Origin of the sequence: Flexivirga sp., assembly GCF_051955415.1 — a bacterium.
GTDB lineage: Bacteria > Actinomycetota > Actinomycetes > Actinomycetales > Dermatophilaceae > Flexivirga.
On sequence record NZ_JBQCGS010000002.1, the window covers coordinates 1 to 42,234 of the forward strand.

The following is a 42,234-nucleotide window of genomic DNA, read 5'->3' on the forward strand; positions in this document are numbered from 1 at the left end:
CCTGAGGACCGACCCCACCCGGCGTGCGGCCGCCCGATTTATGCCGAGCGCACACACACCGTACTGAGAGCACCCGAAATCCGGCCCGAAAACGGGGGTTTTTGGTGTCCTCTCGATGTGTTTGGTGTCCGTTCGGTGAGGTCAGCCCGTCGCCACCACGGGGTCACCGATGCGGATCTCACCTTCGGTGTCCGGGATCAGGTGGTGACAGAACCACGTCTTGCCGTCCCACTTGCGGTGCTTGCTGAGCGTGCGGATCGGCTCCTTGCCCCGGCTGAGGTCCGCCGGATCCACGAGCGTCATCACGCACCGATCCACCGGCTTGGCGGCACGCAAGCGCACCCCGCCGATCTGCACCGCCGCCCACGCGTCCTCGGCGAAGGGGACGTCACCGTCGATGACGATGTTGGGCCGGAACCGGTCGATTGTGACCGGCTGCCCACCCGACTCCGCGATCCAGGCGTTCAACTGCCGCAGCGACGCCAATGACGCGATCGTCACCGGATAGCCGTCCTGGAACGCCGCCCGGTCGTCCGGCCGCGAGAACTCCGGATTGAGCGTGCGCTCGTCCGGATGCGCGCACCACACCACGTCCAGCCCGGCGCGACCGGTGACCTGCTCCAACCAGGCCGAGGCCGACTCCGCAGTCCCGCGGACCCGCATCGGCGGCCTGGTGAACATCGTCGCCTTCAGCTCCGGGCCTTCGGCCCGCACCGTGTATGACGACCCGGCAGCGGACAGGGTGACCGCAGGGACGCCGTCGTCGCCCTGCTCCACCGGTTGCGCCCGTATGCCGAACAGCGCCGGCAGCTCCCGGGCGCTGACCATCGATCGATCGGCGTCCACGATCATCCACTCGCGATCGCCGCGCAGCCCGGCGAGGCCGACATACGCGCTCGGAACGTGAGAGATGGCAGTGCTTTTGACCGGGTGGAGGCGCAGCGACACGACCTGCATCGCGGGCTCAGGCGGTGACGTCGCCGACGGTGGTGACCGGCGCCACCAGTCCGTCCTCGAGCTGGTAGGTGGCGCCGACGAGCGCGAGCCGCCCGGAGTCCACCGCGTCCTTGATCATCGGCGACTGCTCCAGAAGCAGGTCGATCGTCGCTCGCACGTGCGCGTCCACGACCGCCCGGTAGTCGGTCTCACCCCGGCTGCGGCACTGCAGCACGGTCGGCAGCACCTTCTCGGCGATGGCCCGCACGTGACCCGAGGGGAATTCGCCGGTCTCGGCGGCCGCCATCGCCGCGCCGACAGCACCGCACGAGCTGTGCCCGAGCACGACCAGCAGCGGCACCTGCAGCGGCTCGACCCCGAACTCCAGGGATCCCAGCACCGCGTCGTCCAGCGCCTGACCGGCGGTGCGGACCACGAAGACGTCACCGAGTCCCTTGTCGAAGAGCAGCTCGACCGGCACCCGGCTGTCGCCGCACCCGAACACCACCGCGGTCGGCTGCTGGCCGCCGGCCAGCGACTCCCGGCGGGCGGCGTCCTGCTGCGGGTATGCCGGACTGCCCGAGGCGAATCGCTGGTTGCCGTCGACCAACTGCTGCCACGCCTGCTGTGCCGTCGTGCGTTCGTTCATCGGTGATCCTTCCTGGACACGGTGGTGATTCGTGGGGTGCTCATAGGCCGGGCCGGGTGGTGATGGTGAACGCGGCCGGCTTCGCGGTGGCCGCGAAGAAGTCCTCGCCCTTGTCGTCGACCACGATGAAGGCGGGGAAGTCCTCGACCTCGATCTTCCACACCGCTTCCATGCCCAGCTCGGGGTATTCGAGCACCTCGACGTGCTTGATGCAGTCCTTGGCCAGCCGGGCGGCCGGGCCGCCGATCGAACCGAGGTAGAAGCCGCCGTGTGCCTGGCAGGCGTCGGTCACCTGCTTGCTGCGGTTGCCCTTGGCCAGCATGACCATCGATCCGCCGGCGGCCTGGAACTGCTCGACATACGAATCCATCCGGCCGGCGGTGGTCGGGCCGAACGACCCGGAGGCGTAACCGTCCGGTGTCTTGGCGGGACCGGCGTAGTAGACCGCGTGGTCCTTGAGGTACTGCGGCATCTCCTCGCCGGCGTCCAGCCGCTCCTTGATCTTGGCGTGCGCGATGTCACGCGCGACGACCAGCGGGCCGGTGAGTGAAAGGCGTGTCTTGACCGGGTGTTTCGTCAGTTCGGCGCGGATCTGGTCCATCGGCCGGTTCAGGTCGATGCGGACCACGTCCGTGGCATCCAGCTCCTCGTCGGTCGTGTCCGGCAGGAAGCGCGCCGGGTCGGTCTCCAGTTGCTCGATGAAGACACCCTCGGGCGTGATCTTGCCCAGGCACTGCCGGTCCGCGGAGCAGCTGACCGCGATCGCGACCGGCAGCGAGGCGCCGTGCCGGGGCAGGCGCACCACCCGCACGTCGTGGCAGAAGTACTTGCCGCCGAACTGCGCGCCGATGCCGAAGCCCCGCGTCAGCTCCAGCACCTGCTCCTCCAGCTCGACGTCACGGAAGCCGTGCGCGGTGGCCGCGTCTCCCGAGGTCGGGAGTTCGTCGAGATACTTGGCGCTGGCGTATTTGGCTGTCTTCAGGGCGAATTCGGCACTGGTGCCGCCGATCACGATCGCCAGGTGGTATGGCGGACAGGCCGACGTGCCGAGGGTGCGCAGCTTCTCGTCGAGGAACCGCATCATCGACTCGGGGTTCAGGATCGCTTTGGTCTCCTGATAGAGGAAGGACTTGTTGGCCGAACCGCCGCCCTTGGCCATGAACAGGAACTTGTAGGTGTTCTCGTGGCCCGCCGCGGTGTCGGCATACAGCTCGATCTGGGCCGGCAGGTTGGAGCCGGTGTTCTTCTCCTCCCACATGCTGATCGGCGCCATCTGCGAGTAACGCAGGTTGAGGCGGGTGTAGGCGTCATACACGCCGCGGGCGATCGATGCCTCGTCCGGGCCGTCACCGCCCACGAGCACCTGGGAACCCTTCTTGCCCATGACGATCGCGGTGCCGGTGTCCTGGCACATCGGCAGCACCCCGGCCGCGGCGATCCCGGCGTTCTTCAGCAGGTCCATCGCCACGAACTTGTCGTTGTTGCTGGCCTGGTCATCGTCCAGGATTGTGCGGAGGAAGGCCAGGTGCGCAGGGCGCAGGTAGTGCGCGATGTCGTGCATCGCCGTCTCGGTCAGCAGCCGCAGCGCCTCCGGGTCGACCTCGAGGAACGTGCGCCCGCCCGGTCCGTCGACGGTCCGCACTCCGGTGTCGGACAACTTGCGGTAGGTCGTCGCGTCGTCCCCGAGCGGCAGCAGGTCTTCGTAGGCGAATTCGGCCATGGCAGGTGGCAATCTCCTTGCTGGATGAGCGGTGCTTTCAGAGTAGTGGGGCTCGCCGGCGTCACCGCGCGGGAGTGGTGTCACCGCTGCGGTGCGGTGCCTCCGGCAACCGTTGCACAACGGTTTGCCATCTGACCGGGCCGTCCGCGAGACACAGGGGGTATAAGGGGTGTAGACCGTGAGAACGTGTTGGAGCTCACACCCCCTGGATGGAGCGGATGCATATGAAACGTCTCAGGCCACCTCGACGTGGCGCAGCGGGGGCGGTCGCCGTCCTCATGGCGACCGCAGGCCTGGCCGCCTGCGGAGGAAGCAGCGACAGCGGGTCCGGACCGGCTCACCTCACCTGGTACATCAACCCCGACGTCGGCAACGCCGATGCCAGCAAGGGTGGCCAGGCGACGCTCGCCAAGGAGTGCTCGGACGCCTCCAAGGGCAAATACCAGATCAAGGTCCAATTGCTGCCCAACTCGGCCAGCGACCAGCGGATCCAGTTGCTGCGGCGACTGGCCGGCGGTGACAAGACCATGGACCTGATGAGCGTCGACCCGGCATTCGTCAGCGAGTTCGCCGCGGCCGGCTATTTCGCGCCGGTGCCCAAGGACATGGTCGCCGAGTTCAAGGCCGACCGGGTGCAGTCCTCGATCGACGCCTCGACCTACAACGGCAAACTGATGTCGGTGCCGTTCTGGTCCAACACCCAACTGCTCTGGTACAAGAAGTCGGTCGCCAAGAAGGCCGGTCTCGACATGAGCAAGCCGGTGACCTGGGACCAGCTGATCCAGGCGGCGCAGCAGACCCACATGCAGATCGGGGTGCAGGCCAAGCTCTACGAGGGCTACTCGGTCTGGATCAACGCACTGGTCGCCGGAGCCGGCGGCGAGATCGTCAAGAACCCCAACGCCACCTACGAGAACATCAAGCTCGGCCTGGACTCCCAGGCGGGCCGCGACGCCGCCAAGATCATCCACGAGGTCTCCTCGACCGGCGTCGGCGGACCGGCGATGGGCAACTCCACCGAGACCGAGTCGCTGAACCTCTTCGGCAGCCCGAAGGGCGGCTTCCTGGTCAACTGGCCCTACACCTACGGCGCCTACCCGGGCAAGGACAAGGCCGATGTGGCCGCGACCCGGTATCCGCAGACGGTCCAGGGTGAGAAGTCCCGGCCGCCATACGGTGGCATCCAGTTGGCGGTGGGCAAGAACAGCCAGCACCAGAAGCTCGCCTACCAGGCGGCGGCGTGCATCACCAACCAGAAGCACCAGGCGGACTACATGGCCGCCTCGGGCAACCCGGCCAGCCGCAAGGGCGCCTACGACACCGCCGAGGTGAAGAAGGCCTTCCCCAACGGCATCGCGGCCGAGATCCGCAAGTCGCTGGACGCCGCTGCGGCCCGGCCGTTGACGCCCTACTGGGGTGACATCTCCACGGCGCTGCAGCAGAAGTTCAGCCCACCGAGTTCGGTCGACCAGAGCACCCCGGCGAAGGCGCAGGCCTTCATCCTCAAGGTCTTGAACGGGAAGGCGCTGCTGTGAACATCCCACGAAGTCCTCGGTCCTGCGTCCCGCGACACCGCGAGGGGGTCCCGTCATGAGTGCAGTCGCCGACACCACCCAGGGCGATCTCACCGTCGAAGAACAGGCCCACCTGTCCGACCGGGCCAAGGGCGAGCGCAACCTCGGCTGGCGGCTGGCCGGTCCGGCCTTCGTCATCATGCTGCTGGTCACGCTCTATCCGATCGGTTACGCGGTCTACCTGTCGCTGTTCAACTATCGGTTGACCGACCCGGCCGGCAAGAAGCTCGTCGGCATCCAGAACTACATCACCGCGTTGTCCGACCCGTTGTTCTGGCAGGCGTTCGAGTCCACGTTCTTCATCGTCGTGGTCACGGTGATCGTCGAGCTGATCCTGGGCATGGCCATCGCGATGGTCATGCACAAGGTCGTCTGGCCACGCCGCACGCTGCGCACCATCGTGCTGATCCCCTATGCGATCGTCACGGTCGTGTCCGGTTTCTCCTGGCTGTATGCCGCGCAGATCGACACCGGCTTCTTCAACCACTGGCTGCACTTCTTCACCTTCGGCGGGTTCAGCGAGACCTACAACTGGTTCGGCGGACGGTGGTCGTCACTGACGATCATCTGCCTGTCGGAGATCTGGAAGACGACGCCGTTCATGTCGCTGTTGTTGCTGGCCGGACTGGCCCAGGTCGACTCGGCACAGGAGGAGGCGGCCAAGGTCGACGGCGCCACCTGGTGGCAGCGCTTCACCAAGGTGATCCTGCCGAACATGAAGGCCGCACTGATGGTGGCGCTGCTCTTCCGCACGCTGGATGCCGTTCGCATCTATGACAATCCCTACGTCATGACCGGCGGCGCCAACAAGACCGAGACGTTGTCGATGCTGGTCGGGACCGAGACGGTCAGCCGGGTGGAGATCGGCATGGGGTCCGCGCTCGCGGTGATCCTCTTCGTGATCGTGCTGATCATCGCGTTCATCTTCGTCAAACTCTTCAAGGTCGATCTCACCACGAGTGGGAGGAGTTGAGCAGTGGAGACCAACATGAGCACCAAGGCCAAGAACGGCCTCGGCGTCGCGTCGATCGTCATCATGATCTGGACCGTCATACCACTGCTGTGGATCGTGGCGACGTCACTCAAATCCGATGCGGCGCTGGGTGATTCGCGTCAGAACGTCCTCGGCAACTTCTGGCCGAAGGACATCAGCTGGGACAACTACAAGCTGATTTTCTCCGGAGGTGCGTCCGACCTGTTCGTGCCGGCGTTGTGGCACTCGATCATCGTCTGCGTGGTGTCGACGGTCATCAGCGTCATACTCGCGACGTTCTGCGCCTACGCGATCTCGCGGCTGGACTTCCCGGGCAAGAAGCTGATCCTCACGACTGCGCTCGCGGTGTCGTTCTTCCCGGTGATCGCGATGGTCACGCCGTTGTTCAACCTGTGGCGGCAGATCGGGTTGTTCGACACGCTGCCGGGCCTGATCATCCCGTACCTCGCACTGACCCTGCCGCTGTCGATCTGGATCCTGTCGGCCTTCTTCCAGCAGATCCCATGGGAGATGGAGCAGGCGGCGCAGGTCGACGGTGCCACCAGTTGGCAGGCGTTCGTGAAGGTCGTCGCGCCGCTCGCGGCGCCGGGCGTGTTCACCACCGCGATCATCGCGTTCTTCACCGCGTGGAACGACTTCGTCTTCAGTTCCAACCTGACCGCGCAGCACGCGCAGACGGTGCCCGCGGCGTTGAGCTTCTTCACCGGCGCCAGTCAGTTCGTCCAGCCGACGGGCGCCATCTGTGCGGCCGCGGTCGTCGTCACCATTCCCGTCGTGATCCTCGTCCTGGTCTTCCAGAAGCGGATCGTTGCCGGCCTCACCTCCGGCGCAGTCAAGGGCTGAAAAGGCCTCAAGGAGAAGCAATGTCGAGCATCGAACTCAAGCACATTGTCAAGAAGTACGGCGACGGTTTCCCGGCCGTCAACGACGTCAACCTGGACATCAAGGACGGCGAGTTCGTCATCCTGGTGGGACCGTCGGGCTGCGGGAAGTCCACCCTGTTGCGGATGATCGTCGGGCTGGAGGACATCACGTCGGGGGACCTGGAGATCGACGGCAAGCGGGTCAACGACCTCGCTCCCCGGGACCGCAACCTGGCAATGGTCTTCCAGAACTACGCGCTCTACCCGCACCTGACGGTCTTCGAGAACATCGCCTTCCCGCTGCGCCTGCAGAAGGGCAAACACAGCAACGAGGAGATCGACCGGAAGGTTCGCGAGGCCTCCAGCATGCTGGAGCTGGACGAACACCTGGAACGCAAGCCGGGCAACCTGTCCGGTGGTCAGCGACAGCGGGTGGCGATGGGTCGGGCGATCGTCCGGGAGGCCGATGCGTTCCTCTTCGACGAGCCGTTGTCCAACCTGGACGCCAAGCTGCGCGGGCAGATGCGCACCGAGATCGCCCGGATGCAGCGCCGGCTCGGCATCACCACCGTCTACGTCACCCACGACCAGACCGAGGCGATGACCCTCGGCGACCGGGTCTGCGTGCTCAAACGCGGTGTGCTGCAACAGGTCGCGTCTCCGCGCGAGCTCTACGAACAGCCGGTCAACCTCTTCGTCGCCGGCTTCATCGGCTCGCCGCCGATGAACTTCCTGCCCGCCAAGGTGGAGGGCAGCACGCTGAAGTTGCCGTTCGTCGACGTGCCGGCCGAGGGTGAGCTCGCCGAGAAGATCAAGGGCAAGGACGTCGTGATCGTGGGCCTGCGTCCCGAGCACCTCAAGGACACGACGGTGGAATCGGGCCCGGAGCACTCGGTGAAGTTCAACGCCGTGGTCGATCAGACCGAGTGGCTGGGCAACGAGCAGTACGCCTACATCCCCTACGAGGCCGACGGAGAGGTCCGCAACCAGCTGGAGGAGCTGGACCGCGACCTGGACGGCGAGGGACTGCGCACCCAGATGATCGTCAACCTGGACCCGCGGTCGCGGGTGCTGGAGGGCGACGAGGCCCAGCTCGCCTTCAACCCGGCGTCCATGCACGTCTTCGACCCGCAGACAGGTGAGAACCTCACTCGTGACGAGGACAAGGCCGCCGAGATCGCGGCCGACTCCGAGAAGATGCGCAAGGCGGCGCTGGAACGCGCGCGCAAGCGCGAGTCCGAGCAGTCCGAAAAGTCGGCCTAGCCCGGCGCGCCGACCCGCCCCCTCACCGAGCGGACACACAAATACCGAGGGGACACGAAATCGGGGCGTTTCAGCCCCGATTTACGTGTCCCCTCGGTGTGTTTCGTGTCCGCTCGGTGGTCAGTGCGTCGGGGTCGGTCGCCTACGGTTGAGCCATGACTGGCTCCCGACCTGTTGTGCTCATCACCGGCGGCACCCGCGGCATCGGTCGCGCCGTGGCGGACGCCCTCGCCGCCGATCATCGTCTGCTCATCGGCGGCCGGGACGAGGCGGCCGTCGCCGCCGTGTGTGGTGCGTTGCCGGACGCCGTGCCGTTCGTCGCCGAGCTGACCGACGCGGCAGCCACGGGTGCCGCCGTCGACGCGCTCGACGACGTGCCGGCGTTGGCCGGTGTGGTGCACTCCGCCGGCGTGCTGGGCAGTGGCGCAGTCGCGGACCTCGGTCGCGACGCCTGGCGCCATACCCTCGAGGTGAACGTGGTGGCGGTCGCTGACCTCACGCGCGCGCTGCTGCCGAAGCTGCGCGCCGGCGACGGCACCGTCGTGGTCGTCAACTCCGGCTCGGGACTGCGCTCCGGCGCCCAGGGCAGCCTCTACTCGGCATCGAAGTTCGCGGTGCGTGCGTTCGCCGACGGGCTGCGACAGGAGGAGCGTGCCCACGGCGTCCGTGTCTCCACCGTCTACCCGGGCCGGGTGGCCACCGACATGCAGCGCGAACTTCGCGACTTCGAAGGCGCCGCGTATGACGAGAACGACTACCTGCGCCCCGAATCCGTCGCCGCTGCAGTGCGTTTCGTGCTGACCGCGCCGCCCGAGGCGTCTGTCGAGGACCTGTCGATCCGCCCGCGTTGAGAGGGAGAGGACTACCCGAGCTCGGCGCGGGTCGGTGGGTTCGCGCCCGCCCGGGAGACGGTGATCGCGGACGTCTCGATCGCCCGGTCCACCGCGGGACGCAGCTGCGACAGATCGGCTCGGCGCAGCCGGTCGCGGGCGTCGGCGGAGCCGAGCAGGCCCGCGTCGAGCAGCCCGGACAGCAGCCCGGACTGGAAGGAGTCGCCCGCGCCCACCGTGTCCACGACGGACACGCTCCGGCCGGCGACGGAGACGGTCTGCCCGGTCGAGGAGACGTGCAGCAGCGCGCCGTCCCCGCCGCGGGTCATAACGACCAGTGACGGCCCGAGCTGCCCCCACAGTGCCAGCACCTGAGCCGGATCGGCATCGGAGCCGTAGAGCCAGGCGATGTCCTCGTCGCTGGCCTTGACGACGTCGGAGTAGCCGATGAGCTGCTCCAAGCCTGCGCGCACCTCGTGCGCCGCACCGATCAGCGTCGGCCGGGGATTGGGGTCGAAGGACACCGTGGCGTGGTCGCGGGCGGCCAGCATGGCAGCAGCCACCTTCTCGGCACCGGGCTGCAGTGCGGCGGCGATGGAGCCGGTGTGCAGGTGGCCCACATCGCCGGGCAACGGATAGGGCAGGTCCCAGGCGAGGTCGAACTCGTATGTCGCTGAGCCGGTCTCGTCCAAGGTGGCCATCGCGGTAGGCGTGCGCTGGGCACCGAGGCTGCCCTCCACCAGCGGCACGTCGTCCGCGGCGAGATGACCGATGATGAGCTCGCCGTAGGCGTCGTCCGCCAGGTATGCCGCCAGCCGCGCCGGATGCTGCAGGCGCGCCAGGCCGATCGCGACGTTGAGCGGGCTGCCCCCGACATACTCCTGCGGTTGCCCGTCGACCGGGCGGACGATGTCGATGAGGGCCTCGCCGATGACCAGGGTGTCGACCACGAGTGCGCCCGTCAGCCGGTCAGGCCGCCGCTGAGCTGCTGCAGCTTCGCCATCGGGTGCACGGCTTCGATGGAGCGGATCGTGCCGCTCTTGGACCGCATCACCAGCGAGTGGGTGGTGCAGCCGCCGCCGCGGTAGCGGATGCCGCGCAGCAGCTCACCGTCGGTGATGCCGGTCGCGACGAAGAAACAGTTGTCGCTCTGGACCAGGTCGTCGGTGGTCAGCACGGCGTCGAGGTCGTGGCCGGCATCGATGGCCCGCTGCCGCTCCTCATCGTCCTTGGGCCACAGGCGGCCCTGCAGCACACCGCCGATGCACTTCATCGCGCAGGCGCTGATGATGCCCTCCGGGGTGCCGCCGATGCCCAGCAGCAGGTCGATGCCGGTGTCGGGGCGGGCAGCCATGATGGAGCCGGCCACGTCGCCGTCGGAGATGTACCGGATGCGCGCGCCGGTGGTCCGGATCTCCTCGGCCAGCTTCTCGTGCCGCGGGCGGTCCAGCAGCACGACCGTCACGTCGGACACCGACCCGTGCTTCGCCTTGGCGACCCGCCGGATGTTCTCGGCGACCGGCAGTCGGATGTCGACCACGTCGGCGGCCTCGGGCCCGGTGGCCAGCTTGTCCATGTAGAAGACCGCGCTCGGGTCGTACATCGAGCCCCGCTCGCTGACCGCCATCACCGACACCGCGTTGGTCATGCCCTTGGCGGTCAGGGTGGTGCCGTCGATCGGGTCGACGGCCACGTCCACGTGCGGGCCGGTGCCGTCGCCGACCTTCTCCCCGTTGAAGAGCATCGGAGCGGCGTCCTTCTCGCCCTCACCGATCACCACCACGCCGCTCATCGAGACCGACGAGATCAGGTGTCGCATGGCGGCGACCGCCGCACCGTCGGCAGCGTTCTTGTCGCCCCGGCCGACCCACCGTCCCCCGGCCATCGCGGCGGCCTCGGTGACGCGCACCAGCTCCAGCGCGAGGTTGCGGTCCGGGGTTTCCGGGGTGGTTTCCGTGGTGACGGTGTCGGACGGCATGGACTCTCCTCGGAGAACTCGGGCCGCGGGACCGCGAGACGCTCGCTCGTGCCTCACGAGTGCCTCGGCCACCGCGTAGGTGGGGTTCGGCGTCGACTCTATCGGCAGGTCCGGCCACCGGCGCGGCCCCGGTGCGGCCGGTTCACGGGCAGGTGGCCGCAGGGGCCGTCATCCCGGTTTGGGACGATGAGCGGCGTGACCGACAGCGAACCCCCCGCGAGCCCGACCGCGCAGACGCCGCCAACGGATCCGGGCGACGCCGGCCGCCCGCAGCGTCGCCGCGGCATGGGCTCGGCGCGCAGCATGATCATCTCGATGGTGCTGGTGGCGCTGGCGGTGCTGGCCTGGTGGGCGTTCGTCCCGCGAGCCGAGCAGACGACGCAGCCGACGGTGGACGTCGCCGGCATCGCGCGCGAGGTGGGCCGTGCCAAGCACTGGGACCCGGCGATCGCGCAGGGCCTGCCGAAGGGTTGGCAGCCGGTCAACGTTCGGCTGGTGTCGGTCGACAAGCAGCCCGACACCTGGCAGGCGGGGTATGACGCCCCGGGCGGCTGCTACGCGCGGGCGGTGCAGACCCAGGACGGCACCTCGGACTGGGTGGCTGCTCAGACCGACCAGAGCACCCGGACCGGCTCGGTCACTCTGGCGGGTGTCCGCTGGACCCAGCTGACCCGGGCCGACGGCGGCGAACGCAGCCTGGTCCGGAGCCGGCCGCTCGCGGGGCTGAGCACTGTGGTGACCGGCACCTGCGACTGGGGCCGGCTGCACCGGTTCGCCGAGTCGCTGCAACCGCTGAGCAAGAGCCAGTTGAGCCCCGCGCCGAGCACCCCCTGAGCGACCCCGGCATCACTCGTCGGTGTCGACTCCGTCCGGCGTCGCGCCGGATTCGTCGGTCATCGCGCCGATCGTGCGCTGCGCGCCGTCCAGCCAGCGCTCGCAATGGGCGGCCAGCGCCTCGCCGCGCTCCCACAACCGCATGGACTCCTCGAGCGTCTCGGTGCCGCCCTCCAACCGGCTGACGATCGACGCCAGCTCGTCGCGGGCCTGCTCGTAGCCGAGGTCGGCCACGTCGGCATGGGCGTCGTCGGCTGCGGCATCCTTCGGCATGACGGGCAGCCTAACGACAGCACGACCGTGACCCGGTGAGCGCCGGCGCGTCAGGTCGGCACGGCACGGGTACGGCTGGGGCACAGGAGGTGTGCACTGTGCCGAGCAGGACCGGCCGCGAGGAGCCGACGGAGCCGCTGACGACATACCGCCGGAAGCGCAAGTTCGACCGCACTCCGGAGCCCTCGGGCGGCACCACGACCGCGGCGGAGCCGACCGGCCGGCGGCACTTCGTCGTCCAGCGCCATCGGGCCCGGCGGTTGCACTACGACCTGCGCTTCGAGATCGACGGCGTGCTGGTCAGCTGGGCGGTGCCGAAGGGGCCGACCCTGGACCCCGACCTGCGCCGGATGGCCGTGCACGTCGAGGACCATCCGCTGGAGTACCAGGACTTCGAGGGCGTCATACCGGCCGGTGAGTACGGCGGCGGCGATGTCATCGTGTGGGATCGGGGCACCTGGGAGCCGCACGACACCGACGACCCGGCGCGGGCGGTCGCGGACGGTGACTTCCATGCCGATCTGTATGGCGAGAAGTTGCACGGTCGCTTCGTGCTGGTGCGCCGCGGCGGGCCGTCCGACCGGGAGCAGTGGCTGCTGTTGCACAAGCACGACGAGGACGCGGTGCGCGGATGGGACCCGGAGGACCACCCGCGCTCGGTGCTGAGCGGCCGTACCAACGACGAGGTGAAGGCGGACCCCGACCGGTTGTGGCGGTCGGACCTGCCCGCGGCCGCCGCGGCGGTGGAGTTGCACGACGACACGGTGACCGGGCCGGGGGAGGAAGCGCTCGAGGCGTTGGAGGCACTTGGCGACCACGGCAGCTGGGAGATCTTCGGCCGCTCCCTGCGGGTTACCAATCTGGACAAGGTGCTCTTCCCCGGCACCGATGACACCGACCCGGTGACCAAGCGCGAGTTTCTGCGTTACACCGCGACCATCGCGCCGACGGTGCTGCCCTACCTGGCCGGCCGCGCGCTGAACATGCACCGCTACCCGGAGGGCGCCGGACACCAGGGCTTCTGGCACAAGTCGCTGCCGGAGCATGCGCCGGACTGGTTGGCGCGCTGGGACAACCCCGCCGCGGAGACCGGTGAGGCGCACACCTACCTCGTGGTGAACGAGCCGGCGGCGCTGGTCTGGGCAGCGAATTTCGGTGCGCTGGAATGGCATCCGTGGACGTCGCGGACCGACGAGCCGGAGCAGCCCACCTATGCGCTGTTCGACCTGGACCCCGGGGAGAACACCTCGTGGCAGGAGGTCCTCGAGCTGGCCCGGCTGCACCGGACGGCGTTCGAGCACCTGAACGTCACGGCATGTCCGAAACTGACCGGACGCCGCGGGATCCACTTCTGGGTGCCGATCGCGCGGGGTCCGTCGTTCGAGCAGACCCGCGCCTGGGTGGAGCAGGTGTCGCGGACCGTCGGCGCGGTGCTGCCGGAGCTGGTCAGCTGGAAGTGGGTCAAGAACGAGCGCCGTGGCCGGGCGCGCCTGGACTACACGCAGAACGCCATCAACAAGACGCTGGTGGCGCCATACAGCCCCCGGCCGGCGCCGGGCGCCCCGGTGTCCGCGCCGATCAGCTGGGACGAGCTCGACGACCCGGACCTGCGGCCGGACCGGTTCACCATCCGCACCATCGGGCAGCGACTCGCCGAGCGCGGCGACCTCTTCCGCGGCGTCCTGTATGGCGAGCAGCGGCTGCCCCGGCTGCACTGACCCTGCGGGTGTGCCGCCCGATTCAGCTGACCGGCCGCACGGCGAAGTCGCCGGAGGCCACGGTCACCCGCAGCAGTTCGTCGGCGTCCACCGTGGCGACGTCGGTGACGAGCTGACCGTCGGTATGCCGCACCACGGCATACCCGCGCTCGAGCGTCTGCAACGGGGACAGCGCCCGCAGCTGGCCGCGCAGGTGGCCGACCTGGTCGTGCGCGCGGTCGAGCCGGTGCGTCATGCGCGCTCGTGACCGGTCGCGCAGCGCCTCGACGGTGGCCCGGCGCGTCGCGACCATCGTCTCCGGTGCGACCAGGACCGGGCGGCTGCGCAGTTGCGCCAGGTGGCGGCGTTCGGCGGCCAGCCGGTGCCGCAGCGCCCGCGCACCCGCCGCCCGGGTCTGCGCCAGTCCGCGCAATTCGTCGGCCAGATCGGGCACCACCCGCTTCGCCGCATCGGTCGGGGTGGAGGCGCGCACGTCGGCCACGAAGTCCAGCAACGGGGTGTCCTCGTCGTGCCCGATGGCGCTGACGACTGGTGTGCGAGCGGCGGAGACTGCGCGTACGAGCGCCTCGTTGCTGAACGGCAACAGGTCCTCGAAGCCGCCGCCGCCGCGGGAGATCACGATCACCTGCACGTGTGCCGCGGCGTCCAGCTCCTCGAGTGCGGCGGTGACCTCGGTGACCGTGTTCGGTCCCTGCACCGCGACCTGCCGGATCTCGAATTGTGTTGCCGGCCAACGGCGTCGGGCGTTCTCGACGACGTCCTTCTCGGCAGCGCTGGCGCGGCCGCAGATCAGGCCGACGGTGTGCGGCAGGAACGGCAGGGGCTTCTTGCGGCCGGCGTCGAAGAGTCCCTCGCTGCGCAACAACTGCTTGAGATGCTCCAGGCGCGCGAGCAACTCGCCGACACCCACCGGGCGCATCTGCCGCGCCTCCAGGTGCAGTGACCCGCGTTTGGTCCAGAAGCGCGGCTTGGCGTGCACCACCACCCGGGCGCCCTGCTGCAGGCCCGGCCCCATCGCATCGAGGGTGTTGACGTGCACGGTGACCGACAGCGACATGTCGACCTCCGGGTCGCGCAGCGTCACGTATGCCGTCGGCGCGCCCGGACGCCGGTTGAGCTGGACGATCTGCCCCTCGACCCACAGCGGCGACATCTTGTCGACGTAGTCGCTGATCTTCACCGACAGCTTGCGCACCGGCCACGGCTGCTCGGCGGTCGTGTCGGCTGCCTTCTCCGGGAGAGGGGTGCTCACCCGGTCACTGTAGGGGCTCGGTATGTCCACACACTGTCCACCTGGTCGGGGTCCCCGCGAAGTAATTCGGGGGGGGCGAAGCGGAGGAGAAACTTCGTGGGGTGACCTAGCCTGCTCCGTATGACGATCCGCATCCCCGGCCTCGCACTGACCGACCACACCCTGCAGGTGCCGCTCGACCACTCGGATCCGGACGGGCCGACGATCGAGGTCTTCGCCCGGGAAGCGGTTGCGGTGGACAAGGTCGGCGACGAGCTGCCCTGGCTGGTCTTCCTGCAGGGCGGCCCCGGCGGGGAGAGCCCGCGGCCGATGCGTGCCGACGGCTGGCTCGGGCACGTTACCAAGACCCACCGGGTGTTGCTGCTGGACCAGCGCGGCTGCGGCCGGTCGACGCCGCTGACGGCCCGCTCGACCGCCGGCCTGTCGGCGGAGCAGATCGCGGCATACCTCCGGCACTTCCGGGCCGACAGCATCGTGGCCGACGCGGAGATCTTCCGGGAGCAGGTCGCCGGCGGCAAGCCGTGGACGACGCTGGGCCAGAGCTACGGCGGATTCATCACGCTCACCTACCTGTCGCAGGCGCCCGACGGCCTCGCGGGGTGCATGGTCACCGGTGGCCTGTCCGGGATCGACGCCGGCGCGGCCGACGTCTACGCCCGCACGTTCCCGCGGATCGCCCGCAAGAACGCGGCCTATTACGAGCGTTACCCGGACGATGTCGCGGCGGTGCGGCGGATCGTCGATCACTTGGCGGCGCACGAGGTGCTCCTGCCCGACGGATCGCGGTTGACCCCGGAACGGTTCCGGCTGATCGGCAGCATCTTCGGGATGAGCTACGGGTTCGAGCACGTGCACTGGCTGCTGGACACCGCCTGGGACGGTGCGGAGATCTCGGACCGGTTCCGGCAGGCGGTGATGGCGGAGACGTCTTACCCGAACGGGCCGATCCACGCGCTGCAGGAGTACTGCTACGGCGCACCCGGCGTGCCGACCGGGTGGGCGGCGGACAAGGAGCTGGCGAGCCGGCCGGAGTTCGCGGCCGACGCCGACCCGGTGCTGTTCACCGGCGAGACGATGTTCCGGTGGATGTTCGACCAGATCCCGCTGTTGCGGCCGTTCGCGGAGGCCGCCGACATCCTCGCGGCGGTCGACGACTGGCCCGCCCTGTATGACGCACGGCGGCTGGCGGACAACACGGTGCCGGTGGCCGCCGCCGTCTACTTCGACGACATGTATGTCGACGCCGACCTCTCCCTGGACACCGCTCGCCGGGTCGGGAACGTGCGGCCGTGGGTCACCAACGAGTACGAACACGACGGTCTGCGGTCCGGGCCGGTCGTGGAGCGGCTGATGGACATGCTGGCCGGGAAGGTCTGAGCCGGGGGTCGGTCCTCCGGCCGGAACGCTGACCGCGAACCGTCCGGATTCGCCGGTCCGCGGGACCGCACCTAGCATGGAGACATGACTTCGCCCGCAACGACCGAGACGCACCAGGCCGCCGTCGATGAGCCGAAGCGCGTGCTGCTCGCGGCCCCGCGCGGCTACTGCGCCGGCGTCGACCGGGCCGTCGTGACGGTGGAGAAGGCACTCGACCTCTACGGCCCGCCGGTCTATGTGCGCAAGCAGATCGTGCACAACAAGCACGTCGTGGCGACGCTCGAGAAGCGCGGCGCGATCTTCGTCGACGAGACCGACGAGGTCCCCGAGGGTGCGACGGTGATCTTCTCCGCGCACGGCATCGCACCGGTCGTGCGGGAGCAGGCCAAGGCGCTGTCGCTGAAGACGATCGACGCGACCTGCCCGCTGGTGACCAAGGTGCACCGTGAGGCGACCCGCTTCGCCTCCGACGAGTACGACATCCTGCTGATCGGCCACGAGGGCCACGAGGAGGTCGTCGGCACCGCCGGTGAGGCGCCCGACAACATCATCCTGGTGCAGTCGCCGGAGCATGCCGACACCGTGGAGGTGCGTCACCCGGACAAGCTGGTGTGGCTGTCGCAGACCACGCTGTCGGTCGACGAGACGATGGAGACGGTGCGCCGGCTGAAGCAGCGTTTCCCCGGCCTGCAGGACACGCCGTCGGACGACATCTGTTACGCGACCCAGAACCGTCAACTCGCCGTCAAGCAGATGGCGCCGCGCACCGACCTGATGATCGTGGTCGGCAGCCGCAACTCCTCCAACTCGGTCCGGCTCGTCGAGGTCGCTCTCGAACACGGCGCGCGCGACGGACATCTGGTCGACTACGCCGACGAGATCGACGAGAGCTGGCTCGACGGCGTGACCACCGTGGGCGTCACCTCTGGGGCGTCCGTCCCCGAGGTGTTGGTGCGTGACGTGCTGGCCTACCTCGCCGAGCGCGGGTATGCCGACGTCGAGACGATCACCGCCGCCGAGGAGAGCCTGCTCTTCGCGCTGCCGACCGAGCTGCGCCGCGACCTGAAGGCACGCGGCCAGGAGGACTCCGCCCAGGTCCGGCACGACGCCGGGTCACTGCGCTGACCGGTTGATCCTCCGGGGGCGTCAGCCGGCGTCCTCGATGCGATGCGCGGGACGCGCCGGATGGGTCTCGGGGACCTCCAGGTCGAGCATCGGCCGGCCCACCTCCGCATCGAGCGCGTCGATGAGCTCGTGGGCCGTCAACGGTCGGGTGGGTGTCTCGACGGCGCGCAACTCGGCGGACGGCGCATCCTGCGCCAGCCCGAGGGCATGCATCTGCCGGGCGGTCACCAGGACCCGGGACTCCAGGGTCCCGATCATGGCGTTGTATGCCTCGACGGACCGGGTGAGCGACTGCCCCACCCGAGCGGTGTGCCGGCTCATCGTGCCGAGCCGGTCATAGAGCGCCTGCCCGAGGGCCAACAGCTCGCGGGCACCCCGGGCCAGGCTGTCCTGCTGCCAGGCGGCGGCGCTGGTGCGCAGCAACGCCAGCAGGGTGCTGGGGGAGGCCGGCACCACCTTGCGACCCATCGCGCGGTCGAGCAGGGACGGATCGTGCCGCAGCGCGGCGGCGAGCATCGCGTCGGCCGGCAGGAAGCAGACCACCAGCTGCGGGGACTGCTCGAACGCGCTCCAATAGGCCTTGGCGGCAAGCGAGTCCACGTGCCGGACGAGGGCCTTCGCGTGCTGGTCGAGCAGCCGGTCGCGCTCGTCGGGGGCGAGTCCGTCGGCCTGGGAGTCCAGGAAGGCCCGCGCCGGGGCCTTGCTGTCGATCACCAGCACCCGGTCGCCGGGAAGCCGCACCACCACGTCCGGGCGGATGCGGGCGTCATGTCTGCTGACCGCGGTGACCTGCTCCTCGAAGTCGCAGTGCGGGAGCATGCCGGCGTGTTCGAGCACCCGGCGCAGTTGCACCTCGCCCCAGGTGCCGCCGGTCGAGGTGGCGCGCAGTGCGCCGGCGAGCTGGGTGGTCTCCTGGTGCAGCGCACCGGTCACCCGCCCGACCTCGGCCAGTCGTGCGCCGAGCTCGCCGAACTGCTCCACCCGGTCACGCTCGAGTGTCGCGACCTGTTGCTCGACCCGGCCGAGCGTCGCGCTCAACGGTCCGAGGACCGCCGCCGTCTGCTGGTCGTCGGCGACCGTGGACTCCAGGTCGATCACCCGCTCGCGCAGCAGGTCGCGTTCGGTGGCCAGGGACGCCCCGCGTGCGGCATACGCCTGACGCAGCAGCAGCCAGGTGGCGGCGGCTGCGAGCGCGATCCCCAGGACGAGACCGAGGATGAATTCCGTCATACCTGCAGGAAAGCACGATGCGCCGACAACCCGTCGGCGCCGCGTCAGGACGGACGGCCGAGCAGCTGGTGTTTGCCGCGCACCAGGTGGTGCCAGGCCAGGCGTTGTACGGCGAGGGTGACCACCCCGGCGAGCACCATGCCGGCGAGGTTGACCCCGAGCTGGGTCGCGGAGCCGGCCATCTCCGCGCGGGCGCCCACCGCGAGCGCGAGCGCCAGGTTGCCGGCGGCCGGCACCGTCGTGACGGAGATGAACACACCGACCATGGCGGTCGCCTTGTCGGTCGACATCGCGAAGACCCCGACCGCCCCCGCGACCAGTGCGACGATGAACGACCAGCGGTCCGGGTGCCAGATGAACGCGGTCTGCGGGCGGCCGTGCGTGACGTCGGCACCGCTGACCAAGCCGGTGAGGCGAGCGATCAGCCCCAGGGCGGCCACGGCCGCGATCGCGACGACGAACGACGTCACCAGTAGGACGGCGCTGCGGCGCACCAGGCGTCCGCGGGCGAAGACGACGCCGGTGCACAGCGCCGCCACCGGCGCGAAGTCGGGGCTGACGACCATCGCGCCGACGACCAGGACGGAGGAGTCGGTGATGACGGCGACAGCTGCCAGGATCGTCGCCATCACCAGGAACAGGTAGTAGGAGATCGTCGAGCGACTCGCCGACTCCGCCGAGTCGAGCACTTCCTCCCAGATCACCGCGTCGTCGGCCTCGCCGGGGGATGCCTCCTCCAGCTCCTCCGCCCGGCGGAACGGCGTGCTGCTCGGCCGGCTGATCACGATGCCGCCACGGTCGCTGAGTGACAGGTCGTCCAGTGCCTCCACGAGTTCACCGGCCGACTCCCGGGCGGCGTCGCACTCGATGAGGTCACCGCGCGGGCTGCGGCACACGCCCGGCTGGACGACGAGATTGGTCACGCCCGAATGGGTCTCGAGCAGTCCCACGACGTCGTCGGACAGGTCCGTCGGCACGGTGAGCCGCAGATGCACCAGCATGCTGGCACCCTAGAGGTCGTCACCGCGCGGCACGGTCAATGACTGAGCTTCAGGCCGACGACGCAGCCGACGATGCCGAGCAGGAAGATGATTTTCAGCGGCGACACCGATTCGCTGCCGGTGGACATCGCATAGACCACGGTCAGCACCGCACCGATGCCGACCCAGACGGCATACGCGGTGCCGACGGGCAGGCTGCGCATCGCCACCGCCAGGCCGGTCATGCTGGCGGCGAGTGCGAGGACGAAGACTGCGGACGGGACGAGGCGGGAGAAGCCCTGCGACTTGTCGAGCGCGGTGGCCCACACGGCCTCCATCATCCCGGAGACGACGAGCACGAGCCATGCCATGGTGAACACCCCTTCACAAGCGGCCGTCTTGTCGCTGTCCGGGTACGGCGCCCTCGTCCGGGGACCACGTTCGCGGCGGCCCGATCCCAGGCTGGCACAGAGGTGTTCACCGGCCAAATCGTTCTGGACCTGCGGTGCGTCCGTGGTGCGCTCGCCGGTCGGTGGCGAGCGTGGCGGAGCGGGCCGCCAGGGACCACTAGACTCTTGATCCCGTGGCACTCACTATCGGAATCGTCGGGCTTCCCAACGTCGGCAAGTCGACCATGTTCAATGCACTGACCAAGAACAACGTGCTCGCCGCGAACTACCCGTTCGCCACGATCGAGCCGAATGTCGGGGTGGTGCCACTGCCGGACGAGCGCCTGGACAGGCTCGGCGAGCTCTACTCCTCCGACAAGGTGGTGCCGGCCACTGTCTCGTTCGTCGACATCGCGGGCATCGTGCGCGGCGCGTCCGAGGGGGAGGGGCTGGGCAACAAGTTCCTGGCCAACATCCGCGAGGCGGACGCGATCTGCCAGGTGATCCGGGTCTTCCACGACGACGACGTGGCGCACGTCGACGGCAAGGTGTCGCCCGAGTCGGACATGGAGACGATCAACACCGAGCTGATCCTCGCCGACCTGCAGACCCTGGAGAAGGCGCTGCCGCGCCTCGACAAGGAGGTCAAGGGCAAGAAGACGGACAAGTCGGTGCTGGATGCCGCGCGCGAGGCGCAGACCATCCTGGAAGCCGGAGACACGTTGTTCTCCAAGGGTTTCGACGTCACCCCGATCCGCGAGCTGGGGCTGCTGACCGGTAAGCCGTTCCTCTATGTCTTCAACGTCGACGAGGACCAGCTGGTCGACACCGCATTGCAGGCGTCGCTGCAGGCGCTGGTCGAGCCGGCCGAGGCGATCTTCCTCACCGCCCAGCTCGAGATGGACCTCACCGAGATGTCGGACGAGGAAGCCCTGGAGATGTTGCAGGGGTTCGGCGCGACCGAGTCGGGCCTGGCGCAGCTGGCGCACAAGGGTTTCAACACCCTCGGCCTGCAGACCTACCTCACCGCGGGCCCGAAGGAGTCGCGCGCCTGGACCATCCGACGCGGCTGGACGGCGCCGCAAGCGGCAGGCGTCATACACACGGACTTCCAGAAGGGCTTCATCAAGGCCGAAGTCATCTCGTATGACGACCTCATCGAACTCGGCTCGGTCGCCGAGGCCCGCGCGCACGGCAAGGCGCGCATGGAGGGCAAGGACTACGTGATGGCCGACGGCGACGTGGTGGAGTTCCGCTTCAACGTCTAGCGTTAGTGACGTTTCCCGTGACAGCTGGGCTCGTGATCTGGGATCGGCGGAGTCCCTCGAGGACCTTCGTGATCGCCTTCTCCCCATCCGCCGGGGGCCGCAGTCCCGACGGGAGGACGTCGTGGGCGGCGAGCCCGTCCAGTGAGATCGAAGCTCGGTCAGCGAGTTCGTGGAAACGTCCGACCATCAGCACGATCGGCTCGGTGCAGGCCGTCACGGCGACGGTGAGGTCGGGTTCGTCCACCGGCTGCCAGATCGGCTGGTCGCAGTCGGTCAGTCGGCGTGCGGGGGCCTCCGGTTCCGCTTCACCTCGGAGCGCTCTCGTTTCGCGTCCAGTCGTCGTCGCTGGGAGCCGCGGGTGCGCCGGGTCGGGCGCCGGGTCGGCGTCGGGATGACGGCGTTGCGAAGCAGTATGGCGAGCCGATCCCGCGCGGCGGTTCGATTGCGTCGCTGGGAACGGTGTTCGGCAGCGCTGATGGTGAGCACCGTGCCCGAAAGGCGGATGGCGAGCCGCTCGAGTGCGAGTTCGCGCTGCGGCTCGGTCAGCGCCGTCGTCGTTCCGATGTCGAGACTGAGCTGCACCCGAGAATCCGCAGTGTTGACGCCCTGACCGCCCGGTCCCGACGCGTGCGAGAACTGCTCGACGAGCTCACCGGCCGGCACCGTCATTCCCTCAGGCGCGCCCGGTCCCGGCGGTATGCGCAGGTCGTCCACACCGGCCAGTCTGCCTCGATCATCCCGCGTCGGGCGATCCTTCGCCCGCCCGCGAGTCAGTGGTCCGGGGCAGCTGCGGGTAGTCCGCTATGGGGTAGACGCCGAGCGCGAAGCCGTGGACGACGTCGCCGCGGCGGGGGAGTGCGTCGAACTCCTCCACCAGCGCCCTCATCCGGTGCCAGAACTCCTGCTTCTGCGTCTCGCTGATCCGGGCGTGGCGGATGAAGCCCCACAGCTGTCCTTCGCGGTATGCCGGTCCCGATTCGGCCGCAGCCACCTCGAAGTCGTTGAAGTCGACTGCGCTGCCGCGGCTTTCGGTGCGTTGACCATCGAGCGCCACGTAGAACATCCGTGCCGTCCGGCCGTAGAACGCCTCGTCGATGGCGCGCACCTTGCGGGTGCGCACGATCTGCACCAATCCGGCCTCGGTGAGCACCTTGACGTGGTGGGCGACGGTGCTCTTCGGTCGATCCACTGCCGTGCTGAGCTCGGTGATGCTCGCGGCTCGCTCGTGCAGCAGTCCGAGGATGGTGTTGCGCAGCGGGTTGCCGAGCGCGCGCACCTGTTGCGGCGTCGTCAGCGCGAGCTGGTCCGCGAGGTCGTAGTTCGGCATCTTGCCTTCCATGGCAGAACATACTAGCGTTCTCGAACGTTCGAAGTGTATGGATCATTCAGTGGAGAAGGCACCATGTCCGAGATTCTCTTGTTCCACCACGCCCAGGGGCTGACCGCCGGAGTGCGTGCTTTCGCCGATGAACTGGCCGCTGCCGGTCACACGGTGCACGTGCCCGACCTGTTCGAGGGCCGGACCTTCGGCGACGTGGAGTCCGGTGTCGCGCACGCGCGGGAGATCGGCTTCGACAACGTGCTGGCGCGTGGCGTCGCCGCGGCGGAGGCATTGCCCGAAAGCCTTGTCTACGCGGGGTTCTCGATGGGGGTGATGTCCGCTCAGAAGTTGGCGCAGACCCGCCCCGGTGCCGTCGGTGCGTTGTTCTTCGACTCGTGCCTGCCCGTCTCGGAGTTCGGTGCATGGCCCGACGGGCTGCCGGTGCAGATCCACGGTGGCACCGATGACGACTGGTTCGCCGAGGACCTGGAGTTCGCCCAGCAACTGGCCGATTCGGTGCCGACCGCCGAGCTGTTCCTCTACTCCGGCACGAAACACCTGTTCGCCGACTCGTCGCTGGCGGCGTATGACGCGACTGCGGCCGGTCTGCTGCGCGAACGGACCCTGTCCTTCCTCGCCGGACTCTGACGCGTCGGGCGCCATACGCGGGGATCACGTTGCTGCACCGAGGATTTCAGGATGTTGCGGTTGGCGTCCTCCCGTAAGTGACGGCGTCGCGAACCGCGGCGGGTGCTGCCTGCGCCAGCTGGTGGTCCGGGGCGGCGCCCAGGGCGTCGTTGACGGTCGAGAAGGCGAGCCGGAGCGCGATGAAGAGGGTGGCCTCGAAGACGGCGCGATCGCTCAGGCCGCACTCACGCAGCGCCGCCACCTGGTCCGGCGTGGTGGCGTTGGGGTCGGACACGACGGTGTGCGCCCAGTGGGCCAGCGTGCGCTGGCGCGGTGCGAGCGCCTCGGGCCGTCCGCGGATCGTCTCGGCGGCACGATGCTCGCCCACGAGCTCGGCGAGCCGGCTGCCCCACGCGAGCGAGCAATAGGAGTCCGCGCGAGCGCGAGCGGTCGCGACGACCAGCACGGCACGGTCCAGATCGTGGAGTTCCCAGGTGTCCTGGAGCTGCTGCCGGAGCGCGGTGAAGGCATCGAGCACGTCCGGACGCCACGTCCACAGCCGGGTCAGGTTGGCGACATACCCGTCGCTCTGAAGGTCTTCGTCGTATGCCGCGTCGCGCTCCGCCGACGCGGGAGGTTCTGCGATGAACATGATCCAGTGTGGTGCCGGCGCGATGACCGCCACAAGAGGAGCGGCGACGACCGCCGGTGCGTGGTTCAGGCCGGTCGGCGCGCGACCATCAGGCCGATGGAGCCGCGTTGCACCACGGCATCGTCCTGATTGGTGAGGATCAGTGCGCGATCGAGGATCCCGGCCCTGCCATTGCTGGTGGCGCGGGCGCCGGTGATGGTCAGCGTGCAGCGCAGGGTGTCGCCGGCGACGACCGGTCGTTCGAAGCGCCAGCCGTCGATGCCGAGCAGCGCGATCGAGCAGCTCTCGAAGATGCCGAGCCGGGAGACCAGTCCCATGGCCACCGACAGACCGAGCACGCCATGGGCGATCGGTGCGCCGAAGCGACCGGCCGCGGCATGCACGACGTCGGTGTGCACCGGGTTGGTGTCCCAGCTCCAGCCGGCGAACCACACGATGTCCGACTCGGTGATGGTGCGGCCCTGCGTGTGGAAGACCTGGCCGACGGCGAAGTCCTCGAAGAACCACGTGGTCGGAGCAGTGGGAGTGGTGTCGGGGGTCGTCTCGGGGGTCGTGTCAGATGTCATGGTGCGATCAACCCCGCCTGCGGTTCCACAACTGGTGCACCAATCCGCTGGGCGCGCTGACCGACTCGATGTCGAAGCGATCCTGTATGTCGGTGAGGCCGGCCCACGGGCTGGTGCCGCGTCCCAGGACGACCGGGACGATCGCGAGATGCAGGAAATCGATCAGGTCGGCCTCGAGGAACTGCCGCACTGTCGACGGGCCGCCGCCGATGCGCACGTCGCCGCCCTGCGCTGCGTCCCGGGCGCGCTGCAGGACCTCGGCCGGTGAGCCGTCGACGAAGTGGAAGGTCGTGCCGTTCGCGAACTCGAGCGATGCTCGCGGATGATGGGTCAGCACGAAAACCGGTGTCCGGAAGGGTGGTTCGTCGCCCCACCAGCCCTGCCAACCGTCCTCCGGCCACGCGCCGGTCTGCGGACCGAACTTGCGCCGGCCCATGATCTCCGCGCCAATGCCTTGCGCCCAGGTGCTGGTCAGCGCGCGGTCGACGGTGATCGGTGCGTCCGGAGCGTTGTCGATGCCGTGGATGACGCGACCGTCGAAGCGCCGGAAGAGGCTTCCGGCGTCGCCGATCGGTTGCTCCAGCGTGACGTGCTCGCCGGCGGCGTACCCGTCGAGCGAGACGAACAGGTTGTGGACTCGGGTGCGGCTCATCGTGCCTCCGGCGGCTAGGTGCCCAGCAGGTTCGTCTGAGAGCCTATGACCCTCATGGACGAAGTGTGCGACGTGAACTTCCGGACGGCCCGACCAGCCGACGTCTCCTCGGTGGTGGCCCTGGTGGAGTCGGCATACCGCGGCGACGCGAGCCGGGCGGGCTGGACGACCGAGGCGGACCTACTGCACGGGCAGCGCACCGATCCCGAGCAGGTGGTGGCCCTGCTGACGCGCCCCGACGCAGTGCTGCTCGTGGTCGACGCCGGTGATGCACTGCTGGGCTGCTGCCAGCTCGAGAACCGTGGCGACAGAGCCTATTTCGGCATGTTCGCTGTGTCCCCGGCCGCGCAGGGCGCCGGCATCGGCAAGCGCACCATCGCGTATGCCGAGGCGTATGCCGCCCGGGAATGGGCGTGCCGGCACGTGGAGATGACGGTCATCCGGCAGCGCACCGATCTGATCGCCTTCTACGAACGACGCGGTTATCGCGACACCGGGGTCCGGTCGCCGTTTCCCTACGGTGACGAGCGATTCGGCATACCGCAGCGTGACGACCTGGAGTTCACCCTGCTGGAGAAGGAGCTCGGGCGCCGGTTCTGAGGCTCAGCGCTGGCGTCCGGTCGCGCCGAAACGGACCGGGGCGTCGCCGGCGACTGCCATCGCGAGCTGCTTCTCGAAGCGCGGCAACAACGGCGGCAGGTCGTCGAGTCCGAACCACCGCACGTCGCTCGACTCGTCGTCGCCGACACGTGCCTCGCCGGAGATCCAGCGGCAGCGGAAGGCGTGGTCCAGGTATTGGCAGCGGTCGCCGTTGTCGTAGGCGATCGGTCGCAGCGCCGTCACGGCGAGCAGGCGCTCGACGGTGATCTCGACCAGTGCCTCCTCGAGTGCCTCGCGTTCCGCGGTGACGTCCGGTTCCTCGCCCGGGTCGCAGACGCCGGTGATCGGGGTCCACCGGCCGTTGTCCGAGCGTCGGACGAGCAGCACCTGTGTCCGGTGCGGCCCGTCCCGCAAGATGTATGCCGAGGCCCCCGGCATCCACAGCAGGTCGGTGCCGATCTTCTCGCGAAGACCGATGACGTACTCCGGTGTCGGCATGTCCCGAGTGTAGGTAGCCGGCCGGCGCAGCGACGGGCTCCTCGACGCCGGGTCAGCCGGCCATGAAGCAGCCGAGCACCACCAGGACCACGCTCAGCACCCCCAGCGTTGCGCGCAGTATGTCGGCCGAGCGACGGCCGCGCCGGATGGCCGGGACGGTGGCCGGGTCCTCGTCCGCCTGCAGGGCGGCCTGGCGCAGTCGAGTCATCCTGCGCGCCTGCTGGACCGCGACCGCCAGCAGGATCACCAGCAGTGCGGCGACGACCACGCTGGTGGTGAGCGCGGCGTTCCAGGGCTGGTCCCGTGCCGCCACTGCACCACTGGCCAGGGCGATCACCAGCGCCGGCGTGCCGACTCGCAGGTAGGAGCGGCCGAGCGTCCGGAAGAACGCGACCCGTTGCGCGGCGTCGAGGGTGGTCGCCGCACTGTGTGCGACGACGCCGATCGCGACGTAACCGCCGATCCAGACGCTGGTGCTGAGCACGAGGATCGTCACGAGCAGGCCCTGACCCAGGTTCGACATAGTTTTTACAATAGATGATTGTGAAAAATGGTATGCCGGCGTGGCCTCCGTCGCCGTGACCCACCGGCGACCGTTGCCGGTTCGGCACGCGGCTGGCCGCCGGATCACGCTCCCACCGGCGGCCGCCCTGTATGACGCGGGCGGTTCAGCGCTCGGACAGAACGGTCAGCTCGGGCAATCCGTCCGCCCGGGCCGCCAGATCCGCGAACCGCTCGTAATGACCCCGGGCGGTGGCGCCCTGCACCGCCAGCGATCCCGCGGCTACCGCGCAACGGAGCGCGTCCTGCAGCGAGGCACCGGCGGCGAGACCTGCGGCGAAGACCCCGCCGAAGGCGTCCCCGGCGCCGGTGGTGTCGACGACGTCGACGACCGGTGCGGTCGCGCGCAGCGCCCGGCCCGGGCTGCACAGGACCGCTCCGCGACGGCCGAGTGTGGTGACGACGGTGCGGACGCCGCGCTCGAGCAGCGTCTGTGCAGCCCCGACCACCGCCGCGTCGTCCGCGGCATCCAGTGAACGCCCCGACACCTCCGCCAGCTCGTGCTCATTGACGAGCAGCGTGTGGCAGCGAGCGAGCAGATCGTCGGGAAGTCGTTGTGCGGGAGCGGCTTTCAGCACGAAGGTGTCGGCCTGCGTGGCGGCGCGTCGCACGACGTCGAGGGGGATCTCCAACTGGCAGAGCACGATGTCATCCCACTGCACCGGCAACGGGTTGCCGGACCATCGGTGGTTGGCTCCCGGCACGACCAGGATGGTGTTGTCGCCGGACGCGACCGTGATCCAGGCGCTGCCGGTCGGCGCGCCGGTGACGCGTGCGACGGTGCAGCAGTCGACACCTGCCCGGTCCAGCTCCTGCAGGGCGGTGTCACCCTCGGCGTCCGCACCGACCACGCCGACCATGATCACGTCCGCGCCCGCATGTGCAGCAGCCGCAGCCTGATTCGCGCCCTTGCCACCCACCGAATGCGTCAACGAACCGGCGAGCAACGTCTCCCCGGGCCGTGGGAAGCGATCCACGGCGAGCGTGTGGTCGACGTTGATCGAACCCACCACGGCGACCCGTGCGGCCATGACTGCTCCACTCCTCGCGATGATCGGACGACCAGCCCAGCGTATTGATCCGACCGTCGGGCTGTGCGTTCCGCCGGCGTGTGCTGAGGTGGAGGTATGACGACAGACAGCTTCACCCTTGCCGGTCATGACATCCGCCGCATCGGTTTCGGTGCGATGCAGTTGCCCGGGCCCGGCGTCATGGGTCCGCCGCGGGACCACGACGAGGCGATCGCCGTGCTGCGACGCGCGGTCGAGCTCGGCGTCAACCACATCGACACCGCCGCGTTCTACGGTCCCGAGGTCGCCAACCGCCTCATCCGGGAGGCGCTGCACCCGTATGCCGAGGATCTGGTGCTGGTGTCGAAGGTCGGCGCGCGCCGCGACGACGAGGGTGCGTGGCTGCCGGCGCAGGCGCCCGAGCAGCTCAAGCGCGACGTTCGGGCGAACCTGGACCAGTTGGGCGTCGACAGGCTCCCGGTCGTCAACCTCCGGGTCATGCCCGAGCAGGAGATCGGGGCGGAGAACTATCACCCGCTGGAGGAGCAGCTCGCCGCGATGGGTGAGTTGGTCTCGGACGGCCTGCTGGAGGCGTTCGGGGTGAGCAACGTGTCACCGGCCGAGGCGCGCACGGCGATCGACGCCGGAGCCGTCTGCGTGCAGAACGCCTACAACCTGCTGCATCGCGACGACGAGGCCACTCTGCAACTGTGTGCGGAGCGCGGCGTGGCCTACGTGCCGTTCTTCCCGCTGGGATCGGCGTTCCCCGGCATGCCCAAGGTCACCGAGGACCCGCGGGTGAAGTCGCTCGCCGACAAGCTCGGCGCCACACCGTCCCAGATCGGGCTCGCCTGGCTGCTGCGTCGGGCCGGCGTGGTGCTGTTGATCCCCGGCACGTCGTCGGTCGCGCACCTGGAGGAGAACACCGCCGCGGGACGGATCGTGTTGTCCGACACCGAGGCCGCTGAGCTGGAGGGCCCGCTGGCCGCCGAGTGACCCAGTGGTTGCCCCGCGGTCCGATCAGCGGTCGCCGCGCGGCGGCCAGGGCACGAACACACTTGTCTTCTCGCGGTATTGCGCATACCCCGGGCGGTCGGCCATCGCCTGCTCGGCAAGCCGCACGCCGCTGCCCCAGACCAGCAGTCCGACCATCACCACGGGCGACACCACGGTCAGCGCACCGGGCCAGGTGGCCGCCGCAACGAGGAAGACGCCCACCCACACGCAGGCGTCGCCGAAGTAGTTCGGGTGCCGCGACCACGCCCACAGACCGGTGTCGAGCACCGCCGGCCGCGGATCACGCGCCTTGTACCGCTGCAGCTGACGGTCCGCGACCGCTTCGATCACCAGACCGGCTGCTGCAAGCAGGATGCCCGCTGCGGACAGCGCCCAGAGTCCGCCACCCGGGTCGGCGGAGACGGCGATCAGCTGGATCGGCAGTGACACGACCCATTGGATGACGCCCTGCAGGCCGAAGACCCGCAGCACCATCGCGGTCGTGCTGCGGCCGCGCGCCATACGTTCGTAGCGGGGGTCGTCGCCGCCGTGGCTGCGCGAACGAGCCCAGACGTGCGAGCCGAGGCGCGCGCCCCACACCGTCACCAGCGCCGCGACCGCGACCCGGCGCCCGATGCCACCGTGGCCGGTGAGCAGGCCGAGCACCGCGACCGCGGCGAAGCCGGGACCCCACACGACGTCCGCGACGGCCCACCGGCTGACCCGGACCGACCACAACGCGGCGGCAGCCTGCACGAAGGCCAGCAGCACCGCGCTGGCCAACGCCATCCAGGCGAAGTCACCCACGCGGGTCGCTCCAGGTGGCCGGCCGTTGCGCCGGCAGCGGACTCGGCCCGCGGCGGCTGCGCACCGCCACGATCTGGTCCACGCCCATCCGGCCCTCCTCGAAAGCCAGCAGGCCGCCCGCCAGATAGAGCTCCCAGACGCGGACCGTCTCGGCCGGCACCAACTGTGCGATGGCCTCGCGGTGCTGCTCGAACCGTGCCTGCCACGACCGCACCGTCCATGCGTAGTGCTCGCGCATCGCGTGCACGTCACGCACCTCCAGCCCGGCCTGCTCGAGCAGTTCGATGGTGTCGCCGACCGGACGCATCGTCATGTCCGGCGCGATGAACGCTTCGATGAACGGGCCGCCGCCGGGGTGCCGACCGCGCCGGCTCATCTGCTGGACCAGGATGCGCGCGTCGTCGGTCGCCGCGTCGTGCAGCACCCGCGCGTAATCGGGGTAGCCCTTGTCGCCGGCGTGCTCGCCCATCTCCAGCGATGCCACGGCGTCATACCGTCCGGTGACGTCGCGGTAGTCGCGCAACTCGATCGTGACCCGGCCCTGCAGCCCGCGGTCGTGGATCCGCCTGTCGATGAAGGCCTTCTGCTCCGCGGCGATCGTCACACCGGTCACGACCGCGCCGTAGTGCTCGGCCGCGTGCAGGCTCAGGGCCCCCCACCCGCAACCGACGTCCAGCAACCGCATCCCGGACCGCTGGTCGAGCCCGATCTTGCGGCACACCAGGTCCAGCTTGTCCCGTTGCGCATCCTCCAGGGTGTAGTCGGCGGTCTCCGAGCCGCCGAGATCGCCGCGGGTCACGTAGGCGCACGAGTAGGCCATCGCGTCGTCGAGCACCAGTCGGTAGAAGTCGCTGTCCACGTCGTAGTGGTGATGTATGACGTCGCTGTCGCGCCGGCGGGAATGCAACCGTCCGCGCACCCGGATCTGCGAGGCCGGCGGCGCCGGGCGCTTGCCGAGCCCGCCCGCGGCGATGACACCGCGCAGCGCAGCGGCGACACCGCGCGGACTCAGCGGCCGGCCGGCCAGGCCGCGATCGGCGCCGACCCGACGGACGTGCTGCAGCATGTCGGTGACCGGGCCGTCCAGCTCGAGGTCCCCGGCGACATACGCCTGGGCAGCCCCGAGTTCGCCCGGATGCCAGACCAATCGGCGCAGCGCGTCCGGGCCGTTGAGGCGAACCTCTGGTCCCTCGCTGCCGGCCGTGCTGCCGTCCCACGCGGTCAGCCGGATCGGCAGATCGCCGCGCAGCACCGGACGCAGCGCTTGCTGGATCGTGTCGGCGACACCCGTCGCCCGCACGTCGGTCATCGGGTCTCCTCCCGGACGAAGGTCAGCTGGTGCACATCCAGATAGCCGGCCCTGAAGCCGCCTTCCGAATACCGCAGGTAGAACTCCCACATCCGGCGGAACGTCTCGTCGAAGCCGAGTTCGGCCATTTGCCAACGGTTCTGCGCGAAGCGGGCCGCCCACTCGTCCAACGTCCGCGCGTAGGAGTCGCCCATCGCGAGGTCATCGACGATGCGCAGCCCGGCGCGGGCCGCGGCGGTCTCGATCAGCTCCAGGGAGGGGATCGCGCCACCGGGGAAGATGTACTTGTGGATCCAGGTGTAGTTGCGATGGGTCTGCAGCGCACGGTGGTGCGGCATCACGATCGCCTGCACCGCGGCACGTCCACCCGGACGCAACACCGTGCCGATCTGCTCGAAGTAGGTGTCGAGGAACTCCAGGCCGACCGCCTCGATCATCTCGACGGACACCACCGCGTCGTACCGGCCGCTGACGTCCCGGTAGTCGCGCAGCGAGACGTGTGCCCGGTCCGCCACCCCGGAGCGGTCCAACAGGTCGTTGGCCCACGTCTGTTGCTGCACCGACAGGGTGACGCTGTCGACCGTGGCGCCGCGTTCGGCCGCGCGCAGGGCCAGGCCGCCCCAGCCGGAGCCGATCTCCAGCATCCGGGTCTGCGGCCCGACGGCCGCCTCGTCGAGCAGCCGGTCCATCTTGCGTCGCTGCGCGGTGGCCAGGTCGTCGCCCGGGCCGTACAGCGCCGACGAGTAGCTCATCGTCTCGTCCAGGAAGCCGGCGAACAGGTCGTTGGACAGGTCGTAGTGGCGCTCCACGTTGCTGAGCGAATTGGCGCGCTCCGGCCGGTCGCCGGCGGGCTGCAGCGGCAGGATGACCGAACGCAGGGCGCGCAGCGGAGCGGGCACGAGGCGTTCGACGCCGCGCGCGAACTGCTCGATCAACGGCGCGAGATCGTTGCTGTCCCATTCTCCGGCCAGGTAGGACTCGCCGAAGCCGATCAACCGGTCGTGGCCGATGCGTCGCATCAGCGCGTCGGCGTCGTGGACGACCATCGTCGGCGCATCCGTGCGCCGGTCGCCGCCGAACACCGAGCCGTCCGGCATGATCACGCGGATCGCCAGTCCGGACACCGCGTGCCGGAAGATTTGCGCACCGATCCGTGCGGCGATCGCGGCGTGCGCGCCGCGGGGGATGCGTGCCACGTCCGGCCAGCGTTCCGGGTCGATCGCAGCCGCCGCGGTGTGGTCGCGCTGCGCGGGTTCGTGCGGTGATGGGGGCAGCGGTGTCCCCAGCGGGCGAGCGAATCGGTCGGTGGTCATGACAACTCCTCGTGGGATGTCGGTCGGGGTTGGATCGGCAGGCGGCGGGCCCACCGGTAGATGCCTTGGATCCGGATCCGCGCCGAGACGAGTTGGGCTGACAACGGCAGGTGCGCTGCCAGCGTGAGGTGTTCGCGCCACGTCGTCGGCCGCTTGCCGGACCAGGACGTGACGAACGGCGCCTGTCCCGGCCGGTGCAGTGTGACGTGGATGTCGAAGCCCTCGGTGCCCGGCCGGGGGAGCGACATCGTGTAGCTGCCGGACATGTCGTTGAAGGGCGAGACGTAGAGCTCCTTGCCGACGCTTGCGCGGCCGCGCTCGTCGGGTCGTATGACGTAGGCGTGCCGCTCGCCGTACGTGTTGCGCACCTCGGCGATCACGGCCACGACCGGGCCGTCCGGTGAGGTGACCCAGTAGAGGGTCAGCGGGTCGAATGCATGCCCGAGGGTTGCCGCGCCACTCAGCGCGGTGATGCCGCAGCCGCGCAGATCGAGGCCGTTGCACTGTGCGAACGCTTCGATGTTCGCGCGCCAGGAGTCGGTCGTGCCCAGGTGGTCGGCCGCCCGGAACTTCACGAAAGGCCGCTGCCACCAGGGGATCCCGAGACTCGGGTCGGTGTCGGTCAGTGGGGTGACCCAGCTGCAGGTCCGGTAGGTGAAGTCGTGCCGCAGCGGAGTTGTCCGGACGTGGCGGACCGTGGCGAGGAACGGGGTGGCGGTCACCAGCGGCCGCCCAGCGCTTCGGCCGCCCGCAGGCCGGACAGTGCACCGTCCTCGTGGAATCCCCATCCGTGATAGGCGCCGGCGAACGCCAGGCGGCGTTCGTTCAGCCGCGGCAGGCGTGCTTGGGCGGCGACGAACTGCGAGGTGTAGAGCGGGTGTTCGTAGTCCATCTCGGCCAGCACGGTGTCGGGGTCGACGTGCTCGGCGCCGCCGAGCGTGACCAGGACCCGTCGGCCGCCCGGGGTGGGCAGCCGCATCAACCGGGTGATGTCGTAGGAGACCAGCACACCATGTTGTGTGCTCGTCGGCAGCCGGTAGTTCCACGATGCCCGCGCGGCCCTCGCGGGCGGCAGGACCGACGAATCCGTGTGCAACAGCGCCGGATTGCGCGAGTAGCGCATCGCGCCCAGCACATCGGCCTGCTCGGTGGTCGGTGACTTGAGCATGCCGAGCGCGGTGCCCGGGTGGGTGGCGATCACCACGCCGGTGAAGTCGGCCTGGTCCTGGTCGGTCAGCAGCGTGGCCGCCTCCGTGCGGGGTGCGACCGCGCGCACCGGAGTGTTGCACGCCAGCTCGATGCGTGGATGGGCGAGCACGGCGTCGACATACGTGCGCGACCCGCCGGTGACCGTGCGCCAGGTGGGCGAGCCGGTGACCGTCAGCATGCCGTGGTGCTGCAGGAAGGTCAGTAGGCTGCGCGCCGGGTAGGACAGCGCGTCCTGCGGATCGCAGGACCAGACCGCGGCGATCACCGGGCGGGCGAAGTGTTCCAGGAAGTCGTCGGAGAAGCGCTGACCGGCGAGCCAGTCGCCGATGGTGATCAGTGACTGGTCGTCGGGCGAGTCCAGCAGGGCGGTGGCGGAGCGGTGGAACCGCCGCACTTCCAGCAGCATCCGCAGGAACGCGGGACGGCGCACTGTCCGGGGGTCGGCGAGGATGCCTCGCACGCCCTGACCGCCGGCGTACTGCCAGCCGGTGCGCTCGGAGAAGACCGACATGCTCATGTCGGTGCGCTGGGTGGCGATGCCGAGTTCGTCGAAGAGCCGGCAGAGCGTTGGGTAGGTGCGGTCGTTGTGCACCAGGAATCCGCTGTCCACGGCGACGCTGTGCCCGCCGTCGAGGGTGACGTCGTGGGTGTGTGCGTGACCGCCGGGCCGGTTGTCCGCCTCGAAGACGGTCACCCGCGCCGTACGAGCCAGCACGTGCGCCGCAACCAGGCCGGAGACACCGCTACCGACGACTGCGAAATGGTCCGCCACCTCATACCTTCCGACGAGGATCTCTGGGCAATGGTGGTTCGTAGCGGACCGTCCGGCCGGATGGGTCCGGTCGGGCGGTCGCGCGGTTGGTCTCCGCCGGTGAGGGCCGGTCAGGTCATCGTGACGGTGGCGATCGGTGCGGTCGTCGGGTGCCTCGAGCCGCCGCTCGGCTCGACCGTGACGGCGGCCGCCTTCGCACCGGTGATGCTGCCCTGCAGCAGCGTTGCCTTGCCCGGTTGCAGCAGACCGGCGCTCACCGGCCCGTCGGCGGTGATGATCCAGGCCTGGTAGACCTTGCCGGCGGCCGCCGCGGGCACACCGCGCAGCGTCGCGACGGCCTTGCCCTCGGCGGCCGAGGTGACCATCACCAGGGAGCCGTCGCCGGCCGGTGCCGTCGCCCGCTGTGCGTCGGAGGCGTGCTCCACCTGCTGGATCGCCGACACTGTGGTCGGCTGGTTGTCCCACGGGTGGGTTGCCACGGTGACGCCGCCGCCGATCACGACGACCGCCGCTGCCGCGGCGAGCAGGAATCGGCCGGGGTGTCGCCGGGTCCGCTCGCGTCTTGCGAGATGCGCGGCCGGAGTCTCCGGTCGCGCCCCCTCAGGGGTGTCCGGCGGGGCCTCCTGCGGCAGCCGGGAGACGTCGGCGAGCACCGCGTCACGGAGCCCGGCGGGCGGAGCGACCGGCTCGGCGAAGGACGCCAGACCGGCGGTCGCCTCGCGCCATTCGGCAACCTCGGCGCGGCATTGCGCGCAGTGTTCGAGATGCTGGTCGGCGCGCCGGCGGGACAGGTCGTCCAAAGCGTCCATCGCGTAGTCGATGGTGTCGATGTGTTCCTCGCTCATGATTCACCTCCCAAAGTTGCGCGCAGTCTGAGCAGCCCGTCGCGGATGCGCGATTTCGCTGTGCCCAGTGGTATGTCGAGCCGTTTGGCCACCTCGGCATGCGAAATGCCTTCGAAGTAGGCCAGTTCGACCGCCTCACGCTGGACTGGCGACAAGGTGCTGATCGCGGCCCGCACGGCTTCGGCGCGTAGTGTGCCGTCGACCTGTTCGGCCGTCGAGTCGTATGCCGGCTGTCCCTGTGACGTCAGGTATGCCGTGTCGCGTTGCCGCGCCGCGTCGACCGAACGCACCCGGTCCACCGCCTTGCGATGGGCGATGGTGAACAACCAGGACAACGCCGAGCCGCGGCCGGGGTCGAAGCGCGGGCTGGTCCGCCAGATCTCCAGGAACACTTCCTGGGTCACCTCTTCGCTGATCGCCCGATCGATCAGCACGCGACAGACGAGACCATGGACGCGGGCGGCTGTCGCGTCGTACAACTGCGCGAAGGCAGCCTCGTCACCCTGACCGACCTGCCGGAGCAGGTCGGCCAGGACGGGAACGTTGCGGACAGCCACGCCCCCCATTCTTACCTGCGGGTGGTCCGCGACAAGCAGCGACATGGCGTCAACTCCGCACAGCGGTGCTTACTTGCCCATCAGCACGGTGTCGATGATGTAGACCGTGGCGTTCGCGGTCTGCACGTTGCCACACACGACCTGCGCGTTGCCGTCCACGGTGAACTTCTCGCCGGACCCGGTGACCTTGATGGTCGTGCCGGCGAGCGACTTGTGGTCGCCGGCCAGCTTGTCGGGGCTGATCCGTCCCTGCACGACGTGCCCGGTCAGCAGGGTGGTCAGCTGCTTCTTGTCGGCCAGCACGGCGTCGAGCTGCGACTTGGGCAGCTTGGCGAAGGCCGAGTTGGCCGGCGCGAACACGGTCAGTGCCGGCGCGCTGTTGAGGGTGTCGACCAGTCCGGCCTTCTTGACCGCGGTCACCAGGGTGGACAACGCGGGGTTGTTCGAGGCGGCGGTGGCGACGGGGTCCTGCGCCATACCGCTGAACGAGCCCTTGCCGCTCTTGGGGACGCTCGAGCACGCGGGACCGAACGGCTTGGAGGCGTTCATCGCGCCGCCGCCCATGCTGGAGCTGCTGCCGCTGGAGGGCATCGCCGAACCGGACATGGCGGAACTCGACATCGGGCTGGCCGCCGCACTGCTGCCGCCGCCGGACCCGCCGGAGCTGGACGAGCCGCACGCGGTCAGGGACGCGGCCAGCAACGCTGTGGTCGCGAGCGAAAGGGTGAGACGGGTCTTCATGGAACTCAACTCCTGCGAGTTGTCGGATGTGGTGAGGACATTGGTGATTCGGAGCTACTGGCCGGTTGGATGGGTCGGTTCGTTCGGTTCTTTCGTTCAGCGGGGTCCGTCAATGCACGACGAAACTGCGCTCCTCGATGCCGCTGGAGCCGCTCGGGAAGACGCCGGCACGGCGCGAGGTCTGCACCTGGTGGTCGCCGTAGATGACCCGTGCCCGGGCGTTGTGGGTGCCCTTCTCGGTGGCGTGCCACGCGTAGTACCACTGTCGCCAGTAGTCGACGTTGACCTGCGGGCCCATCGTCGCGTCGTGCCACGGGCCGCCATCGATGCTCACCTGCACGCCGACCACACCGCGTCGCTGCGCCCAGGCGGTGCCGCCGATCACCACCCGGCCGGCCTGCACCGAGCCGAACGACTGGGGCACGTCGATGCGAGCGGTCGGTTTGATCTCGCCCTTGGTCGTCCAGCCACGCTCGGTCCAGTAGGCCTTCTTCGCCGCATAGGTCGTCACCGTCAGCCGGGTGACCCATTTGGTGCAGCCGAGCATGCCGTAGAGGCCCGGTGTGATCAGGCGCGCCGGGAAACCGTGGCTACGGGGGAGCGGCTCACCGTTCATCGCGACCGCGAGCAGGGCGCCACGGTCATCGGTCAGCGCGCCGAGCGGTGTGCTGATGGTGAATCCGTCGAAAGAGGTGCTGAGCACCTGCAGGTCGGGTCGGCTCGGATCCTTGACTCCCGCGGCCTGCAACAGGTCCCGGGTCAGCACCCCGCGCCACGTGGCGCCACCGGCGTAACTGCCGCCGACCTCGTTGCTCACGCAGGTGATGGTGATGTTGCGCTCCACGAGTGGCCGGCGCAGCAGTTCGGCATAGCTGATCTCGTACGGGTGCTCCACCTCGCCGTCGATCCGCAGGGACCAGCGGGAGGCGTCCAGCGAGGGCACCGCGAGTTCGGTGTCGACGCGGTAGAACTTCGAATTCGGGGTGCGCAACGGCGTCACGCCGGGCACCTTGCTCTGCACGCCCTGCGGCAGGTCGGGTGCCGGGTCGGCGGCCGCCGGGATCTGTACGTCGACGCCCGACCGTGAGTCGTTGAGCCGTTGCGCGGCACCGAAACCGACCGCCGCTGCGGCCGCGGTCACCCCGGAGCCGACGACGAAGTCGCGCCGGCTGGCCCCGGGCGGCACGCGGCGCAGAAACGGCTGCCGGTCCAGCCACAGCAGCAGCACCAGGATCGCCAGCGAGACGACCCCGGCCGTGATCGTCGGAATGAGGTCGGCAGTGCGGGCGAACGGGCGGTTCAGCACCGCCCAGCCGGCGACTGCCAGCATGGCCAGCTGTATGACGATGCCCAGCAGCACCCGGCGCCGCGCTGCCAGCCCGGACAGCACCGCCACGATCAGGACGACGACGGTGACCGACGACAACAGGACGAGCTTGTCGTGGGTGCCGAACTGGCGGATCGCCCAGTCCTTCAAGGACGTCGGCGTCCGGTCGATGACCGCCGAGCCGACCGCCAGCACCGGGGACGTGGCCGGGTCACGCAGCGCAGCGGCGAACTGGCCGATCGCGAGGCCGGCAGCGACCGACAGCAGGCCGGCGAGCGCGGCCCGGAGACGCGCGGGGAGAGCATCCTTCATGCACGTGGTTCGGCACGCCACCGGACCACGGATGGGTCGAACTGTCCCCGCGCCGGGCTCAGCGCCGCCTCAGGGCCGGCTCCGGCGGTGTCCGTGCGGCGTCACTCGAGGGTCGACCGGATGGCCGCCAGCACCTGGGCGTCGTCCGGCGTCACCTGCGGGCTGAAGCGCTGCACGACGTTGCCGTCGGCGTCGATCACGAACTTCTCGAAGTTCCACTGGATGTCACCGGACCGGCCGTCCTGATCGGCTGCCTCGGTCAGCGACCGGTAGATCGGGTGCCGGTCGGCGCCGTTGACCTCGATCTTCTCGGTCAGCGGGAACGTCACGCCGTACGTCGCGCTACAGAACTCCTGGATCTCCTCCGCGGTGCCCGGCTCCTGGCCCGCGAACTGGTTGCACGGGAATCCGATGACCGTGAATCCCTCGGACTCGTAGTCGCGCTGGAGCGACTCCAGGGCGGTGTACTGCGGCGTCAGCCCGCACTTGCTGGCCACGTTGACCAGCAGTGCCGGCCGGCCCTGGGTGATGTCGGAGAGTGTGCCGGTGGTGCCGTCGAGACGGGCGATGGTCTGCTCGAGGATCGTCGTGGGCTCAATGTATGCCGACGGTCTCGCGCCCGGTGGGCGGCGCCGCCTCGACCGCCGCCGCGGGGGTATGACGGTTCGCGCGGGTGAGTGCTCCGGCGAGAACGCCGCCGGCGACGCCCAGCAGTCCGGCGACCACCGTGGTGAGTCGGAGGCCGTCGGCCGAGGACAGCCGCACCAGGTGTTCGGTGACCGCTCGCATCCCCGCCGGGACGTGCGCGACCAGCAGGCGTGCCTGGCCACCCGCGACCGCACCGGCAGCGTCGGAAGCGTGCGGAACGGAGTGCGCGGCCAGGTCCGACTGGATGCGGGCTGCGAAAAGCGTTCCGAGCGCGGCGATCCCGACGGCGAAGCCCAGTTGGCGGGCGGTGTTCACGGCGCCGGCCGCCATACCGCCGCGTTCGTTCGGAACCACCGACATCGCGGTCGAACTCAGCGCCGGGGAAGCGAGCCCGACGCCGACGCCGCTCACCGACAGGCCCAGCACCAGCGCGGTCCAGGTGGCACCCGGGCCGTGCAGCTGCACTGCGACCAGTAGACCGCCCAAGCCGGTCAGCGTGATGCCGAGCCCGATGGCGACCCAGCTGCGCGCGCCGTGCATCCGCCGTCCCACCGTGGCGCTGGTCAGGAACGCCGTGATCGCCATCGGCAGCGTGGCCAGTCCGGCCGCCACGGGCGACATACCGCGCACCGACTGCATCCAGATCGACGCATAGGTCAGATACGCGAATGCGGCTGCAGACAGGACGAATCCGGCGATCAGGCAGCCGGCGAAGACAGGATGGCGCAGCAGACCCAGATCGAGCATCGGCTGCGTCAGCCGGATCTCCAGCGCCACGAACGCGAGCAGCATCACGGCCGAGCCGGCGAACGCGGCCAGCACGCCTCCATCGGTCCAGCCCTGTTCATTGGCGCGGATGAGTGCATACGTCAGTCCGGCCGCGAAGAGGGTGAACGTCGCGATGCCGGCCGGGTCCAGCGGGGCGCGGCGACGGGCGCCTACGGGCAGCACCAGGAAGCACAGTGCGACGGCAGTCACTGCGAAAGGCAGGTTGACGAAGAAGATCCACCGCCACGACAGGTGCTCGGTCAGCAGACCGCCGGCGATCGGACCGATGGCCGCCGCGGCGCCGGAGACGGCCCCCCAGATGCCGTATGCCGTGCCCCGGTCCTTGCCGGTGTAGCTGGTGTTCAGCAGAGCGAAGGTGGTCGCGAACATCGCTGCGCCGCCGAGTCCCTGGACACCGCGGGAGGCCACCAGCACGCTCGCGTCACTGGCGACTCCGCAGACCGCGGACGCGATGGCGAAGAGCGTCAGGCCCGCGACATACATGGTCCGGTGGCCCAGCCGGTCGGCGACCGACCCGATGCCGAGGAGGAAGGCGGCGAGTACGAGGGCATAGATGTCCACGACCCATTGCAGCGAGCTGAAGCTGGTGCCGAGGTTCACGGCCATGTCCGGCAGTGCGACGTTCACGATCGTGACATCGACGAGCAGCATCAGCGTGCCGATGCAGATCGTGGCCAGTGGTAGCCATTTGCGCATGAGATATCTGTCCTGTCAGTGATGGTGCGGTCGTGCTGTGAGATGACGTTCGCGGGGCCCGGGAATCGGCACCGACGATCGACCACGAGAGTCCACCGCTGGTGGAAGATGCGCCAGCCAGGAGGTGGTTTGCGTATATTTCCGACATGAGACCGACTGATTCGGCGGAAACCATCACGACTGATGCGTTGGACTTCAAGATCACCCATTGTCTTCAGGTTGCCCCGCGTGCTTCCTTCGCCACCATCGCGACGGTGCTGGGTGTCTCGGAACAAACCGTGGCACGGCGCTACCGCCGGCTGCGCTCCGCCGGCGCGGTCCGCGTGATCGGCTTCGTCGACTCCTCACCGTTCGGTCGGCAGAACTGGGTGCTGCGACTGTTCTGCAGGCCGGATGCCGCGGTGACGTTGGGTACGGCGCTCGCGCGGCGTGACGACGTGCAGTGGGTCGCGGTGATGGGCGGCGGCACCGAGGTCATTTGCGTCCTGCGGCCGCGGACGCTGGATGCTCAGGACCAGCTGCTGTTGCGACAACTCCCGCGGACCGTGCAGATCACCGGGATCGAGGCGGCGAGTGTGTTGCACGTCTTTCGAGGTGCGACCACGCGGGACTGGCGGATCGGAGCGGACTTCTTGAGCCCGCAAGAGGAGGCATTGTTGTCGGCGGGTTCGATCACGCGCACCGGGCGAGTGGTCGAGTTGACGGCGCAGGACGACAGTCTCCTGCGCGCTCTGATGAGCGATGGTCGCGCGAGCTACGCCGAATTGCGCACGGCAGCCGGCGGCGACTGGACCGAGGCCCGAGTTCGCCGTCGGGTCACCGAGCTGCGGGAGGCGGGTGTGCTCTCCTTCGATGTCGACATCGACGACGAGTGCTTCGGCTTCGGTCTGTCCGCACAGGTCCTGCTGATCGTCTCCCCGTCCCATCTACAGGCGGTCGGGGAGTCGTTGGGATCGCACCCGGCGGTGCGCTTCTGTGGCGCGACGAGCGGCTCGGCGAGCATCACCGTGAGCGCCAGCTTCGCCGACTCCGAGAGCCTCTATCGCTTCGTCTCCGAGGACATCGGTCGCCTCGAGGGGGTCGCCCAGGCACAGGTGTCGCCGATCGCTCGTATTCTCAAGCGTGCCGGTGCGACTGTCCAACGCTGAGCATGCCGTGTATGTCGTCGTCGCCGAACCGGACTCAGGCTGCTGCGGTGTGGTGTCCGGGCATGCGCCCGGGTGTGAGGTCCCAGTGGACGCCGTCGGGTCGGACCTCGGCCGTGTAGCCCTGCCGGTGGACGGTGTGGTGGTGGCGGCTGCACAGGAGTGCGGAGTCGGTGAGGGAGGTGTGGCCGCCGGTCCACCAGGGGGTGAGGTGGTGGATTTCGCAGAAGCCGGGTGGCCGGTCGCAGCCGGGGAAGGTGCAACCGTGGTCGCGCAGGATGACTGCGGCCCGGATGGCTTTGGTGGCCAGGCGTTCTCGCCGGCCGACATCGAGGGGGGGCGCTGGGTCCGCCGAGGACGGCGGGGATGAGGTCGGCGGCGCAGGCCAGGCGGCGGGCGGCGCCGGCGTCGAGGACGTCTCCGCTGGTGGTGGTCGCCGCGTCACTGCCGGTGGTCAGGGTTTCGAGGTTCATGGTGAGGAGGACGGTGGCTGCGGCGGTCTGGACGCCTTCACTGGTTGCGGCGCGGGCGCCGGCACCGACCAGGTCCATGAGGGCGTCGACGCGGCGTTTGCCCGGGGACCGCTCGTCCCGCACCTGCTCACCGTGGGTGGCCTCGCCGGTTTCGGCCTCCGGCGTGGGTTGTGCGGGGCGGGGTGCAGAGGTGGCCATGATCGCGTCTTTCAGGATCGTCGCGTTGGCCGGTGCCAACTCGGCCACCACCCGGGTCATGCCCGTCGGTGTGGTGCCCCAGGTCAGGGTTTCGGTGCGTTCGAGTTTCTCGTCGCCCAGGGATAGTTGGTCGGGGGCGAACCGGGCGATGATCCGGCGGGTCAGCAGGGTGAGCCCGGCGCACCCCAGTCCGGGGTCGATCTGCAGGAACCAGCCCAGAACTTCGTCGCGGTCGGCGGTAGGGATCACCGGACCCACTTTGTCGGCCTGGGTCAGCGCGGTCCGGGCGGATTCCACCGAACACGACCCTTGCCGTAACGCTTGCGTGATGACGGTGTTCTTGCGGTGCTGGCAGGC

Annotated in this window: 44 protein-coding genes and 1 riboswitch; of the genes, 14 read left to right on the forward strand and 30 right to left on the reverse strand. The window is 69.4% G+C overall.

All coding sequences use genetic code 11. The features are described from left to right. Positions 1-141 precede the first annotated feature (141 nt). From ACTHL4_RS00140 to ACTHL4_RS00150, 3 genes are read right to left on the reverse strand one after another with little or no spacing between them, the layout of a single operon-like run. Positions 142-948, reverse strand: coding sequence for an MOSC domain-containing protein (locus tag ACTHL4_RS00140; RefSeq protein ID WP_440280695.1), 807 nt, complete (start codon positions 946-948; stop codon positions 142-144). A 16-nt stretch (positions 949-964) separates the two neighbouring features. Continuing rightward, positions 965-1,585, reverse strand: coding sequence for a carbonic anhydrase (locus tag ACTHL4_RS00145; RefSeq protein ID WP_440280696.1), 621 nt, complete (start codon positions 1,583-1,585; stop codon positions 965-967). 40 nt (positions 1,586-1,625) lie between these two features. Further along, complete coding sequence (locus tag ACTHL4_RS00150) at positions 1,626-3,305, reverse strand: fumarate hydratase (RefSeq protein WP_440280697.1); 1,680 nt, start codon at positions 3,303-3,305, stop codon at positions 1,626-1,628. A 278-nt stretch (positions 3,306-3,583) separates the two neighbouring features. Here ACTHL4_RS00150 and ACTHL4_RS00155 point away from each other — a divergent pair, with 278 nt between their 5' ends. The 5 genes from ACTHL4_RS00155 to ACTHL4_RS00175 all read left to right on the forward strand — a co-directional run bounded on the left by ACTHL4_RS00155 (position 3,584) and on the right by ACTHL4_RS00175 (position 8,850). After that, a complete protein-coding gene (locus ACTHL4_RS00155) occupies positions 3,584-4,840 on the forward strand; it encodes an extracellular solute-binding protein (protein ID WP_440280698.1) in 1,257 nt (418 codons plus the stop codon). A gap of 55 nt (positions 4,841-4,895) precedes the next feature. After that, the gene (locus ACTHL4_RS00160; RefSeq protein ID WP_440280699.1) at positions 4,896-5,852 is read left to right on the forward strand and encodes a carbohydrate ABC transporter permease; all 957 of its coding nucleotides are present in this window, start codon (positions 4,896-4,898) and stop codon (positions 5,850-5,852) included. A 15-nt stretch (positions 5,853-5,867) separates the two neighbouring features. Next, on the forward strand, positions 5,868-6,716 hold the full coding sequence (locus tag ACTHL4_RS00165) for a carbohydrate ABC transporter permease (RefSeq protein WP_440280735.1): 849 nt from the start codon (positions 5,868-5,870) through the stop codon (positions 6,714-6,716). 20 nt (positions 6,717-6,736) lie between these two features. Further along, complete coding sequence (locus tag ACTHL4_RS00170) at positions 6,737-7,999, forward strand: ABC transporter ATP-binding protein (protein WP_440280700.1); 1,263 nt, start codon at positions 6,737-6,739, stop codon at positions 7,997-7,999. Positions 8,000-8,154: 155 nt separating this feature from the next. Next, a complete protein-coding gene (locus ACTHL4_RS00175; RefSeq protein WP_440280701.1) occupies positions 8,155-8,850 on the forward strand; it encodes an SDR family oxidoreductase in 696 nt (231 codons plus the stop codon). Positions 8,851-8,861: 11 nt separating this feature from the next. On the opposite strand, the gene ACTHL4_RS00180 is transcribed toward ACTHL4_RS00175, so the two are convergent. Both ACTHL4_RS00180 and glpX read right to left on the reverse strand, forming a co-directional pair. Continuing rightward, positions 8,862-9,779, reverse strand: coding sequence for a carbohydrate kinase family protein (locus ACTHL4_RS00180; protein WP_440280702.1), 918 nt, complete (start codon positions 9,777-9,779; stop codon positions 8,862-8,864). 11 nt (positions 9,780-9,790) lie between these two features. After that, a complete protein-coding gene (gene glpX, locus ACTHL4_RS00185) occupies positions 9,791-10,807 on the reverse strand; it encodes a class II fructose-bisphosphatase (RefSeq protein ID WP_440280703.1) in 1,017 nt (338 codons plus the stop codon). A gap of 195 nt (positions 10,808-11,002) precedes the next feature. Between glpX and ACTHL4_RS00190 the strand changes: the two genes are divergently transcribed. Further along, positions 11,003-11,641, forward strand: coding sequence for a DUF4245 domain-containing protein (locus tag ACTHL4_RS00190; protein WP_440280704.1), 639 nt, complete (start codon positions 11,003-11,005; stop codon positions 11,639-11,641). 12 nt (positions 11,642-11,653) lie between these two features. Here ACTHL4_RS00190 and ACTHL4_RS00195 read toward each other — a convergent pair whose 3' ends face one another. Continuing rightward, complete coding sequence (locus tag ACTHL4_RS00195) at positions 11,654-11,914, reverse strand: exodeoxyribonuclease VII small subunit (RefSeq protein ID WP_440280705.1); 261 nt, start codon at positions 11,912-11,914, stop codon at positions 11,654-11,656. A 98-nt stretch (positions 11,915-12,012) separates the two neighbouring features. Here ACTHL4_RS00195 and ligD point away from each other — a divergent pair, with 98 nt between their 5' ends. After that, on the forward strand, positions 12,013-13,632 hold the full coding sequence (ligD, locus tag ACTHL4_RS00200) for a non-homologous end-joining DNA ligase (protein WP_440280706.1): 1,620 nt from the start codon (positions 12,013-12,015) through the stop codon (positions 13,630-13,632). Positions 13,633-13,654: 22 nt separating this feature from the next. On the opposite strand, the gene xseA is transcribed toward ligD, so the two are convergent. Next, complete coding sequence (gene xseA, locus ACTHL4_RS00205) at positions 13,655-14,884, reverse strand: exodeoxyribonuclease VII large subunit (protein WP_440280707.1); 1,230 nt, start codon at positions 14,882-14,884, stop codon at positions 13,655-13,657. A gap of 120 nt (positions 14,885-15,004) precedes the next feature. Here xseA and ACTHL4_RS00210 point away from each other — a divergent pair, with 120 nt between their 5' ends. Then, positions 15,005-16,261, forward strand: coding sequence for an alpha/beta fold hydrolase (locus ACTHL4_RS00210; protein WP_440280708.1), 1,257 nt, complete (start codon positions 15,005-15,007; stop codon positions 16,259-16,261). An 84-nt stretch (positions 16,262-16,345) separates the two neighbouring features. Then, positions 16,346-17,386 carry a 4-hydroxy-3-methylbut-2-enyl diphosphate reductase gene (locus tag ACTHL4_RS00215; protein WP_440280709.1) on the forward strand — a complete coding sequence of 347 codons (1,041 nt, stop codon included), beginning with the start codon at positions 16,346-16,348 and terminating at the stop codon, positions 17,384-17,386. Between the two features lie 21 nt (positions 17,387-17,407). Here the strand turns inward: ACTHL4_RS00215 and ACTHL4_RS00220 are convergent, their stop codons facing one another. From ACTHL4_RS00220 to ACTHL4_RS00230, 3 genes are read right to left on the reverse strand one after another with little or no spacing between them, the layout of a single operon-like run. Next, positions 17,408-18,616, reverse strand: a complete 1,209-nt coding sequence (locus tag ACTHL4_RS00220; protein ID WP_440280710.1) for a DNA recombination protein RmuC — start codon at positions 18,614-18,616, stop codon at positions 17,408-17,410. 44 nt (positions 18,617-18,660) lie between these two features. Beyond that, complete coding sequence (locus tag ACTHL4_RS00225) at positions 18,661-19,617, reverse strand: DUF389 domain-containing protein (RefSeq protein WP_440280711.1); 957 nt, start codon at positions 19,615-19,617, stop codon at positions 18,661-18,663. 35 nt (positions 19,618-19,652) lie between these two features. Next, positions 19,653-19,967, reverse strand: a complete 315-nt coding sequence (locus tag ACTHL4_RS00230; RefSeq protein ID WP_440280712.1) for a DMT family transporter — start codon at positions 19,965-19,967, stop codon at positions 19,653-19,655. 16 nt (positions 19,968-19,983) lie between these two features. Beyond that, a riboswitch (guanidine-III (ykkC-III) riboswitch) is annotated at positions 19,984-20,049 on the reverse strand. A gap of 130 nt (positions 20,050-20,179) precedes the next feature. Here ACTHL4_RS00230 and ychF point away from each other — a divergent pair. Then, a complete protein-coding gene (gene ychF / locus ACTHL4_RS00235; RefSeq protein ID WP_440280713.1) occupies positions 20,180-21,253 on the forward strand; it encodes a redox-regulated ATPase YchF in 1,074 nt (357 codons plus the stop codon). A gap of 273 nt (positions 21,254-21,526) precedes the next feature. On the opposite strand, the gene arfB is transcribed toward ychF, so the two are convergent. Beyond that, on the reverse strand, positions 21,527-21,967 hold the full coding sequence (arfB, locus tag ACTHL4_RS00240) for an alternative ribosome rescue aminoacyl-tRNA hydrolase ArfB (protein WP_440280714.1): 441 nt from the start codon (positions 21,965-21,967) through the stop codon (positions 21,527-21,529). 19 nt (positions 21,968-21,986) lie between these two features. Next, positions 21,987-22,592, reverse strand: coding sequence for an ArsR/SmtB family transcription factor (locus ACTHL4_RS00245; RefSeq protein WP_440280715.1), 606 nt, complete (start codon positions 22,590-22,592; stop codon positions 21,987-21,989). A gap of 63 nt (positions 22,593-22,655) precedes the next feature. Between ACTHL4_RS00245 and ACTHL4_RS00250 the strand changes: the two genes are divergently transcribed. Then, positions 22,656-23,222, forward strand: coding sequence for a dienelactone hydrolase family protein (locus tag ACTHL4_RS00250; protein ID WP_440280716.1), 567 nt, complete (start codon positions 22,656-22,658; stop codon positions 23,220-23,222). Positions 23,223-23,268: 46 nt separating this feature from the next. On the opposite strand, the gene ACTHL4_RS00255 is transcribed toward ACTHL4_RS00250, so the two are convergent. From ACTHL4_RS00255 to ACTHL4_RS00265, 3 genes are all read right to left on the reverse strand, one after another. Further along, on the reverse strand, positions 23,269-23,853 hold the full coding sequence (locus ACTHL4_RS00255; protein WP_440280717.1) for a carboxymuconolactone decarboxylase family protein: 585 nt from the start codon (positions 23,851-23,853) through the stop codon (positions 23,269-23,271). Positions 23,854-23,918: 65 nt separating this feature from the next. Continuing rightward, entirely contained in the window at positions 23,919-24,419 is a 501-nt protein-coding gene (locus ACTHL4_RS00260) for a MaoC/PaaZ C-terminal domain-containing protein (protein WP_440280718.1), read from the reverse strand. A 7-nt stretch (positions 24,420-24,426) separates the two neighbouring features. Then, complete coding sequence (locus ACTHL4_RS00265) at positions 24,427-25,071, reverse strand: dihydrofolate reductase family protein (RefSeq protein WP_440280719.1); 645 nt, start codon at positions 25,069-25,071, stop codon at positions 24,427-24,429. A 72-nt stretch (positions 25,072-25,143) separates the two neighbouring features. On the opposite strand from ACTHL4_RS00265, the gene ACTHL4_RS00270 reads away from it, so the two are divergent. Next, positions 25,144-25,671 carry a GNAT family N-acetyltransferase gene (locus tag ACTHL4_RS00270; protein WP_440280720.1) on the forward strand — a complete coding sequence of 176 codons (528 nt, stop codon included), beginning with the start codon at positions 25,144-25,146 and terminating at the stop codon, positions 25,669-25,671. 3 nt (positions 25,672-25,674) lie between these two features. Here the strand turns inward: ACTHL4_RS00270 and ACTHL4_RS00275 are convergent, their stop codons facing one another. The 3 genes from ACTHL4_RS00275 to ACTHL4_RS00285 form a co-directional block, all read right to left on the reverse strand. Continuing rightward, entirely contained in the window at positions 25,675-26,169 is a 495-nt protein-coding gene (locus ACTHL4_RS00275; RefSeq protein WP_440280721.1) for an NUDIX hydrolase, read from the reverse strand. A gap of 52 nt (positions 26,170-26,221) precedes the next feature. After that, positions 26,222-26,692, reverse strand: a complete 471-nt coding sequence (locus tag ACTHL4_RS00280; protein ID WP_440280722.1) for a hypothetical protein — start codon at positions 26,690-26,692, stop codon at positions 26,222-26,224. A gap of 145 nt (positions 26,693-26,837) precedes the next feature. Beyond that, the gene (locus tag ACTHL4_RS00285) at positions 26,838-27,761 is read right to left on the reverse strand and encodes a ribokinase (protein WP_440280723.1); all 924 of its coding nucleotides are present in this window, start codon (positions 27,759-27,761) and stop codon (positions 26,838-26,840) included. Between the two features lie 96 nt (positions 27,762-27,857). On the opposite strand from ACTHL4_RS00285, the gene ACTHL4_RS00290 reads away from it, so the two are divergent. Beyond that, positions 27,858-28,736, forward strand: coding sequence for an oxidoreductase (locus ACTHL4_RS00290; protein ID WP_440280724.1), 879 nt, complete (start codon positions 27,858-27,860; stop codon positions 28,734-28,736). A gap of 24 nt (positions 28,737-28,760) precedes the next feature. Here the strand turns inward: ACTHL4_RS00290 and ACTHL4_RS00295 are convergent, their stop codons facing one another. The 11 genes from ACTHL4_RS00295 to ACTHL4_RS00345 all read right to left on the reverse strand — a co-directional run bounded on the left by ACTHL4_RS00295 (position 28,761) and on the right by ACTHL4_RS00345 (position 40,061). Next, on the reverse strand, positions 28,761-29,543 hold the full coding sequence (locus tag ACTHL4_RS00295) for a DUF1295 domain-containing protein (protein ID WP_440280725.1): 783 nt from the start codon (positions 29,541-29,543) through the stop codon (positions 28,761-28,763). Next, positions 29,536-30,852, reverse strand: a complete 1,317-nt coding sequence (locus ACTHL4_RS00300) for a class I SAM-dependent methyltransferase (protein ID WP_440280726.1) — start codon at positions 30,850-30,852, stop codon at positions 29,536-29,538. The genes ACTHL4_RS00295 and ACTHL4_RS00300 overlap by 8 nt, the downstream gene beginning before the upstream one ends. Further along, entirely contained in the window at positions 30,849-32,165 is a 1,317-nt protein-coding gene (locus ACTHL4_RS00305; RefSeq protein WP_440280727.1) for a class I SAM-dependent methyltransferase, read from the reverse strand. The genes ACTHL4_RS00300 and ACTHL4_RS00305 overlap by 4 nt, the downstream gene beginning before the upstream one ends. Then, the gene (locus tag ACTHL4_RS00310; RefSeq protein WP_440280728.1) at positions 32,162-32,887 is read right to left on the reverse strand and encodes a DUF1365 domain-containing protein; all 726 of its coding nucleotides are present in this window, start codon (positions 32,885-32,887) and stop codon (positions 32,162-32,164) included. The genes ACTHL4_RS00305 and ACTHL4_RS00310 overlap by 4 nt, the downstream gene beginning before the upstream one ends. Continuing rightward, entirely contained in the window at positions 32,884-34,146 is a 1,263-nt protein-coding gene (locus tag ACTHL4_RS00315) for an NAD(P)/FAD-dependent oxidoreductase (RefSeq protein WP_440280729.1), read from the reverse strand. The genes ACTHL4_RS00310 and ACTHL4_RS00315 overlap by 4 nt, the downstream gene beginning before the upstream one ends. Positions 34,147-34,256: 110 nt before the next feature. Then, entirely contained in the window at positions 34,257-34,991 is a 735-nt protein-coding gene (locus ACTHL4_RS00320; protein WP_440280730.1) for an anti-sigma factor, read from the reverse strand. Next, on the reverse strand, positions 34,988-35,557 hold the full coding sequence (sigK, locus tag ACTHL4_RS00325) for an ECF RNA polymerase sigma factor SigK (protein WP_440280736.1): 570 nt from the start codon (positions 35,555-35,557) through the stop codon (positions 34,988-34,990). The genes ACTHL4_RS00320 and sigK overlap by 4 nt, the downstream gene beginning before the upstream one ends. A 60-nt stretch (positions 35,558-35,617) precedes the next feature. Continuing rightward, on the reverse strand, positions 35,618-36,289 hold the full coding sequence (locus tag ACTHL4_RS00330; RefSeq protein WP_440280731.1) for a fasciclin domain-containing protein: 672 nt from the start codon (positions 36,287-36,289) through the stop codon (positions 35,618-35,620). 109 nt (positions 36,290-36,398) lie between these two features. Beyond that, positions 36,399-37,928, reverse strand: a complete 1,530-nt coding sequence (locus ACTHL4_RS00335; protein WP_440280732.1) for a molybdopterin-dependent oxidoreductase — start codon at positions 37,926-37,928, stop codon at positions 36,399-36,401. Between the two features lie 101 nt (positions 37,929-38,029). Beyond that, entirely contained in the window at positions 38,030-38,527 is a 498-nt protein-coding gene (locus tag ACTHL4_RS00340) for a glutathione peroxidase (RefSeq protein ID WP_440280737.1), read from the reverse strand. Further along, positions 38,523-40,061, reverse strand: coding sequence for an MFS transporter (locus ACTHL4_RS00345; protein WP_440280733.1), 1,539 nt, complete (start codon positions 40,059-40,061; stop codon positions 38,523-38,525). Before ACTHL4_RS00345 ends, ACTHL4_RS00340 begins: the two co-directional genes overlap by 5 nt. A gap of 146 nt (positions 40,062-40,207) precedes the next feature. Between ACTHL4_RS00345 and ACTHL4_RS00350 the strand changes: the two genes are divergently transcribed. Beyond that, entirely contained in the window at positions 40,208-41,209 is a 1,002-nt protein-coding gene (locus tag ACTHL4_RS00350) for an Lrp/AsnC family transcriptional regulator (RefSeq protein WP_440280734.1), read from the forward strand. Here ACTHL4_RS00350 and ACTHL4_RS00355 read toward each other — a convergent pair. After that, positions 41,101-42,207, reverse strand: coding sequence for a DUF222 domain-containing protein (locus tag ACTHL4_RS00355; protein ID WP_440280738.1), 1,107 nt, complete (start codon positions 42,205-42,207; stop codon positions 41,101-41,103). The genes ACTHL4_RS00350 and ACTHL4_RS00355 overlap by 109 nt on opposite strands. Between the last annotated feature and the right edge of the window lie 27 nt (positions 42,208-42,234).

What these genes read in the sequence shown, in the direction of transcription:
- ACTHL4_RS00290 (WP_440280724.1), top strand. Translation starts at nt 27,858, where the DNA reads ATGACGACAGACAGCTTCACCCTTGCCGGTCATGACATCCGCCGCATC.
- ACTHL4_RS00195 (WP_440280705.1), bottom strand. Translation starts at nt 11,914, where the DNA reads ATGCCGAAGGATGCCGCAGCCGACGACGCCCATGCCGACGTGGCCGAC.
- ACTHL4_RS00220 (WP_440280710.1), bottom strand. Translation starts at nt 18,616, where the DNA reads ATGACGGAATTCATCCTCGGTCTCGTCCTGGGGATCGCGCTCGCAGCC.
- ACTHL4_RS00165 (WP_440280735.1), top strand. Translation starts at nt 5,868, where the DNA reads ATGAGCACCAAGGCCAAGAACGGCCTCGGCGTCGCGTCGATCGTCATC.
- ACTHL4_RS00305 (WP_440280727.1), bottom strand. Translation starts at nt 32,165, where the DNA reads ATGACCACCGACCGATTCGCTCGCCCGCTGGGGACACCGCTGCCCCCA.
- glpX (WP_440280703.1), bottom strand. Translation starts at nt 10,807, where the DNA reads ATGCCGTCCGACACCGTCACCACGGAAACCACCCCGGAAACCCCGGAC.
- sigK (WP_440280736.1), bottom strand. Translation starts at nt 35,557, where the DNA reads ATGGGGGGCGTGGCTGTCCGCAACGTTCCCGTCCTGGCCGACCTGCTC.
- ACTHL4_RS00330 (WP_440280731.1), bottom strand. Translation starts at nt 36,289, where the DNA reads ATGAAGACCCGTCTCACCCTTTCGCTCGCGACCACAGCGTTGCTGGCC.
- ACTHL4_RS00250 (WP_440280716.1), top strand. Translation starts at nt 22,656, where the DNA reads ATGTCCGAGATTCTCTTGTTCCACCACGCCCAGGGGCTGACCGCCGGA.
- ACTHL4_RS00245 (WP_440280715.1), bottom strand. Translation starts at nt 22,592, where the DNA reads ATGGAAGGCAAGATGCCGAACTACGACCTCGCGGACCAGCTCGCGCTG.
- ACTHL4_RS00265 (WP_440280719.1), bottom strand. Translation starts at nt 25,071, where the DNA reads ATGAGCCGCACCCGAGTCCACAACCTGTTCGTCTCGCTCGACGGGTAC.
- ACTHL4_RS00335 (WP_440280732.1), bottom strand. Translation starts at nt 37,928, where the DNA reads ATGAAGGATGCTCTCCCCGCGCGTCTCCGGGCCGCGCTCGCCGGCCTG.
- ACTHL4_RS00280 (WP_440280722.1), bottom strand. Translation starts at nt 26,692, where the DNA reads ATGTCGAACCTGGGTCAGGGCCTGCTCGTGACGATCCTCGTGCTCAGC.
- ACTHL4_RS00210 (WP_440280708.1), top strand. Translation starts at nt 15,005, where the DNA reads ATGACGATCCGCATCCCCGGCCTCGCACTGACCGACCACACCCTGCAG.
- ACTHL4_RS00155 (WP_440280698.1), top strand. Translation starts at nt 3,584, where the DNA reads ATGGCGACCGCAGGCCTGGCCGCCTGCGGAGGAAGCAGCGACAGCGGG.
- ACTHL4_RS00150 (WP_440280697.1), bottom strand. Translation starts at nt 3,305, where the DNA reads ATGGCCGAATTCGCCTACGAAGACCTGCTGCCGCTCGGGGACGACGCG.
- ACTHL4_RS00255 (WP_440280717.1), bottom strand. Translation starts at nt 23,853, where the DNA reads ATGTTCATCGCAGAACCTCCCGCGTCGGCGGAGCGCGACGCGGCATAC.
- ACTHL4_RS00320 (WP_440280730.1), bottom strand. Translation starts at nt 34,991, where the DNA reads ATGAGCGAGGAACACATCGACACCATCGACTACGCGATGGACGCTTTG.
- ACTHL4_RS00160 (WP_440280699.1), top strand. Translation starts at nt 4,896, where the DNA reads ATGAGTGCAGTCGCCGACACCACCCAGGGCGATCTCACCGTCGAAGAA.
- ACTHL4_RS00300 (WP_440280726.1), bottom strand. Translation starts at nt 30,852, where the DNA reads ATGACCGACGTGCGGGCGACGGGTGTCGCCGACACGATCCAGCAAGCG.
- ACTHL4_RS00350 (WP_440280734.1), top strand. Translation starts at nt 40,208, where the DNA reads ATGAGACCGACTGATTCGGCGGAAACCATCACGACTGATGCGTTGGAC.
- ACTHL4_RS00345 (WP_440280733.1), bottom strand. Translation starts at nt 40,061, where the DNA reads ATGCGCAAATGGCTACCACTGGCCACGATCTGCATCGGCACGCTGATG.
- ACTHL4_RS00215 (WP_440280709.1), top strand. Translation starts at nt 16,346, where the DNA reads ATGACTTCGCCCGCAACGACCGAGACGCACCAGGCCGCCGTCGATGAG.
- ACTHL4_RS00275 (WP_440280721.1), bottom strand. Translation starts at nt 26,169, where the DNA reads ATGCCGACACCGGAGTACGTCATCGGTCTTCGCGAGAAGATCGGCACC.
- ACTHL4_RS00225 (WP_440280711.1), bottom strand. Translation starts at nt 19,617, where the DNA reads ATGCTGGTGCATCTGCGGCTCACCGTGCCGACGGACCTGTCCGACGAC.
- ACTHL4_RS00260 (WP_440280718.1), bottom strand. Translation starts at nt 24,419, where the DNA reads ATGACATCTGACACGACCCCCGAGACGACCCCCGACACCACTCCCACT.
- ACTHL4_RS00145 (WP_440280696.1), bottom strand. Translation starts at nt 1,585, where the DNA reads ATGAACGAACGCACGACGGCACAGCAGGCGTGGCAGCAGTTGGTCGAC.
- ACTHL4_RS00170 (WP_440280700.1), top strand. Translation starts at nt 6,737, where the DNA reads ATGTCGAGCATCGAACTCAAGCACATTGTCAAGAAGTACGGCGACGGT.
- ACTHL4_RS00285 (WP_440280723.1), bottom strand. Translation starts at nt 27,761, where the DNA reads ATGGCCGCACGGGTCGCCGTGGTGGGTTCGATCAACGTCGACCACACG.
- ACTHL4_RS00230 (WP_440280712.1), bottom strand. Translation starts at nt 19,967, where the DNA reads ATGGCATGGCTCGTGCTCGTCGTCTCCGGGATGATGGAGGCCGTGTGG.
- ACTHL4_RS00175 (WP_440280701.1), top strand. Translation starts at nt 8,155, where the DNA reads ATGACTGGCTCCCGACCTGTTGTGCTCATCACCGGCGGCACCCGCGGC.